Consider the following 57,671-nt stretch of genomic DNA (forward strand, 5'->3'; position numbering starts at 1 on the left):
TAAGGCAGCTTCTGTTATTATTGAGTATCGTGCAGCAGTTATTCATGTGTATAATTCCAGGAACAGGGATATTATTGAGAAATATCTGCATAATACAACAGAATATCTTGTTGGACTTTTTGTTAAGAAATATTCTAAAGACCATAAGCTTACAGAAGATGACAGAGAGTATATAACAAGCTTTTACAGCTATTCTATTGTTGGAATTGTGTCAAGATGGATAGGCGATGGAATGCCGCCATATGATAAAGATCTTATTAAGCGTTTTTCTGAATCATTTGATGCAACGATTGATACAATGATTAATCTGTGTGAAGCTAATAATTAGTTATTAAAAACAGACAAAACATGTAAAGTGTTCGATTTTGGGACAAAGTACATGCTTTGCCTGTTTTTTTATTTAGAGAAAAAATGTATGCTAAATATAATAAAAAATGGCAAAAATAAATAAGAAAGCACAGAAAGGTGGAAAAGATTATGAGCAAAAAGGCGTTAAAACTAGGAGCAGCTTCTATTCTTGCATTGGGGGCAGGTGCGGCAGTTGTATCAAAAAAGAACAAAAGGAATGAGCAGAGGAAGGTAACTAAAGACATTCAGAAAAGAGCACATGAGGAGTTCCGTAATACTGAAAGAGGGAAATATACTAAGAATAGTAAGGGAATATATTACTCTAATGGTAACTATGAAGCATTTGCAAGACCGGAAAAACCAGAAGGAGTTGATGATAAATCAGCTTATATTGTAGGAAGTGGTCTTGGTGCATTAGCTGCAGCGTGCTTTCTTGTAAGAGATGGACAGATGAAGGGTGAGAATATTCACATACTTGAGGCTATGGATATTGCAGGCGGTGCATGTGATGGAATTAATGATCCTACAAGAGGTTATGTAATGCGTGGCGGACGAGAGATGGAGAATCATTTCGAATGTCTGTGGGATTTGTTCAGAAGTATTCCGTCTATTGAGACTCCGGGAGTTTCTGTACTTGATGAATATTACTGGCTTAACAAGCATGATCCTAATTATTCTCTTTGCAGGGCAACTGTAAACAGAGGTGAAGATGCACATACAGATGGCAAATTTAATTTAAGCCAGAAGGGCTGTATGGAAATAATGAAGCTGTTCTTCACTAAAGATGAGGATTTGTATGATAAGACAATTGAAGATTTCTTTGATGAGGAAGTTTTTGATTCAGATTTCTGGCTGTACTGGCGTACGATGTTCGCATTTGAAAACTGGCACAGTGCGCTTGAGATGAAACTTTATATTCAGAGATTTATCCATCATATAGGCGGACTTCCTGATTTCTCAGCATTGAAGTTTACCAAGTATAACCAGTATGAATCACTTATCTTGCCTATGCAGAAATACCTTGAAGATGCAGGTGTTGAGTTCAGGTTTAACACAAGAGTTGATAATGTAATCTTTGATTTCAGGAATGGAAAGAAGATTGCAAAGACTATTGAATGTACTGTAAAAGGTGAGACTAAGTCAATTGATCTTACTGAGAATGATTTGGTGTTCGTTACTAATGGAAGCTGTACAGAAGGTACTATATATGGTGACCATACACATGCACCTGTAGGTAATGCAGAGGTAAGAACAAGCGGTTGCTGGAGTCTGTGGAAGAATATTGCAGCACAGGACAGTTCATTTGGACACCCAGAGAAGTTCTGTGGTGATATATCAAAGTCTAACTGGGAGTCTGCAACTGTTACAACAAGCGATGAGAAGATTATTTCTTACATTAAGAAAATATGTAAGAGGGATCCAAGAACTGGAAATGTTGTTACAGGCGGAATTGTCAGCTGTAAGGATTCAAGCTGGCTTTTAAGCTGGACAATTAACAGACAGGGACAGTTTAAGGAACAGAAGAAGGATGAGGTGTGTGTATGGGTATACAGCCTGTTTACTGATGTTGATGGTGATTATATCAAGAAGCCTATGAAAGAGTGTACAGGTGAAGAGATTACAGCAGAATGGCTGTATCATCTTGGCGTTCCTGTTGAAGAGATTGATGAGCTTGCTAAGAACCACTGTAACACTACACCAACAATGATGCCATTTATTACTGCATTTTTCATGCCAAGAAGAAAAGGTGACAGACCTGATGTTATTCCTGATGGCTGCGTTAATTTTGCATTTCTTGGACAGTTTGCTGAGACTCCGAGGGACACAATATTTACGACAGAGTATTCAGTCAGAACTGCAATGGAGGCTGTATATGGACTGCTTGGCGTAGACAGAGGTGTTCCTGAGGTCTGGGGTAGTGTATATGATGTAAGAGACCTGCTTGATTCATCTGTTAAGCTTATGGATGGCAAATCACCATTAGAGATTGATTTAGGACCGCTTAATGTTATCAAGAAGGTTGTCTTAAAGAAGATAAAAGGAACTGTTATTGAAAAGGTGTTAAAAGACCATGATGTAATTAAAGATTATATGAAATATTAGCGAGGATTGTGGGATAGTGATTGAGTAATCACTATCCCAATGCTATATCAAGAACCATCATAAGTGCAAATCCTACAGCGGCACCTATAGTTCCTATATTGCTGTGTTCGCCGTTCTGTGATTCAGGAATAAGTTCCTCTATTACAACATACATCATAGCTCCTGCTGCGAAAGAAAGCAGATAAGGAAGAACAGGCGTGATAATACCAGCAATAAGAATTGTTATGAATCCGCCGACAGGTTCAACAACACCAGAAAGCACTCCGCATATGAATGCTTTCTTCTTACTCATGCCCTCACCACATAATGGCATTGATATAATTGCTCCTTCTGGGAAATTCTGTATTGCTATACCAATTGCAAGTGCCATTGCAGCAGTAGCAGTTATTCCTGAATCCTTCATCATTGCGCCGGCAAATGCAACACCGACTGACATTCCCTCGGGGATGTTGTGTAATGTCACAGCGAAAAGCATCATGGTAGTTTTTGATATGGAATTGGTTCTAATACCTTCCTGATTCTTGCTTTCAATATGCATATGTGGAATGACAGTATCAAGAAGCAGAAGAAAGAATATTCCTGCGAGAAAACCAACCAGTGCAGCCAGCCATTCCGGAGCACTGCTTCCTTTTGACATATCTATAGATGGTATCAGCAAAGACCATACTGATGCGGCAATCATAACTCCTGCCGCGAATCCTAAAAGCATTTTTTCAAACTTTGGGGCAATCCGTTTTTTTAAGAAGAACACCATGGCAGAGCCAAGAGATGTTCCGATAAAAGGAATTGCTAATATTATAAATTCTGACATAAAAGCTCCTTTCTATGTAAGTTAGGCATAACTAACATAATTATTATAGCATTTAAGGGTTTATATTACAAATGTTTTATCGAAAGAGAGTGATAATACGCCAAAAGTTACCTGCAACGACTTTTTGAAATAAAAGTTTCCTACAACGACTTTTTGTGATAGAATGTTTCTATACAAGTTGGAGGTGTCAGATATGGGGAATGTAGTTGATAAAGGAACCAGCTTTTTGTTTCATGTGAACAGGTATGTGGCAGGTAGTGAAACTGACATGTATAAACATGGATATGCGGAGCTTTTATATGTGTCTGATGGAAGCCTTACTGAGCATGTATGTGGGGATAAGGTGCATATAAAGAAAGGCGATGTATGCTTTATTGATTCGGGGTGTGTACATAAGGAAAGCTTTGAGGAAGATGACACATTTGTAATAAGACTCGAAGTGTCAGATGAGATTATTAATGCAGTTATAAGTAATGCTATGGCGGATAAACAGGCGGTGGATTATATTAAAGAGCTTGTTAAAGTGTTAAAGAACAGCGGATATATACATTTTGGCTATAAAGATGATTATGATAATGAGCTTAAGGATATGCTTACTGCTATGATAAGCGAGTGTGGTGTGGCGGATATGGCGTCTGCATATATATGTCAGGGGCTTATGCTTAGGATTCTGTGGCGGCTAGGAACAGTATATGAGTATGCACAGTCAAGATACATAAGAAAGAAAATTAACTGGCTTTTGCATCAGGAAATTACAGATTTTATTGAAGATAATATGAAAGATGTTACAATAGATATGCTTGTTGAAAGATTCGGTTATCAGGAGGATTATTTCAACAGGTTTTTAAAGGCACAGACAGGTATGACTTTCACGGAATATCTGCAGGATTGCAGATTGAACAAATCGGCCATTCTCTTAAAAGAAGATTCAATGGATGTTGATGAGATTATAAAGAAAGTCGGATATAGAAACAAAGGATATTTTTACAGGATATTTACTGAGAAATACAACATGACACCTGCAAAATTCAGAAAATATATTAAAGAAAAGGAGTTTACGATATGAGTGATATGTATAACAATCCGGTACAGAGAGGATTCTTTCCAGATCCTTCGGTAGTAAGAGTTGGAGATGACTATTATATGGCTAATTCAACATTTCAGTATTTCCCTGCAATTGCAATCAGCCATTCCAAGGATATGATTCACTGGCATGTAATTGGACATGCAATTACAGATTCAGAAGAACTTGATTTAAGAGATATTAAAGACTCACATGGCATATGGGCACCGGATATTAATTATGTTGATGGTAAATTCATTATAATGGCAACTTTAAGGCTTAACGGAGATGGCAAAAGAGATAATAATGTATTAAGACGCCAGCTTGTTGTAACATCAGATAAGCCACAAGGACCATATTCAAAGCCAGCCTGGCTTGAGGTTGACAATATTGACCCATCTTTATTTGTTGATGATGACGGTAAGAAGTATCTTCTTATAAGTCCGGGAATCAATCTTTTACCACTCAGTGATGACTGCACTAAGGTTACAGGTGAAAGTGTGTGTGTATGGTCAGGAACTGGAGAGAGATGTCCGGAAGGACCACACATTTTTAAGAAGGGTGAGTATTATTATGCAATGCTTGCGGAAGGCGGTACAGGCTATGGACATGGAATCAATGTTGCTCGTTCAAAGAATCTGTATGGACCATATGAGGAATCACCATACAATCCTGTATTGAGACAGTTTAATCCAGATGCACCGATTCAGAGAACAGGACATGGCAATATAATTGAGACACAGGACGGAAGCTGGTGGTGCTATTATCTGTGTGGAAGACCTAATCAGGGCAATTATACAACAATAGGAAGAGAGACAGCACTTGACCCTGTAACATGGCTTTCAGATGGCTGGTTCGTGATTAATGACAGGAAAGGACCAAGCCTTACACAGAAAGCACCTGAATTACCTGAATGTACATTTGAAAAGTGGACAAGAGATGATTTTGATGATGATACTCTTAATCTTAACTGGGAGTTTGTAAGAAATCCTGTTAAGGGTAATTATTCTCTTACAGAAAGAAAAGGATATTTAAGGCTCTGGACAATGGACGGAACTCTTAATGAGATAAGGGCTAAGAATACTCTTGTAAGAAGAGAACAGGAATTATCGTATACAGCACATACAAAGCTTGACTTCTATCCTGAAAAGGACGGAGAACAGGCAGGTCTTACCTGTTATTACAGTACTGCGACTTATGCAAGATTGTCATTGTGTTATGAGAATGGAAGAAAATTGCAGCTTGTGATTAACAGAAACCATGGCGAGGAGCTTATCTCACAGGTGGACAATATAAAGGAGCAGAGCATATACTTAAAGGTTGTAGTTGATAAACTGACAAGAAGCTTTTTCTACAGCTATGATGGTGAACAATGGGAACCAGCAGGAGTGCTTGAAAATTGCATATATCTGTGCGATGAGGGTGTGCCTGATGACAGAAAGCGTCATACAGGAACGCTTGTTGGAATATATGCCAATAATGGTGGCTGCGGAAGCAGGATTCCGGCAGATTTTGATTATTTTGAATATGAGGACTAGATTTTATGAGTTTTGATTGTGTGGTTATAGGCGGAGGTGCAGCCGGAATGATGGCTGCCATACAATGTAAAGAGAATAATATGCAGACTGTGATTATAGAACACACAGCAAAGCTTGGAACTAAGATATTAAAGACTGGGAATGGCAAATGTAATTTCTCCAATACATTTATGACTAAGGAAATGTATCAGAACAATAACGCAGATTATGCGATGGAGATTATTAACAGGTTTAATGTTGATGATACAATACATTTTTTTGAGGGCTTAAGTGTATATAAGAAGGAACGTAACGGTTATCTGTATCCGAGGTCAGAGATGGCGGCTTCTGTGGCGCTGGCGCTTACAGGAAAGATACAGGCACTTGATATTCCGGTTTTTTTTGAGACATCTGTTAAAAAAATTGACAGGGCAGGCAGCGAATATGTGTTACAGCTTGAGGGTGCGAAGACTAATACAATTAAGACTAAGACAGTGATTCTTGCATGCGGTTCGGCGGCTTCACCGTCTTCTGGTTCTGATGGAAGCGGTTATAAGCTTGTCAGGAAACTTGGAGTTAAAGTTGTTAAGCCACTTCCGGCTCTTACGGCACTTGAATCGGACAAGAAGAATATGAAGCTTGCAACGGGTGTAAGAGCACTTGGAAATGTTAAGATTATGGTTGCAGGCAGAGTGGTTGCTGAGGATACTGGCGAGATTCAGTTTACTGATTATGGAATATCAGGAATCCCTGTTTTTCAGGTGAGTCGTTTTGCTGTCAGGGCGATGGAAGAAGGTCAGAGGGTTGAAGCTCTTGTTGATGTGGCAGCAGATATTAAAGAAGATGACCTTTTATCAATGCTAAAATGTGCTGTTAATACAAGAAAGCATCAGTCAGTAAGCGAAAGCCTGTCAGGGTTGTTTAATAAAAAGCTTGTAATGATGATATGTAAAGATGTTGGAATCGAGGGTAATTCATCAGCTTCTGATATAGATGACGACATATGCCAGAGACTTGCAAGATATATGAAATCCCTCCACTACCATATAACAGGATATAAGGGAAATGATTATGCACAGGTATGTCAGGGTGGTGTTGATGTATCCGGACTGAATTATAATCTTGAATCAGTTGATAACCCTGGGATATTCTTTGCAGGGGAGCTTGTGGATATAGACGGCAGATGTGGTGGTTATAACCTTCAGTGGGCATGGAGCAGCGGCGTGGTTGCTGCTAAGTCAGCGTTTGATTATTGTAACAGACAGGAATAAGAATAATGGAAAAGAAATGTATTAAGATTAGTAATATAAAGATATCTCCTGATAAAGATACAGCATTTTTAGAAGGAATTATAAGAAAAGAATTAAGACTTGGAAAAGATGCACAGATTGATTATGAAATAGCAAAAAGGTCACTTGACTGCAGACACAAGCCTCAGGTTATGCATATATACAGTGTCGAAGTGTATAAGGTGGTGCGTTCCGGCAGGGAAGAAAAGCTTGAGAATATAATTAAGAAATCATGTTGCAAGAATGCTGTTATGTCTAAAAGGGTTATCTATAAGTTTCCTGTTAATGCGACAGAAAATGTTAATGAAGATGAAAGACCTGTAGTTATCGGATTTGGACCGGCAGGAATATTCTGTGCTCTTGAGCTTGCCAAAGCGGGGCTTAGACCTGTTGTATATGAGCGTGGACAGGATGTTGATACAAGAACTAAGAAGGTTGCACAGTTCTGGGAGACGGGTGAGCTTGATACAGAATGTAATGTGCAGTTTGGTGAAGGCGGAGCAGGCACATTTTCTGATGGAAAGCTTAACACACAGATTTCAGATACATTTGGAAGAATAAGATATGTTCTGCAGAGCTTTGTAAAGTTCGGTGCATCAGAAGATATTCTGTATGCCAATAAGCCACATATAGGAACAGACGTGCTTGCGGATGTAATTAAGAATATAAGACAGCATATTACCGCGCTTGGCGGTGAAGTTAATTTTGGAAGCTGTCTTAAAAAGATTGAGATTAAAGACGGAAAAGTGTGTGGCGTTGTCATAGCTGACAAAGATGGTGAGTATGTAAGAAAATGCAGTAAAGTGTGCCTTGCAATAGGTCACAGTTCAAGAGATACATTTGAATATCTTCACAGTGAGAATATAAATATGGAGCCGAAGCCTTTTGCGGTTGGAGTAAGAATAGAACATCCACAGGAAATGATTAATTATAATGCTTATGCAGATGCTGCATATGAGCTTCCGGCGGCTGATTATAAAGTTACTTACAAGACGAAGAATACAGATAAAGAACGAGGTGTGTATTCTTTCTGTATGTGTCCAGGAGGTTATGTTGTTAATGCTTCATCAGAGAACGGCAGGACATGTGTTAATGGAATGAGTTACTCAGGCCGTGATTCCCGCAATGCTAATTCAGCAATAATTGTTACAGTCGGACCAGATGATTTCGGACATGAAGTACTTGATGGAATAAAATTTCAGAGACAGTTAGAAGCAAACGCTTATGCTGAAGGAAATGGAAAAGTTCCGGTACAGTTATTTGGCGATTTTGAAAAAAATATAACAACAACGAAATTAGGAGAGGTTGAGCCTTGCATAAAAGGAGAATATACATTTGCTAATCTTAAGAATGTATTACCTTCTTATGTGGCAGATTCAGTTGTTGAAGGCGTGCATGGATTTTCAAAATTCATACATGATTTCGACAGGAAAGATGCTGTACTATCTGGCGTTGAGAGCAGAACCTCAAGTCCTGTAAGAATAATAAGAAACGATGAACTTGTAAGTACATCAGTATGTGGATTGTATCCGTGTGGTGAAGGTGCAGGGTATGCAGGAGGCATAACATCTGCTGCAGTTGATGGTGTTAAGGTTGCGGAATATATGGCAGTAACATCTGCTTGTATGGGATAATATGGACTTTTTAATAAAAATATAGTAAAATAGACCAGCATTTGATTTTTTTACTGGAGATATTAAAATATGGGGAATTATAGAGAGTTTATAAAAGACAAGAAAAGAATTGTTATAAAGATAGGTTCATCTTCACTTATGCATGAGCAGACAGGCAGATTGGACCTTTTAAAGATTGAAAAGCTTGTAAGGATTCTTATTGATATTAAGAATTCAGGAAAAGATGTTGTTTTAGTTTCTTCTGGTGCAATAGCTGTGGGAAGGGCTGTTATAGGACTTTGTGACAGACCTACAGAACTTCCGGTAAAACAGGCATGTGCATCCATAGGACAGGCTAAGTTAATGATGGTTTACCAGAAGATATTTGCAGAATATGGTGCAGTTGCATCACAGGTTCTTCTTACCAAGAACACAATAGTTAATGATGTTAACAGGACTAATGCACAGAATACATTTAATGAAATCTTAAAGCTTGGGGCAGTTCCAATCGTTAATGAGAACGATACAGTATCAACTTACGAGATTGAACAGCTACAGGCTTTTGGAGATAATGACAGACTTTCAGCAATTGTTGCTTCAATTATCGGAGCGGACCTTCTTATTCTGTTATCTGATATTGATGGTCTGTATACAGATGATCCAAACACTAATCCTAATGCAAAATTTGTTGAAACTGTATACGAGATTGATGAGAAGCTTATGGGAATGGGTAAAGATTCATCCGGCAGTAATATGGGGACTGGCGGAATGACAACCAAGCTTATTGCAGGAAAGATTGCAACACTGTCGGGGGCGGATATGATTATTACTAATGGTAATGATGTTGACAATATTATCAGGGTTATGGCTGGGGAAAATGTTGGAACATTGTTCTTAGACCACAGAGCATCTGATTTTGACCTGATGTCTCTTATAGATTAAGGCCGATTGAAGATTACTTGGACGACAACAGGAGGTCATACATGGATATTAAGCTGATGAAGAATTCGGAGAAGGGTATATTTTTTCCTGTCAATGACAGACTCTTAATGCAGATAACAGATGATAATTATCAGTATCAGGGACTTCAAGGAAAAAAATATTTTATTCTGAATGCAGCAACTAACGAGAAAGCAGAAGTGGCAGCACAGATAAAGAAATATAATTTCTGTAAAATCAGGTATGCGTGTCGTGAAAAAAATTATATATTTTTCACTTCAATGGAATCTGTTACAGAAAGCAGGATATCTCTTACTGTATACAGATTTATGTTTGAGAGTAATGAGAGTGAAGCTGTTTATACCATGGAGATAGATAATACAGACATTGCAGATGAAATTACATATTACATTTATGTAATGGATTCGAATTATTTCTTTATACAGAAACAGGATAAAGATAATCAGCTTATTGATATATTTATGCATGATATTAATGCTGATTCCGATAACGATTTAAGTGATACATTTGTAAATGAAATGGGAATATATAAGGTTATTCCAGCCGGTGGCAATAATTGTATTATAAAATTCGGGGCAGACAGGATGAAAATCCGTGACAGTAAATCATCCGAAAAGATAGCACTTCTTAACTGCAAGCAGTTTGTTTCAGAAATTTCGTTTAATGGCAGTATGATTACTTTAGAAGAACTGGATAAGTCTGATGAAGCAACAACATTTCCATATATTAAGGCAAGTGCAGAAAAGATTATTTATTCAAAATATAATTTTAAGAGCCAGTCAGAAGAAATTGTTATATATGATACATCTACGAAGATTAAACAGGTAAGGCTGAATAATAATGTTGAACATGCTATGGACTTAAGTTTTACTTATATTATTAATGATACTCCTTATATACTTAAGAGAGAGGAAAAAAGTACCTGTTTTATTAATCTTAATACGCAGAAGACTGAATACAGGCTTCATTCTGATATGAAATTCAGATATATGTTTAATGATATAGTTGTAGTAACAAGAATGAAACATAGATTTTTCTTTATTAAGAAGCCTTCAGAATATATTGAAGTATACCGCATATCTGAACTTCATCATCCAATGCTGTCAACTAAAGCAGAGTATAACAGTTGTTCTGAAAGTGGTGATGATTTGATAATATTTACTAATTAGAATGAGGAAGTTATGGTTACAGAGAAAACATTAGAAAGAATTAATGAGCTTTATCATAAGTCTAAAGCAGAGGGACTGACAGATGCAGAACTTGCTGAACAGAAGCAGTTAAGAGCTGATTATGTTAAAGCTTTCAGAGAAAACTTAAGAGGACAGTTAGAATCTATTAAGATTAAGAATCCTGATGGTTCTTTAATAGATGTCAAGGCAAGACATGATGAGAAGATGAAAAGATTGGCAGAGGAACAGGCAGAGAAAGGTAACTAGATGGATAAGAATGAAGTGCGTCAGCTTATTATGAACCGCAGACATGAATTGTCAGATGAAGATATTGAAATGCAGAGTGGACTTATAATTGACAGATTGAAAAAATCGGACATATATAAGACATCGGAAAATGTATTTCTGTATATGAGCTATAACAGGGAAGTTGATACATATATGCTTCTTTCGCAGTGCTTTATGGATGGCAAGAAAGTATATGCTCCAAAAGTTTTATCAAAGACACAGATGGAGTTTTATTGCTTATCTGATGAGAATGATCTTGTAAGTGGTTATATGGGAATTATGGAACCGTCTGACGTCTGCGATAAAGCTAAGATCAGAGATGGACTTTTTATTATGCCGGGACTTGCGTTTGATTATGATTTTCACAGAATAGGTTATGGCGGAGGCTTTTATGACAGATATCTATCGGAAGATAATACATTTATAAAAGCGGCACTTGCTTTTGATTTCCAGCTTTTAGAGAGTATTCCTTATGAGGAACATGATTTAAAACCGGATTATATTATTACACAGACACAGTTTATAAGGAGGGAGAATTGATGGAATCACTTGAACAGATTGGAATTAAGGCTAAGAAGGCATCAAGATATCTTGCTAAGCTTGGAATAGATGAGAAGAATAAGGCACTTGAAGCGGTTGCTGATGCACTTACAGCTAATGCAGAGAGTATAATTGCAGCCAATGAAAAAGACCTTGTTAATGCCAAAGCCAACGGAATGAAGCCTGCTCTTATTGACAGACTTACGCTTGATATTAAGAGAATCAATGCAATGGCAGATGGAATAAGAGTTCTTACAGGTCTTGAAGATCCGGTTGGCGAAGTAACAGGCATGAAGAAAAGACCTAACGGACTTGTTATCGGAACGAAGAGAGTACCTCTTGGCGTTGTTGCAATTATATATGAGTCAAGACCTAATGTTACTGCTGATGCATTCGGACTTACTTTCAAGTCTGGCAATGCCTGCATCTTAAGAGGCGGAAGTGATTCTATTAATTCTAATATTGCTATTGCAGATGTTATTGCAAATGCACTTTCTGACAACGGAATTAATCCTGATGTTATTAATCTTATAAAAGATACAGACAGAGCACTTGTTAACCAGCTTATGAAGATGAATGATTACATTGATGTAATTATTCCAAGAGGTGGGGCAGGGCTTATTAAGAATGTTGTCAACAACAGTACAGTACCTGTAATTGAAACTGGTACAGGGAACTGTCATGTATATGTTGATGAATATGCTGATATTGATATGGCTGTCAAAGTTATATATAATGCCAAGACTTCAAGAATTGGAGTATGTAATGCGTGTGAATCATTGGTTATTCACAAGGCTGTTGCAAAGCAGGCAATTCCACTTATTGTAAATGCACTTAAAGAAAAGAATGTTGAAGTGCGTGGTGATGAATATGCAATGCAGTGTGATTCAAGAATTGTTCCGGCAAGTGATGATGACTGGGGAATGGAATATCTTGATTATATTATATCTGTTAAGACTGTTGACTCTGTTGACGAAGCAATAGAACATATTAATACATATAACACAGGCCATTCAGAGTCAATAATTACTAAAGATTACAATAATGCCAACAGATTTCTTGATGAAATAGATGCTGCATGTGTATATGTAAATGCTTCTACAAGATTTTCTGATGGGTTTGAATTCGGATTTGGTGCTGAGATAGGAATAAGCACACAGAAGCTTCACGCAAGAGGACCTATGGGACTTAAAGCGCTTACAACGACTAAGTATGTCATATACGGAGAGGGGCAGATAAGACAGTAAGCTGTTTTATGGGTATTAGGTGTTTTTATGATTAGAAGAGATTTTGATTTAGAAGAAATGAAGTATTTTCTTCATCTTGTCGGACAGAGTACAGATGATTATCTTTATATACTGGATTTAACTAATGATAAAGCTGTTTATTCAAAATCAATAACTAATGTGTTTGCACTTGATTCAGAGGAATTTTCCAATGCTACGCAGGAATTGGTTAAAGTTGTTCATCCGGACGATATTGATATGCTGATGAATGATATAGAGGATGGAATGAATGGAAGAAAGAGCAGTCATAATTTAGAGTATAGATGGAAAACTGTGGATGGAGAATATGTTGCAATAAATTGTAGAGGACAGTATATAATAAGCCATGGAGCTATTTACCTTATTGGAAGAATATCGGAGATTGGGAAACAGAGCAGATTTGATAATAATACAGGACTTTACAGGGAAATTGTTCTTGAAAATGTATATAATGAATATGCTAAAACCAGAAATGCGTCAGGTTTTCTTATGCTTGTTGGTGTAGATAATTTTAAAGAAATTAATGAAAAATATGGTGCAAAAACAGGTGATGAAGTGTTGAATATTCTTACTGATTCAATAAAGAAATATATTGACACACCACTTAGAATATTCAGAATGCCTGGTGATGAATGTGCCATATTTATGCCGTATTCCATGGAAAATGATATTAATCAGGCTAAGATTCTCTATAAGAGAATAAGAAATCGTATTGACAGAGCAATTGAAAAAAGAAAGTATGACATATTTTTTACAATATCAGCAGGGGTTGCTGAATTTGATACAGAGAAAGACAGTTTTAATGAGTTGTTAAAAAATGCCAAATTTGCTCTTCATGCTGCCAAACTCAATGGTAAGAACCGATGTGAAATATTTGTTGAAACTGAGTATACAGAGTATATAGAAAAACTTAGTGTTCAGGATGAATTACGCAGATGTATAAGTGAAGGTTTTGAAGGATTTGAGTTATATTTTCAGCCAATATATAATACCGACGATGACAGTTTGTCAGGAGCAGAGGCTCTTATAAGATGGAATAGCAGAAAATATGGATTTATAGGTCCTAACACATTCATACCGCTTCTAGAGGACAGTGCACTTATTATTCCACTTGGAAGATGGATAATTAATACTGCTGCTAAGGCATGTAACAGATGGATTACCAGTATTCCGGATTTTGTTATGCATATTAATCTGTCTTTTGTACAGATTGTCAAAAGTAATATAGTTAAAGATGTATTAGAGAATATCGAAAGATACAGTGCAGCTAATAATCATTATGTATTTGAAATAACAGAAACTATAGAGATGGACCAGATACCAGCTGTTCAGAACGTATTTAAAGAATTTGTAAAGAATGAATTCAGATTCGCAATTGATGATTTTGGAACAGGATATTCAAATTATGGATATATGCGTGACAGAACATTTGATATAGTTAAAGTTGACAGGTCTTTTGTAACTGATATAGATAAACTTAAAGATAATTATCTTATGGTAAGTTTTATAATTAAGATGGCACATGAGATGGGATTGCATGTGTGTATTGAGGGTGTTGAAACAAAGGAAGAACTTTCATGTGTTAAGAAACTTGGTGCAGATTATATTCAGGGATACTATTATGGTAAACCGGTATGCTTACAAGATTTTGAAGAACAGCACTTGAAAAGATTTGTATTAGGATAAGTATAGAATGGAGAATTGTAGATAATGCAGGAAGATAATAACACCAGTGCACTTGAAGAACAGCTTTATTATATTGGAGAATGTAAGAAGTTCCTGGAAAAGAAAACAAAAGAAATAGGCAGACCGTTATATGCGTGTGTACACACATTTGGCTGCCAGATGAATGCCAGAGATTCTGAGAAGCTTCTCGGGGTACTTAAAGAGATTGGATATCTTGAGACAGAGGATGAGGATAAGTCAGATTTTGTTATATATAATACATGTACTGTAAGAGAGAATGCTAATCTTAAGGTTTATGGACGTCTTGGACATCTTAAGAATGTCAAAAGAAAGAATCCGCATATGCTTATTGCAATGTGTGGCTGTATGATGCAGGAGCCTGATGTGGTCGAGAAGATAAGAGATTCTTATAAGTTTGTTGATATTGTTTTTGGTACATTTAATATATATGCAATGGCAAAGCTTATATATAACAGAATTACATCAGGAAGCCAGGTTATTGATATCTGGGAAAAGACAAAGGATATTGTTGAGGAGCTTCCTACAGAAAGAAAGTTCCCGTTCAAATCAGGTGTTAATATTATGTACGGCTGTAATAATTTCTGTACTTACTGTATCGTGCCTTATGTACGAGGAAGAGAGATAAGCCGTGAGCCTAAGGATATCATTATGGAGATTGAAAGGCTTGTAAAGGATGGCGTCAAGGAAGTTATGCTTCTTGGACAAAATGTTGATTCTTATGGAAAGACACTTGACAATCCTGTATCATTTGCGCAGCTTCTAAGAGAGATTGATAAGATAGAGGGACTTGAAAGAATCAGATTCATGACACCTCATCCTAAGGATATTGAGGAAGAGACTCTTGAAGTTATAAGAGATTCCAAGAAAATATGTAATCATATACATTTTCCACTTCAGTCAGGAAGCTCAAGGCTTCTTAAGCTGATGAACAGAAAGTATACTAAAGAGCATTACTTAGAGCAGGTTGAGATGATAAGAAGAATACTGCCCGATGTTTCTATTACAACTGATATTATTGTTGGGTTTCCAGGAGAGACAGAGGAAGATTTCGAGGATACTATTGATGTTGTAAAGAAAGCAAAGTTTGATAGTGCATATACATTTATATATTCAAAAAGAACAGGTACGCCTGCTGCCAGAATGGAGAATCAGGTGCCTGAGGATGTTGTTAAGGACAGATTTAACAGACTGCTTGCAACTGTCAATGAAGTGTCACATGAGCATATCAGAAGATATGAGGGCATGGATATGAAAGTCTTGGTTGAGGGTAAAGATGACCATGAAGAAGGTTTTGTTACAGGCAGAATGACTAATAATATTCTTGTACATTTCGCAGGGGATGAATCACTTATCGGACAGATTGTTACAGTACATCTTGACGAATGTAAAGGATTTTACTATATGGGCAGACTTATCGAGGATTAATCAGGGAGTAATATAATGGCAGAGTATTCACCAATGATGCAGCATTATCTTGCTACTAAAGCAGAGTACAAGGACTGCATACTTTTTTACAGACTTGGAGATTTCTATGAAATGTTTTTTGATGACGCTTTAGTTGTCTCTAAGGAACTGGAACTTACATTAACAGGAAAAGACTGTGGACAGGAGGAACGTGCGCCTATGTGCGGCGTTCCTTTTCATGCGGCAGAAACTTATATTAACAGGCTTGTTTCTAATGGACACAAGGTCGCAATATGCGAGCAGATGGAAGACCCTAAGCAGGCAAAAGGCATTGTCAAAAGAGAGGTTATAAAGGTTGTAACACCGGGAACTAACTTAAACAGTCAGGCACTTGATGAAACTAAGAATAATTATCTTATGAGTATTGTTTATCTTGGAGATGTGCTTGGTGTTGCTATTGCAGATTATTCAACAGGTGACTTCTTTGTAACTGAGATTGAGACAGGTGCGGAGCTTATTGATGAAATTAATAAGTTTGTTCCGTCAGAGATAATACTTAATGAGTATTTTGCAATGAGCGGAATAGACCTTACATTTATATCAGAGAAGCTTTCCATATCAGTGTCAACACTTGAAAACTGGTACTTTGATGATGATTCCTGCAAGGCAAAGTTAAAAGAACATTTTCATGTAAATATGCTGGACGGACTTGGAATCAAGGATTATCCAGTAGGAATTGATGCTGCGGGAGCACTTCTTATATATCTTACCCAGACACAGAAAAGCGATATGTCGCATATTACAAGCATTGTGCCTTACACAACAGGCAAATACATGCTTATAGACAGTTCATCAAGACGAAATCTTGAGCTTGTTGAGACTATGCGTGAAAAGCAGAAAAAAGGCTCGCTTCTGTGGGTACTTGATAAGACCAAGACTGCAATGGGCGCAAGAGCGTTAAGAAATCTCGTGCTGCAGCCGCTTATTAACAGAGACGAGATTATAAGAAGACAGGACGCTATAGAGGAGCTTTCTGATAATGCAATTGACAGGGAAGAGATTCGTGAATATCTTGGCCCTATATATGACCTTGAGCGAATCATGACTAAGATTAGTTGTAAGTCGGCTAATCCAAGGGATTTAATTGCATTTAAGAATTCCCTAGAGATGATACCTCACATTAAGAATCAGATAGGACATTTTAAGTGTGATGTATTCAGACAGTGCTTTGAGCAGATGGACGACTTAAAAGACTTATATAATCTTGTTGACACTGCAATTATAGATGATCCTCCGATTACAATGCGTGATGGCGGAATGATAAAGGACGGCTTTTCAGCAGAGGCTGATGAGCTTCGTAATGCCAAGATTAAAGGAAAAGAATGGCTTGCAGAGCTTGAAAGCAGGGAGAAAGAAAAGACAGGAATTAAAAATCTTAAAGTTAAGTATAACAAGGTATTCGGATATTACCTGGAGGTTACTAATTCATTTAAAAACCTTGTTCCTGCTGAATGGGTACGAAAGCAGACTCTTACCGGTTCTGAAAGATACACTACAGATGAGTTAAAGCATCTTGAAGATATTATTCTTGGCGCAGAGGATAAGCTGTACTCACTTGAATATGATTTATTCTGTGAAGTCAGGGAGCGCGTAGCGGCAGAGGTTGTAAGAATACAGAACACTGCCAAGGCTGTTGCAATGATTGATGTGTATGCTTCACTTTCTGTTGTTGCAACACAGAATAATTTCATAAGACCTAAGATTAATGAAAAAGGTATTATAGATATTAAGAACGGCAGACACCCTGTAGTTGAGAAGATGATTTCTAATGATATGTTCATTGCCAATGATACTTATCTTGACAATGGAATGAACAGAATTTCAATTATCACAGGTCCTAATATGGCTGGTAAATCTACATATATGAGACAGACGGCACTTATTGTGCTTATGGCACAGACAGGCTCTTTCGTTCCAGCTGATTCAGCAAATATATGTATTGTTGACCGTATATTTACACGAGTCGGAGCATCTGATGACTTAGCTTCCGGTCAGTCAACTTTCATGGTTGAGATGACAGAGGTTGCCAATATCTTAAGAAATGCAACCCCTAAGAGTCTTATAATTCTTGATGAAATAGGAAGAGGAACAAGCACATTTGACGGATTAAGTATTGCATGGGCTGTTGTTGAGTATATTGCCAATACTAAATACTTAGGGGCCAAGACACTTTTTGCAACACATTATCATGAACTTACTGAGTTAGAGGGAACTCTTGACGGAGTTAATAATTACTGTATTGCTGTCAAGGAGAATGGTGATGATATCGTCTTTTTAAGAAAGATTGTAAAGGGCGGTGCTGATAAGAGTTATGGTATTCAGGTTGCCAAGCTTGCAGGAGTTCCTGATGTGGTTCTTAACAGGGCTAAAGAGCTTGTTGTGGACTTAAGTGATGCTGATATATCACAGAAAGCTAAGGATATTGCACAGTATTCCAAGAAGCTTGACAAGATGAATGACAAGTACAGAAAGGTTAATGACCTTGAAGTCAAGCAGATGTCGCTTTTTGATACTGTTAAGGATGATGATATAGTAACTGATATAATGAATCTTGATATAAGCAATATGACACCTATTGATGCGCTGAATACACTTTATAAGCTGCAGGGAAAAGCTAAGAACCGCTGGTAAGATAAGCAGAATAGGAGAAATGTATGCCAATAACACTTTTAGACCAGAATACGATTAATAAGATTGCTGCAGGAGAGGTCGTCGAAAGACCTTCTTCTGTAGTTAAGGAGCTTGTTGAAAATGCTATAGATGCCGGAGCAACTGCAATTACAGTTGAGATAAAGGAAGGTGGAATTTCATTTATCAGGGTTACTGATAATGGAAGTGGTATCAATAAAGATGAGATTGAGATAGCATTTAAAAGACATGCCACAAGTAAAATTGAATCAATTGAAGATCTTATGGCTGTTTCGTCTCTGGGCTTCAGAGGTGAGGCACTAGCGAGTATAGCTGCTGTATCACAGGTTGAACTTATTACCAAGACTGCTGACAGTCTGAGTGGTGTGCGTTATACAATTGATGGCGGAGTACCAGGTGAAGTGGCAGAAATAGGCGCTCCGGAGGGAACTACATTTATTGTAAGAAATCTTTTCTATAATACTCCTGTTAGAAGAAAGTTCTTAAAGACAGCGACTACCGAAGGAGGATATATTGGTTCGCTTGTGGAATATCTGGCACTTTCGCATCCTGATATTTCGTTCAGGTTCATAAGTAATAACCAGAATAAGCTGCATACATCGGGTAATATGAATCTTAAAGATATAATATATAATGTGTATGGCAGGGATATAACTAATAATCTGTATGAAATCAGCGGCAAGTCGCAGGATATTGAGGCTTCTGGTTTTATTGGCAAGCCTATGGTTGTCCGCGGAAACAGGACATATGAGAATTATTATATCAACGGCAGATATATCAAGAGTAGTATTATAACTAAGGCTATAGAGGATGCCTATAAGGGCTTTATAATGCCACATAATTATCCGTTCAGTGCGATACATTTTAAGATTAATCCTGCAATTATTGATGTAAATGTACATCCAACCAAGATGGAACTGCGATTCTCGAACAATGAATATATATATAATTTTGTATATGATACATGTTTAAAAGCTCTTAATTCAAAAGAACTTATTGCAGAAGTTTCTGTGCCTGATCCTGTTGCAGTTAAAATGCAGGAAGAACCTGTTGTAAGAAATGTTATGCCGGATGTTAAGCTGCCAGAGAAGAATGTTTCGGATAGTATGCCATGTAAGACAGAGACAAAATCTGCAGAGTCTGCAAAAGCAGAAATTAAGCCAAAAAGACTTCCGGAGCCATTTGAAATTAAGGGTTCTCTGCAGATGGTTATGGAAGATAAAGTAAGATATGAAGCTGTGACAAAATCTGAACCACCAAAGCAGATGAATCTTTTTGAGAATAAGCTTCTTGATGAGAACAGCCGTAACAAATACAGAATCATAGGGCAGCTGTTTGATACTTACTGGCTTATTGAATTTGAAGATAAATTCTATATGATGGATCAGCATGCGGCGCATGAGAAAGTGCTTTATGAAAGAACGATGAACAAGCTTCATAATAAGACGATTGGAACTCAGATGATTCTTCCACCGATTGTATTGTCGCTTAATATGCATGAGGAAGAAATATACAAGACTAATCAGGATATATTTAAAAGATTAGGGTATGAGATTGAAGAGTTTGGCGGCAATGAATATAAGGTTACAGGAATTCCAGCAGGACTTCCTAAGATGGATTACAAACAGCTCCTTATTGATGTTCTGGATGGACTTTCTGAAGAAAGTGCCGGCAAAGATCCTGATATTATTACTGAAAAGGTTGCAAGCATGTCATGTAAAGCGGCTGTAAAGGGCAATAACAGACTGTCATTTAATGAAGCATTTGAACTGATGGACGAGCTTATGAAGGCAGAGAATCCATATAACTGTCCGCATGGCAGACCAACACTAATTATGATGAGCAGATATGAGATAGAAAAGAAATTTAAACGAATAGTATAGAGGCTGATATGAAAAAAGAACCTTTAATAATACTTACAGGTCCGACAGCAGTTGGAAAGACAGAGCTTTCCATAGAACTTGCAAAGGCGGTAAATGGTGAGATAATAAGTGCCGATTCCATGCAGGTATACAGATATATGGATATAGGAACTGCCAAGATAACAAAAGAAGAGATGCAGGGGGTTAAGCATTATCTTGTTGATGAGATTGAGCCTTCAGAGGGCTTTGATGTGGCAAGATTTAAGTCTTTGGCAACAAATGCAATAGAAAAAATCCGTGAGAACGGTCATATTCCTGTAGTTGTTGGCGGAACCGGATTTTATATACAGGCACTTTTATATGATTCTACATTTGAAGATGATGAAAGTGACTATGAATATAGGGATTATCTTCAGGGGATTGCTGATACTAAGGGTGCAGAGGTGCTTCATGATATGTTAAAGGTAGCTGACCCTGAATCTGCAGAGGCAATTCATGCTAATAATGTCAAAAGAGTTATTCGTGCACTTGAATTTTATAAGACGACAGGCAGAAAGATATCAGAGCATAATAATGAGCAGAGAGCTAAAGAGTCGCCTTATAATTTTTGTTACTTTGTTCTTAATGATAAAAGAGAAATTTTATATGACAGGATAAACAGGCGTGTTGATATAATGTTTGACAACGGACTGCTTGATGAGGTAAAACATTTGTCGGACATGGGGCTTGTAAAGGACGATGTTGCCATGCAGGGAATCGGATATAAAGAAGTGTTCGATTATCTTGAGGGCAGATGTGACGAGGCAGGTCTTAGAGAGATGATTAAGCAGGATACAAGACATTTTGCAAAAAGACAGCTTACATGGTTTCGGAGAGAGCCGTTGGTTACATGGGTGGATTTTTCCCAGATACGAAGAGAAGATGCGCTTTCGTATATGCTTGAACAACTAAAAGAAAAGGAAATTATTTAATTATGAGAGAAATGTATAAGAATATGGGAATCTGTGATGAAGTATATGATTATTGCGACAATATAATTAAGTCGCTTCATGACAGATTTGAAGAGATAGATAAGAATGCAGAATATAACCAGATGAAGGTTATAAAGGCGATGCAGGATAATAAGGTTGCCGAGATGCATTTATCAGGAACAACAGGTTACGGTTATAATGATGACGGAAGAGATACTCTTGAGAAAATATATTCAGATATATTCAAGACAGAGGATGCACTTGTAAGGCCACAGATTATCTGCGGAACTCATGCGTTAAATGTAGCTTTATCATCTAACTTAAGACCAGGTGATGAGCTTTTATCACCGGTTGGGAAGCCATATGATACAATGGATGAGATTATCGGTATCAGACCTTCTAAGGGAAGCCTTGCAGAATATGGAATTACATATGCACAGGTTGACCTGCTGCCGGACGGTGGTTTTGATTATGAGGGTATTAAGAATGCAATCAATGAAAGAACAAAGCTTGTTACAATTCAGCGTTCCAAGGGATATGCTTCAAGACCTACACTTTCAGTTGAAAGAATCGGTGAGCTTATAAGTTTTATCAAGGATATCAAGCCTGATGTTATATGCATGGTTGATAACTGTTATGGTGAATTTGTTGAAAGAATCGAGCCTTCAGAGGTTGGGGCTGACATGATAGTCGGTTCTCTTATAAAGAATCCGGGCGGAGGACTTGCACCATGCGGCGGCTATATCGCAGGAAAAAAGGAATGTGTTGAGCAGGCAGCTTATAGATTGTCTTCACCGGGGCTTGGAAAAGAAGTCGGTGCAACACTCGGTGTAAACCAGAGCTTTTATCAGGGACTTTTCTTATCACCTGTAGTTGTTGCAGGTGCGCTTAAAGGTGCTATATTTGCTGCAAATGTATACGAAAAGGCAGGTTTTGTAGTAAGACCTGATGGAAGTGAGCCAAGATATGATATTATTCAGGCAGTTGAACTTGGAAGTGCAGACGGGCTTCTTGCTTTCTGTAAAGGAATTCAGGCTGCAGCACCTGTTGACAGCTTCGTTACACCAGAACCATGGCCGATGCCAGGATATGATTCAGACGTTATCATGGCTGCCGGAGCCTTCGTTCAAGGCTCATCAATAGAGCTTTCTGCTGATGGTCCGTTAAAAGAACCTTATTCGGTATTCTTCCAGGGGGGACTTACCTGGTATCATGCAAAGCTTGGAATTATGATGAGTGTTCAGAAAATGTTTGAAAAAGACCTTATAAAGCTTTGATTGAATTAATATTTGTGTTATAATGCATTGGAGTATGGATTTTTCCGTACTCCAATTTATGATTAAAGGGTGAAATCTATGAGTAATATTTCTAAATATAAGAACGGCTGGCTGTTATGGCTTTTTATTCTTATAGGCATTGTGCTTGGCGGTCTTATTGCAGAACTTACTGCCGGTGTGCATGCACTTAGCTGGCTGTCTTATGGACAGAGCTTCGGGCTTGATAGTCCACTGGTATTAGATCTTGGAGTCCTTGTGTTAACATTTGCACTCCAGATTAAGATTACAATTGCCAGTATAATAGGAGTTATACTTGCAATTGTTATTTACAGATTTATTTAATCTGACTGCTGTTTAATTTATGGTATATGAGAATATAATAACAGGTGTAAAGGAAGAAAAGCTGCTTCCTTATGAAAAATGTCTCCAGCATGGTGCGATGTCGCTTGATAATGCAGAACTTCTAGCAGCAATTATAAGAACAGGAACTAATGGTTTAAGTTCTATCCAGCTTGCAGAGAAGTTACTGGAGAGCGCAGGTAATCTTAAGGGGCTTTATGATATGTCCGTTTCAGAACTTATGCAGATTAAAGGTATAGGAAAAGCGAAAGCTGTACAGATATGCTGCATTCTTGAACTTTCAAGAAGAATTGCCAAGCAGAAGGCTAGAGAAAGACTGGATTTTTCTAATGCGGAAACTATTGCCGGATACTATATGGAAGATATGAGACATTTAGAAAAAGAACATCTGGTTCTTGTAATGCTTGACAACAGATGTCGTCTTATAAGGGATAAGGTGTTATCTGTTGGAACATCAACAGGTTCAATGGTTTCAGTAAGGGAAATATTTAAGGAGGCACTGGATAACAGGGCTGCTTCTGTTGTACTTCTTCATAACCATCCATCGGGAAACCCGTCTCCAAGCAGAGAGGATATGAAGGTGACAAGAAGTGTTATGGAAGCTGGAAAGATTATTGGAATTGAACTGTTAGATCATATTGTTATAGGAGATAATTCTTATTTCAGTTTTAAACAAATGCAATACATCAATTAACGATGAAGAAAGGAATTAAGACATGGGTAACGCATACGGTATTGATATAGGCACAAGTAATTTCAAAATGTGCTGTAGTGACAAAGATAAGATACTTAACGAGAAGAATATTATAGCTATAGCTAATAAAACAGAGCTTTTAGCTTTTGGTGATGAGGCATATGAAATGTATGAGAAAGCACCAGAGCATATTGATGTTTCTTTTCCGGTTAAATTTGGTGTGATAGCTGATATTGAAAATATGCAGACTCTTCTTTTTAACTTCTTTAATAAAATTAATGAAGGAAAGAAGATTACAGGTTCTGATTTTTATATTGCCGTTCCAACAGATGTAACAGAAGTTGAAAAGAGAGCTTTTTATGAGTTAGTTGTTGATTCCAAGGTTAAAGCAAAGAATGTTTATGTAGTTGATAAGCCTGTTGCAGATGCTATTGGTGCAGGACTTGATGTAACTAAGTCTAAAGGTATCATGATTGTTAATATCGGAGCTGAGACAACAGAAATTTCTGTTCTTTCATTAGGAGGAATTGTTATAAGCAAGGCTGTTAAGATTGGAGGTAACAAGCTGGATGACTGTATTATAAGTAATGTAAGAAAGGCTTATAATCTTGTGATTGGAAGCAAGACTGCTGAGAATTTAAAGAAAGAATTAGGAAGTGCAGTTCCTGTTTCAGAAAGCTTTGCACCTGGTTTTGGAAGAAATGTTTTATCAGGACTTCCGGTAAGTGTTGATATTTCTTCTGATGTAATATATCAGGCAATAATCGATGCACTTCACTCTATTATGGATGCAATAAAGGTTATTCTTGAGAGGACTCCACCAGAACTTGCAGCGGATATTATCAAAGATGGTGTTTATTTTACAGGCGGAACATCACAGATTAACAACCTGGAGAAGTTTATAAAAGAAGAAACTAATCTTAATGTTAATATTGTTGAACATCCGGCAGAAAGTGTTGTAAGAGGTCTTATGGGAGTTGTTTCTAATCCTGATTTTACTAAGGTTGCATACACTCCTACAGAAAAAAATTTTGATTAAGGAATGGTTTGAAGATGGGAAAGAAGATTTCTTCGTTTATGACATCAAAGAATATTCTTATTGTGCTGACTGTTCTTTGCTGTTTCTTTATAGGAACCAGCTTTTTTACAGATACTTTGACAAAACCTTTGAGAAAATGTGTATCAATGGTTGTTGTTCCTGTACAGAAGGGAATGAACAATATTGGATTATGGGTATATGATAAGTATCAGACTTTACAGGAGATATCAGTTGTACTTGAAGAAAATAAAGATCTTCAGAATCAGGTTGATGCTCTTACTGAAGAGAATAATCAGTTAAAGCAGGATTCTTATGAATTATCAAGGTTAAGAGATTTATATGAACTTGATTCACAATATACAGAGTATTCTAAAATTGGTGCAAGAGTTATAGGCATTACAACAGATAACTGGCATTCTTCACTTAAGATAGACAAAGGTACTGATGATGGCATTCAGGTTGGAATGAATGTTATTGCAAGCGGAGGGCTTGTAGGCATTATTTCAGAAACAGGAAGTAATTATTCTATTATTAAAACAATTACAGAGAATAACAGTAATGTGAGTGGAATGCTTATTAATACTAATGATACATGTATTGTTGAGGGTGATATTGAACTTATGGATACTGGTATGATAAGGGTAGCACATTTTAACAGTAATGTTATCGTACGAAATGGAGATAAAGTTGTCACTTCCAATATAAGCGACAAGTATTTACAGGGAATACTGATTGGATATGTTAAGGATGTTAAGCTGGATTCTAATAATCTTACCCAGTCAGGATACATTGTTCCTGCAGTTGATTTTAACAATCTGCAGGAAGTTTTGGTTATAACACAGCTTAAAGAATAAGTGTTTAGGATAAGGGATTATGAAAAGAAAAATATCAGAATTGATTTTAATATTGTTTTTCTATCTCATGCAGGTATCTTTGGCAAGAGTTATTTCAATTGCAAATATTTCACCTAACTGGCTGATTATATTGCCAGTGTTCTTTGGATTTTTTGCAGGTAAGAATGAGGGAATGTTTGTAGGTTTTTTTGCAGGTATAATGTATGATTTATTCTTTTCAGGACTTTTTGGCTTTACAGCACTTGTTTTTATTTACATAGGATATTTTTCGGGATTTTTATATCAGAAGTACGAAGTGAGAGAAATTCTTATACCACTGGCACTTGTGATTATTGCTGATTTTGGATATGGATTTATATCGTATATTGGTAATTTCCTGCTGTATAACAGACTTAATGTAGGCTATTTTATGTCAAGATTTATCTTGCCGGAAGTAGTATATACAGCACTTGTTTCGTTATTGGTGTATCATCCGATACATTATTTGTGTGTTATAACGCAGCAGGGAAGAGAAAGAAAAAAGAAGGGTAAGATTGATGAAGGAAGTATTTGAGTATATTGTTAGTCTCCTGAAATCAAGGATTTTTCCTATGATTCTTGTGTTTATTATTATGATTTCCATTCTTGTACACAGATTATTTGTTCTTCAGATAGTAAATGGAGACTCATATGTAGAGGATTTATCCAGTTCTATTAAAAAGGATATGAGCGTTGTGGCTGCGAGAGGCCGTATTTATGACAGAAATGGTGTGCTTCTTGCCTATAATGACTTATCTTATGCCGTTAAAATAAGTGATTCAGGCAGATATTCAGATAATGCTGTAAAAAATAAAACTATTAATAATTCAATAGATAAAACATTAACTATTATTGAAACGAATGGAGATACTTATTCTAATGATCTTCCAATTATCTATAATAATGGACAGTTTTCGTATAATGTTGAAGGAACCTCGCTTTTAAGGTTTTTAAGAGATTCTTATGGAACTGAGTCGATTGCAGCTTTAAGTGATGAACAGAAAGCTACATCTGCAGAGAATATGTTTAAATATCTCTGTGAAGTATACAGCATCAATTATGAAGAGTTTGGAATTGAACACTCTTTGATGATGGTTAATCTTAGAAGATATATGGCTGCCAATTCGTATAACAGATATCTTACATTTATTATTGCAAATGAAGTATCTGACAAGACAGTTGCAGCTATATTAGAAAACAGTGATGAGCTTGTAGGTGTTACGGTAGAAGAACAGTATATCAGAAGATATGTCGACAGTGTCTATTGCTCACAGATTCTAGGATATACCGGTACTGTTTCTAATGCAGAACTTGAAGAACTTGGAGATGGATATGAAAGCAATGATATTGTAGGCAAGTCCGGTATTGAAAAGAGTATGGAAAGTGAGTTGTCAGGTTCTAAGGGAGAAAAATCAGTATATGTTGATACTGTTGGAAGAATTACAGAAGTGCTTGATGAGGAAGATCCACAGGCAGGACATGATGTATATCTTACAATTGATATTAATCTTCAGAAATCTATTTATCATGCAATTGAAGACGAAATAACCAGTATTTTTATGCAGTATTTTACGCCGGGAAATAATAAGATAACATATAATGGTTCAGGTGATGTTGATACTATATATATAACAGCTCAGGAAGTATATTTTGCGCTTATTGATAATAACCTGGTTTCTTTAAAGCAGATACAGGAGCAGAATACAGCTAATGAAGCTGAGATATACAGTCAGTTTGAGACTAAGAAATCAGAGACTCTTTCATGGTTGAAGGATGAGCTTACTTCTGGTGATACTGCATATGGAAAGTTATCAGAAGAGCAGAAACTGTATATATGGTATATCTATGATCTTTTAAGAAGTGAGAATATATTCAGTCTTGCAAATGTTGATACAAGTGACAGTGTTTATTATGACTGGATATATGGAGATTCGACAAGTCTTTCACAGCTTCTTACTTATGGTATATCTAAGAACTGGATTAATATGTCATCACTTACATCTGAGAAATATACGAGTCTTCAGGAGTCATATGATGCGCTTGTTGATTATGTTATATCAGCGCTTGATTCAGATACTGCATTTTTTAAGAAGATGTATAAGTACATGATTAATGCAGGCAGCATATCGGGCAGACAGGTGTGTATGTTATTATATGAGCAGGGTGTTCTTGATATTAATGCTGATGATTCAAAATATCAGGCTCTGGTATCTGGAAGCATGGGAGCATATGAATTTATGTCATATATTGTTTCTAATAAAATTATAACTGTTGGACAGCTTGCTCTTAAGCCTTGTTCTGGTTCTGCTGTTGTAACTAATCCAAACAATGGTGATATTCTGGCACTTGTATCTTATCCTAGTTATGATAATAATAAATTGTCAGGAACGGTTGATGCCAAATATTACAATTCTCTTGTAAGTGATAATGCGAGTCCGCTTCTTAACCGGGCAACACAGTCATTTATAGCACCAGGTTCTACTTATAAACCTTGCACAATTATTGCTGGTATTGACACCGGCATAATATCATCATCTACTACATTTAATTGCTCTGGTGTGTTTGATAAGGTAACTCCTTCACCTAGATGCTGGCAGAAATGGGGACATGGAAGTGAAACCCCTGTTACTGCAATCAGGGATTCATGTAATGTTTATATGTATAATGTTGGATATAATCTTGCATGCAGCAAAAATGGTTCGTATAATAGTACTTACGGAACTAATGTATTAAAAAAATATTCTGATATGCTTGGTCTTTCTACAAAGTCAGGAATAGAGATAGAAGAAGGAACTCCTGGAGCTTCTTCGCAGAATGCAATTGCATCTGCAATCGGACAGGGTAACCACAGATACAGTACACTTAATCTTGCAAGATATGTTACAACTCTGGCAACATCAGGAACATGTTATAATCTTACACTTATTGATAAAATAACTGATTATGATGGTAATGTTTTAAGGGATAACAGTGCTGAGGTTAATAATAAAGTTGAGTTAAGTTCTGATATCTGGAATACAGTTCATACAGGTATGAATCTTGCTGCAGGAACTTATTCAGCATTTTCATCATTGAAAATGTCAATTGCTGCAAAGACAGGTACTGCACAGGAAAAAACTACTGATCCTGACCATGCAACACTAATTACCTATGCGCCATATGAAAATCCTGAATATTGTATGGCAGTGCGTATCCAGAATGGTTATGCTTCAGGAAATGCTGTAACACTTGGTGCAGATATTTATAAAATGCTTTTTAATATTAGTGATTAATATGTACTAAAGAAATGATAATATGATATGAGAGGTGAATGTTTTGGATAATTCAGTAATAATCAAAGGAAGTAAGAATGGAATTACAGTATTTCTTGATGAGGAGATGCCTTTTGAAGAGTTATTAGAAAATGTTTCAGATAAGTTTAAAAATGCATCTAAATTTTTTAATAATGCAACTATGGCAATTTCTTTTGATGGAAGAAACTTATCTGCTGAAGAAGAAAAAAGAATTCTCAATGTGATATCAGATGTATCTGAACTTAATATTGTATGTGTTCTTGATGAAAATAATGATATTAAGTCTGTATACGAAGAAGCAGTAAAAAAAGCTATGAATAGCTTTAATATTTCTCATCAGCCGGAGAGACAGAAGATTACAGATCCAAAAACTACATGTATGTTTTATAAGGGAACACTTCGTTCGGGTCAGGTGTTTGAGGCAGACGGAAGTGTTGTTGTTTTAGGAGATGTTAATCCGGGCGGCAAGGTTGTGGCAAAAGGCAGTGTTATTGTACTTGGAAGTCTTAAAGGCAATATATTTGCAGGTGTGGATGGTAATGAAAATGCATTTGTTGTAGCACTTGAAATGAGTCCTATGCAGATAAAGATAGGTGATATTATTGCAAGAAGTTCAGATTCAGGAGTTAATAAAATATCTAAAGGTAAGAATAAGTCAAAAATATTAGAACCTAAAATTGCATATGTATATGATCAGAATATATATGTTGAGGATCTGGAGCAGAATGCACTTGATGATATATCACTGGATTAATTTAATATGTTTTTATTCTGTTTTATAAAAAAACAGTTGATTTAAGAATAAAAATCTCGCATAATTAATATATTGCGATTTACTATGAATTATTAATGGAGGTTTAATATGAGTGAAGTTATAGTTGTAACATCAGGAAAAGGCGGAGTAGGCAAGACGACAACGACAGCTAATATTGGTACAGGTCTTGCGAAACTTGGAAAGAAGGTTGTAATGATTGATACAGATACAGGCCTTAGAAATCTTGATGTTGTATTAGGACTCGAAAACCGTATTGTATATAATCTTGTTGATGTTGTTGAGGGTAACTGCAGATTAAAGCAGGCTATGATTGCTGATAAGAGATGTCCAAAGCTTTTTCTTCTGCCTACAGCCCAGACAAGAGACAAGTCAGCAGTAACACCTGAGCAGATGGTTAAGGTTATTGATGAAATTAAGAATGATCCAGAAGGGTTTGACTACATAATTCTTGACTGTCCAGCTGGTATTGAGCAGGGATTCCAGAATGCGATTGCTGGTGCAGACAGAGCCTTAGTTGTTACTACACCAGAGGTTTCTGCTATCAGAGATGCTGACAGAATTGTTGGACTTCTTGATGCGCATGGACTGCAGAATCATGAAGATTTAATTGTTAACAGAATCAGAATGGATATGGTAAACAGAGGCGAGATGATGTCTATTGATGATGTTAATGATATTTTACAGCTTAATGTTATCGGAGCTGTTCCTGATGATGAGAATATAGTTGTGGCAACTAATAAAGGTCAGCCACTTGTTGGGGATGATTCACTTGCTGGACAGGCTTATCTGAATATTTGCCGCAGAATTACCGGTGAGGAAGTTCCTTTCCTTGATCTTAATGGCAAGGGAGGATTCTTTAAGAAACTCTCTTCATTATTTAAGAGTGATAAGAAGAATTAGTATATTTATAATAAGCTGAAAAAGCTTATTAAGGGAGGGATTAAATATGGGATTACTTGATTTATTTAAGAAAAAAGGTTCAAGTGATGTTGCTAAAGACAGATTAAAACTGTTGCTTGTATCTGACAGAGCTAATTGTTCACCAGAGGTTATGGAAATGATTAAGAATGATATTATAAAGGTCATTTCAAAATATATGGAAATTGATACAGACGGACTTGATATTCAGATTACTTCTACAGAATCTGATACTAATAACGGTTCTGTTCCAGCAATTTTTGCTAATATTCCAATTAAGGATATGAGAAATAGCGAAAAGTAATAAGGGTTTTATTATGTTAAAAAAATATAAATTGCGTTCTTACAACTTTATATTAGTTTTTATTTTGATTGTAACATCAGTATTTGCACTGGCTGTAGTTAATAGTGCCAATAGTGCATATACATTGAAGCAGGGAGCAGGTATTGCAATATCGTTTATAATAATGATTATTGTTTCATTTATTGATTATAATTGGTTATTAAAGTATTACTGGATATGGTACGTAATAGTTAATATCATGCTTATAGGTGTTCTTACAGTGTTTGGTCATGGATCGCATGGAGCTACCAGATGGTTTAAGATAGGTCCGATACAGTTACAGCCTTCTGAATTTTTAAAGCTTGCGCTTATTTTACTGGTTGCAAAACTTGTTGCAGCAAATAAAGAAAAACTTAATTCAATTAAGTTTCTTTTATTAATAGCATGTCTTACATTGTTTCCTATATTACTTGTTGCATTACAGCCGAATCTTTCTACAGCTATACTTTTATCTCTTATTGTTATTGCAATGCTTTATTGCTCAGGAGTAAGCTATAAGATTTTTGGAATTGCAATTCTGATTGCAATTCCGGTTTTATCAGCATTTTTGATATATGTTGTATCAGTTGAACACCCAATCCTTATAGAGGATTATCAAAGAAAACGAATTGTTGATTTTATTGAAGGTAAGTCAGAAGAAGTTGATATGAATGATGCAGGAACATATCAGCAGGCATATGCTGTTCAGGCAATTGGTTCTGGTAAGCTTACAGGAAAAGGGCTTAATAACAAGGATACTTCATCATTAAAGAATGCGGGATATATTGCAGAAGCACAGAATGATTTTATTTTTGCTGTAATAGGTGAGGAATTAGGTTTTACAGGAAGTTGTATTACAATTTTTTTATTGTTTCTGATAGTTATTGAGTGTATAATAGCAGCAGTGAGGGCTAAGGATTTTGGAGGACGGCTTATATGTTGCGGGGTGGCAATATATATAGGCTTTCAGACATTTATTAATATAGGTGTTGTTTCATGGATACTTCCTAATACGGGAGTTCCGTTACCTTTCTTTAGTTGTGGTATCACATCTTTACTTACATTATTCATAGCTATGGGCATTGTACTCAATGTAAGTCTGCAAAGAAATGTTGAAAGAGATGATGACATGTTTGCAGATGATTTCAGAGGATAGCTTTTATACATTTTAATTTATACATTAGGGGGAAGCTTTAATGAACATTGGTTTAATAGCACATGATTCTAAGAAAAAGTTAATGCAGAATTTCTGTATAGCATATAAGGGTATTCTTAATAAGAATCAGCTTTTTGCTACAGGTACAACTGGAAGACTTATTGAAGAGGTTACTAATTTGTCAGTGCATAAGTTTCTTGCAGGACATCTTGGTGGTGACCAGCAGTTATGTGCACAGATTGAACATAACCAGATTGATCTTGTTATTTTTCTTAGAGAGGCAGAGAATCCTTTAGCACATGAACCGGATTCTGATAATATATGCAAACTTTGCGATATGTATAATATTCCATTGGCCACTAATCTTGCAACAGCAGAATTGCTTGTTAAATCTCTTGAGAGAGGCGATATGGAATGGCGTGAAATTTATCAGTAGAATATTAATATTAAATAAAAGGCGATATTCTGACACATAATAGTGGAAGAGTATCGCCTTTTATATGTTGTCAGTCTTTTCTTAACTTGACAATGTTTCTTGCCGAACGCTTGTTTTCTTCTACAATCTCTGCATAATGCTTTCGTGTAGTATTAACATCCTTATGCCCTAAAACATCAGCAACAAGATATATATCCTGGCTTTCCTGATACAGATTAGTACCATAAGTACTTCGAAGCTTATGAGGGGTAATATGCTTTACAGTTGTAACAGTCTGGGCATATTTCTTAACAAGAAGTTCAACGGATCGCACACATAGGCGCTTCTTTTTGGCTGATATGAATAGCGCATTCTCATGTCCTTCATCAGGTGTTAAATTCTTTCTTTCTTCAAGATAATTAAGCAGTGCTTCACGGACTTCGTCACCAAAGTATACAAAGCTTTCAGAGCCACCTTTTCTTATAACTCTGATTCTGTCATTATCAAAATCTACATCATTAATATCTAATCCAACACATTCTGATACACGGATACCAGTTCCGAGCATAAGTGTAAGGAGAGCCAGATCACGCGTCTTAAGCTTTTCATGGCTTTGGAGCTGTGTTTTGGTAAGCTTATTGCCAGATTCCACATTATCAAGAAATTCAGCTACCTCATTAGGCTCCATTCTTATAATAGCTTTTTCATGAATTTTAGGCATATCAACTTTTATAGTCGGATTCAAACTGATTATTTCATAACGGCAGTAATATTCATAAAAACGTCTTAATGCACATAATTTACGCTTGGCAGCACTTTCTGAGTTAGTTATATCACGGCCGTTCTTTTTATATAACTTTACATGTCGTAAGTATCTGGTTATATCTGTACCATCTATCTTTTCTAAATCTGATGGTTTAAAGTCTTTCATAGCATATGAACTGAACTTAGGTATGCATTCAATGAGAAATTCAAAGAAGCCTTTAATATCCATTGCGTAGGCAATCTTAGTTCTTGGCTGCTTATTAAATTCCAGACTGTCAAAATACTGTGTACAGAAATCAGGTAATATATCAAGCAAGTCATTAAGCTTTTTCTTGTACTTGATGTTTTGTTGTTCGGTGTAGGTTTTTTCAGCCATTAAGAATACCTCCATATATAAAAAATACTAATCACTTCGTTAAACCTGACTTTAGCGAAGTGATTACTGCATGGATAATTATATTCTGCTATCTCTTATTTTGCAACTAATTTTCCCTGATAGAGCTTCTTAGTGACTATATTGATATGAAATGCTTTCTGGTATGATTTAATCTTGTTAAGTTCATTATCAGTTATAATTGATATACACGTTCCTGTGTTCCCATTACGTCCACAGCGTCCACATCTGTGAATATATTCCTTATTGTCCTCAGGAAGGTTTACATTAATTACTGTATCAATATTATCAATCTGAAGTCCTCTGGCTGCTATATCTGTTGCAATAAGAAGCTGAATCTTTCCACTTCTGAAATTCTCTATTGCAGCTTTCTTGGCTGAATTATCTTTATTACCGGCAATTGAAGCTACATTGTAATGATGATATTCAAGCTTCTGAAGGGATTCTTCCAGATCATACTTGGAATTAACGAATATAATTGCTTTCTCTGGTTTAACAGCTTTAATAATCTTTCTTAAAGTTTCAATTCGTTCCCTTCTGTCAGAAATAACGCTTATATGCTTGATTGTAGAAGGAATCTGACTTGTATTACCAGAATTACTGTTAATATCAATGAATATTGGTTTGAAACACAAAGTATTAGTTCTTGTCTTCTTATCTACGCTTGCAGAAAATAAAAGAACCTGTGTGAACTTCATTAAAGACTTTCTAATTGCTTCTACATCCTGAATAAATGTCTTATCAAAGAGCTTGTCTGCCTCATCTAGAACAAGAGTCTTAACCTCATGTACTTTAATCTTCTTGTTACTTATAAGCTGATGTATGCGGTTAGGTGTTCCGATAATTATTGCAGGCTTATTAGATTTAATAGAATCAATCTGTCTTGATATATTCACATCTCCTATTAATGCAACAGATGAAAATGTATTATCCATATGTGCAAAGATATCTTTAAGCGTATTATTGACCTGTATTGCAAGCTCTGCTGTTGGAACAAGAACAACGGCCTGAATATTATGAGTATTACTCTTTAATCTGTTAATAATCGGGATAAGATATGCAAGTGTCTTACCTGTTCCGGTTGATGAACAAGCTATAATATCGCGGTTGTCCATTATATGCTTATACGTCTGACGCTGTATTTCGGTCATATCGACGATTTTATTATCTGCAAGATAATCTGATACACCCTGAGAGATAGTCTCTATATCGCTAAATTTCATAGTTAATCTCCTTATAAATAAATTATTAAATATTAAGTTATATTTACAGCCATTTCGCTATCAATAAATTTTAACAAAAATGCAGTGAAAAGTCCAATATTAAGTAGCTTTTCACTGCATGCGGGAAATGTATATGCAATTAGATATTATCTTATCTCAGTTGAATAATAATATATTACAAGATTCTTACCTGAATGGATTGTGTCAGATGATAAATCATTCATCTGCATTATATTGTTAATATATGAAGCTGTATCTTCATCCCCATTATTATATCTGTCAGCAAGTGACCATAATGTATCATTATCTTCTACAGATACTGTTGTGTAATACTTATATGTTCGTGTTCTGTTCGAGTCATCAGAAGCCTTGACAATAATGCCTCCAATAGAAACGGCAAATATAAGAATTGAACATATAATAACCATTCTTAATGGCTTGACAGTCATCTGTCTGTTTCTTCTGCGTCTGTCGCTTCTTTTCTTAGCTTCTGCTCTTCTATATGTGTATTCTGAATTATTCATACGTAAAACCTCCAATCAAACAAGTGTTCTGCTGTTATGAGTTGATTATATAATCAGAACATGCGTTTGTCAATAAAAATCGAACAAATTTTCCGAACATTTTTTCAGAAATTATGTTTGCACATAGTGTATAAATGTGGTAAAATTATTTAAAAGAAATTAATGGAGGTTCGTAATATGGCATATGGCAGAATAACTCAGAAACAATCTGAGATTCTTGAATATATTAAATCACAGATTCTTAATAAGGGATATCCACCATCAGTAAGGGATATATGCCAGGCAGTTAATCTTAAGTCTACATCATCTGTTCATGCACATCTTGAGTCATTAGAGAAGAATGGATATATAAGAAGAGACCCGACTAAGTCGCGTACAATAGAGATAATTGATGATAATTTTAATCTTTCAAGAAGAGAGGTTGTTAATATTCCGTTATTAGGTCAGGTTGCCGCAGGACAGCCACTTCTTGCTGTTGAGAATATAACAGAGTACTTCCCTATTCCATCAGAATATATGCCAGGCGGCGAAGTATTCATGTTAAAGGTCAAAGGCGACAGCATGATTAATATGGGAATTTACGAAGGCGACCAGATAATAGTAAGAAAGCAGAATACAGCTTCTAATGGAGAAGTAATTGTTGCACTTGTAGACGATTCCGCAACAGTTAAGCGTTTTTACAAGGAGAATGGACACATAAGACTCCAGCCAGAGAACGATTTCATGGACCCAATCATCGTAGACGACTGCGAGATACTGGGAAAAGTAATCGGACTTATAAGATTAGGTATTGACTAATAAAAATTATTATTATTGATTGTAAAAATCCAGCCATAGATATACAAGAAATCAAAAATGGAAGCTATATTACTTGTAAGCTGCAAAGCAGCAAAACAAGTAACATAGCTTCCGTTTTCAAATATATCTGCGACTGGATATATTTTTATATTATCACCAATTAACAACCAGTAATGTACAGCAGTCTCCCCGGAGAATACGATGCCGTAGGTATATAGATAATCAGAACCGTTTGAGGACGCCGGCACTTGGTGAGCTGCAAAGTAGCGAACCTAGTATCGCTGCGTCCGAGACCGAGCGGGAGCGGGTTCTGATTATCTATATACCTACGGCAGAGTCACCTTCCGGGAAGCCGTTCTAAACATTACAGGCTGTTAATATCAACCTCTTTACCATCACGCCATATACGTTCAATATTATAGAATGCTCTGTCATCCTCAGAGAATACATGAACAATAACATCCTTATAATCAAGAAGAATCCATGAAGCTGTATTATACCCCTCAACCTTAGGATCATCGAAGCCAGCCTTGAACATCTCTTCTTCTACATTATCTACCATAGCCTGAATCTGGTTGGTATTGCTACCGCTTGCTATAACAAAATAATCTGCAATAACAGATACATTACTTATATCTATAACTCTGATATCTTCAGCTTTTTTATCCTGTAATGCATCTATGATAACCTTTAACATTTCCTTGGAATCTGCCATATCTTAATTCTCTCTTTCTTTAATAATCCCTTTGTAGTAATCATAAGTGTCTACCGTCTGTGTATCAATGTTACGACCGGTTTTTCTTATATACGAAAGGGTGTCGTCTAATATCACATAAGCCGCCATATCAATATCTGTGAATGCCATATGTCTTATGTCATCAAGATTATCAGCTTTATTTCTATAAGGTTCGATATAATCTGCAATGAATACAATCTTTTCTAATAAAGTCATTGCAGGCTTTCCTGTTGTATGCCACTGGATTGCAGAGCATATTTCTTTATCTTCAACATTGTACTTGTGTGCTGCATAATATGCACCAAGCTTGGAATGAAGCAGATAAGGACTTTCAAGCTCAATATCTGATATTGGAAGTCCGTATTGTTTACATTCAGCAATCTTTACATCATCAGGAACACATTTGGCACAATCATGAAGAAGACCTGCAATATACGCCTTGTTCATATCTGCACCATGACACATGGCAAGACAGGCACTTGTATTAGCAACACCAAGTGTATGCTGGTATCGCATGTTGTCTGTACGGAGTGCGTCTTTTACCTGTGTTCTTAATTGTTCAATATATTTGTTATCCATAATAAAACCTCTTAAACATAAAGTTTTCTGGACTTTATATACTCTTCTACTTCTTCGCCGACATCTTCTTTTACTGACAGACCCATTGCAACCTTCTTTCGTATATCAGTTGAACTGTAAGGAAGTTCCGGAACATCAATAAAATCAATAACCGCACCATATTTATCAGCAAGAAAATGTTTCTGCTCTATAAGTACACTGGCTGAATTATTGTCCCTGTTAGCACATAAAAGATGACAATGGCTGCATATATACTCAGGATGATACCAGTCCTGAATATAAAGAAGCGAATCTGCACCTATTATAAAATATATTTTCTTATATGAATCATATATCTGTGCAAGTGTATCGGCTGTGTAGGTATTACCGGGACGGTCAGTTTCAATCGTAGAAAGTGACATGTAATCAAAAGGTTTAATTGCAAGCTTTACCATATTACAACGGTCAGTTGCACTTACAATTGGAGAATTATCTTTATAAGCAGGTGTGCCTGAAGGCATGAATAATATTTCATCAATATCAGACTGTTCGTAAGCACATCTGGCAATACCTGTGTGTCCTTTGTGGATTGGATTAAATGTCCCACCCATAATACCTATTATTTTGTCTGAATTAATCATGGTAAAATGATTTTTTTGTTGTCCTTAGATTCCTTGTAAAGAACGATTTTCTTTCCAATAACCTGAACAACCTGTGAGCGTGTTCTTTCTGCAACCATCTGTGCGATTTCTCTAGGGTCATCGGCACAGTTATTAAGAACACTTATTTTGATAAGTTCTCTTGCCTCAAGAGCTTCTGCAATAGCTGCGGTGTTCTCAGGAGTAAGACTGTTCTTTCCAAACTGGAATATTGGATCCATTGTCATTGCAAGACCCTTTAAATAAGCTCTCTGTTTGCTTGTCATATATTCTCTCCTATTATTATGCTTTATAGTAATCAAACTCAAGGTAATCACCAACGATAACTGTATCGCCTTCCTCAATTCCAAGCTTCTCAAGTTCATCAAGAACACCTGAGCGCTTCATGAATTTCTGGAAGAAATCAAATCCCTTTTCAGATTCAAGGTTAGTATAACCAAGCATTTTATCAATCTTTGGTCCGTTGACAACGTATACGCCATCTTCGTTAATAGAAACTTCAAAGCTTTCGTTAGGATTATCCATAAGCTCGTCGTAGTCAAATTCTTTTTCAAATAATACAGGTTCGTCCTTGAAGTTATCAAGCAGTGTTCTGACTGCGTATAACAGCTCTTTAACGCCCTGTCCTGTAACAGCTGATATAGGATATACCTTAATACCTTCCGGCTCAAATGCATCTCTTATAGCCTGTACAGGGTCACTGCCATCATCATATATAACATCAATCTTATTAGCTGCTATAACCTGTGGTCTTTCAAGAAGCTTAGGATTATAATTCTCAAGCTCTTTGTTAATAGCCTTAATATCAGCTATAGGATCACGGCCTTCAGTTGAAGCTGCATCAACAATATGAATAATGACTTTAGTTCTCTCAATATGACGTAAGAACTGGTGTCCAAGACCAACACCTTCTGATGCACCCTCAATAAGACCAGGAATATCAGCAATAACGAAACCTTTACCACCATCAAGATCAACAACACCAAGGTTAGGATTAAGTGTTGTGAAATGATAATTGGCAATCTTAGGTCTTGCATTAGTTACTCTTGATAAAAATGTTGATTTACCAACATTAGGGAATCCTACAAGACCAACATCAGCAATAACCTTAAGTTCAAGACGAACCCATAATTCCTGTGCATCCTGTCCCGGCTGTGCATACTGTGGAGCCTGCATGGTAGATGTAGCATAGTTCATGTTACCTTTACCACCACGGCCACCTTTAAGAATAGTTTCCTGAAGGTTATCTCCAGACATATCTGCAATAACTTTACCGGATTCATCATCATATATAACAGTTCCTTCAGGCACTTTAATTATAAGGTCTTCACCATCTTTACCTGTGCATCTTCTCTTGCCGCCTTCTTCGCCGCTTTCAGCAATATATTTGCTGTTATGTCTGAAATCACCGAGTGTATTAAGGCCTTTATCGACCATAAAAATAATATCTCCGCCATGACCGCCATTGCCGCCATCAGGACCGCCAGCAGGAACATAAAGCTCTCTACGGAAGCTTACATGACCATCTCCACCCTTGCCGGATTTAATAAAAATGCGGACTCTGTCTGCAAACATAACCTTTCCTCCATTCTATATTTAAATTATGTTAACTGTTTAGAATTAACATTTACAAATTAAGAAAAAAGCTCCAAATCCGAAGACTTGGAGCTAAAAAACAAATTAGTCGTTTGAAACAACAGGATAAACAGAAACCTGCTTTCTATCCTTGCCCTTTCTTTCGAACTTAACAGTTCCATCAACAAGTGCGAATAATGTATCATCGCCACCACGACCAACATTAACACCTGGATGAATCTTTGTTCCACGCTGTCTGTAAAGAATATTACCAGCTAAAACAAACTGTCCGTCAGCTCTCTTAGCGCCTAATCTCTTAGACTCTGAATCTCTACCATTCTTTGTAGAACCTACACCCTTTTTATGAGCGAATAACTGAAGATTCATATTTAACATAAGGTTACACCTCCTTAACACTAATTGATAAGTATTTCGGATTATCCTCAGCCACAGAACTAACACCTAATTCATATGACTTAAGTAAAATCGAAGTTTCCGGACTAACAGGCATAGCCATCTTAAAGATAACAATTCCTTCATCCTCATTAACTGACACATCAAACTTATCATCGGTAAAAGCCTCTATCGAATTAATAGTATTGATTGTCAGAACTGAAATAGCAGAACATATAATATCACTGCCGGATTCAGCATATCCTGCATGACCTGCAGAATAAAAACCTGTGATCTCTTTTTCAGAGTTCTTAAAAAAAGTTATATGAGTCATGAATAACACACCTCACAAACATCCATACAAAAATTAAGCATTAATCTTTTCAATCTTAACTTCTGTGTAAGCCTGTCTATGACCATTCTTCTTGTGATATCCAGTCTTTCTCTTGTACTTGTAAACGATAACCTTCTTATCTCTGCCTTCGCCTACAACGCTAGCTGTAACTGTAGCACCGGCAACTGTTGGCTCACCAACCTTAGCCTCGCCGTTGTTTACAAAAAGAACCTGATCAAATGTAACAGTGTCACCAGCATTAACTGCAAGCTTCTCAACTCTGATAGTATCGCCTTCAGAAACTGTGTACTGCTTACCACCTGTTGCTATAATTGCGTACATATGGTATCCTCCTTAATTAAATACTCGCCAGTTTTGGGGAATCCGACATACATCAGATACACTTATACCCTAACTGAGCGGCACACAAAATATATAATATACATTCAGTTACTATTTGTCAAATGTTTTTTAGAAATATTTCAAAAAATTTCAGATAAGCCATAAGCCGGCAATTCCACATATAATTCCTACTGCGAATCCGGCAACAACATCTCTTACGAAATGTACTCCTGCAAGCACTCTGCTTGCTGACATAATTGCTACAAGCAAAAGCATAATAATCCCCACAGGAACAGAAACATAAAGCCAGCACATCGCAATAATTGTAATGGAAAAAACATGTCTGCTTGGCATTGATTCGCCTTTAGTTTCCTTAATAAATAATGGCTTTATATTGTATTTTTCATATGGTCTTTTCGCATCAATACATTTTCTTATAACAGATACAAGAATAAATGATGTAAAAGGTGTAAGGATAAACTTGGATGTAAGTAAAAATTTATCAGTTTCAACAACTATACCGCTGTTTCTTAACATAATCGGAGTTGTCTCAGAAAAGAAAGTCCCTCGTAAACTCATTATTACAAGAAGAATATATGCAAATGCTATCATATAAGCCATGTATTTGTAGATAAATTTAAGAATAGCATATGCCGGCTTACAATTAAGAAACCATTCTGATATCTTTCTATATCTTCTTTCGTATGCAGGAATTTCCTGTGAAATATTTACTTCAGTATTATCCATAAATCCTCCATGCATTTTCAGGCTTTATTAAGACTTTCAGACAGACTTTTTCCGATTTTCTTTCGTGTAATCTCAACAAGACCAAGCTTGGTGATGTCAACGATTGTAGTGTTTACTATATCCTTTTTTGCCAGAAATTTCAAATGTTCCATCAGAATATCGCAATTTCTCTGATTCATATTAATAAAATCAACGATAATAATTCCTGAGAGATTTCTCACCTTAATCTGCTGGCACAGCTTGTCTGCGGCTTCAAGATTAGTTTTTAATGCAGAAGCCTCGATTGCTTCCATGCTCTTTGCCTTAGTTACATTCTTACCAGAATTAACATCAATGACAGAAAGTGCTTCAGTCTGTTCGATAATAAGATATCCACCTGATTTTAACCAGACCTTCTTGGAAAGAGCGGTATCTATCTCTTTTTCTATAGAATAGAGCTTGTATAAAGGCCATAATTCATCTTTATACATACGGATACTCATATTGCTGCTACGAGGCAGATATGTTTCTAATTCATTATATATATCCGGAATATCTGTGATAACCTCAACACGGTCTTTTCCTGACAGGTGAACAATTTCCTCAATATATTCAGGTCTGTCTTTATGTACAAGTGTATAGAACTTTGAAAAAACAGCTTTTCGGAGCATATCAGTGTATTCGTTACACAATGCTTTTACATCTTTAATAATATCATCAGTATCAGCGTCAGCACAGCCGCTTCTTAATATTATTCCGAAATTTGAAAGATAATCATAACCTGTTTTTTCTATGGCTTCCCGCTGCTTCTGAATGAGAATGTCAGCAACACGTTTTTTTATCTCTGAGATTGTTTCATTTGACTTTATCTTTTTTGAAATATGAACACCTTTCACATCGTTAGAAACAACTGCATAATTACCGGTAAGCTCTATCTTTGAAGACACCTTTGCAGGCTTGGTTTTGAGTGGTTCGGTTGTGACCTTTACGAGAATTCTGTCGCCCTGACATATTGCAGGATTGTTTTTCTCATTAAAAAATATAGGTGCTTTGTTGTCTTGTATAGAGTAATAACATTTCTGCTTATCTTCTATCTCAATAAATGCAGCATTAATATTTTTAACTACATTTTCAACTCTTCCAACATATATGTTACCAACAACACTGCCACTATCTAAAGGCTTAAGATAGTGGCAGGTATTATCAGAAGTATATATGCAACAGAAGATTTTATTGTTAATATCTGTGATTATATATTTATATTCCATAAATTATCTGTTCCATGTTTTAATATTTCTATAGAAGCATGTTCTGTTTCCAGTGTGGCATGCAGCACCAACCTGACGAACCTTTGCAAGAATAGTATCATTGTCACAGTCGATGTCAAGAGAACCAACATACTGGAAATGACCTGATGTAAGACCTTTAACCCAGAGCTCCTGACGGCTTCGGCTATAATAAGTCATGATGCCAGTCTCTAAAGTTTTATTGTAGGCTTCCTCATTCATGTAAGCAAGCATAAGGACTTCATCATTGACATAATCCTGTACAACAACTGGAATAAGACCATTGGCATCAAGCTTTAAATCCTTAAACGAAATATCAGCCTTAGGCATTGATGATGCCTTGCTGTAAGATGCTCCGGATTCAAAAAGATTAACAGCCTCCTTAAGGTCAATACGTTTTTCATATATTGCCTTACCGATAATTGCACCATGGATACCGGCATCATTAATATGTGTAAGATCATCCATGCAGCTCATGCCGCCTGAAGCAATAATATCAATACCTGTTTTATCAGAAAGAATCTTAGTCTGTTCAACATTAGGACCGGCAAGCATACCATCCTTTGATATATCAGTGTACACAATAGTCTGTACGCCGATATCCTTCATTGCAAGTGCAAGTGAAAGTGCGGTCTTATCACTGACCTTTTCCCAGCCCTCGATAGCCACAAGACCATCTTTTGCATCAACACCTACAACAATATGTTCAGCACCGAATCTGTCAATGGCAGCCTTAATAAAATCAGGATTCTCAACAGCCTTAGTACCGATAATAACTCTGTATACGCCGAGGTCAAGAACCTCCTGAATGTTCTCAAGAGTACGGATTCCACCGCCCATCTGTACAGGAACATTAACACTTGAACATATCTTCTTAATAGTTTCTGCATTAACGCCGTGTCCTTTCAAAGCGCCATCAAGGTCAACAGTATGTATAAACTGTGCTCCTGCCTCTTCAAAGCCTTTAGCGATCTCGTAAGGTCTTTCAGAATATACAGTAACTTCATTAAAAAGTCCCTTCTTTAAGCGGACACACTGCCCGTCTTTAACATCAATTGCTGGATATAATCGCATATATGTAACTCCTTAAGTATATTTAGAGACTTCCCTTAGTAGAGAGAATTGTCTTGATTCTTGTATCTTTAACAGTTGCCTCATCCAATGCCTTTGCAAATGCTTTAAACATGCCCTCAATAATGTGATGATCGTTTTCACCTGCAATCTTTCTTATATGAAGATTCATGCCTGCACTGTAGGATATTGCATAGAAGAATTCTTTAACCATCTGTGTATCAAAGTATCCAACGCTGTCTGCTGTAAATGTAGATTCAAAGCCAAGATACGGTCTTCCTGAAAGGTCTATGGCACACATGATAAGTGTTTCATCCATAGGAAGAATAATATCACCATATCTTCTTATGGACATCTTATCTCCTATAGCTTCTTTGATAGCTTCTCCAAGTACAATTCCGACATCTTCGATAGTATGGTGGCAGTCAACTATTAGGTCACCAGTTACTTTTAACTTAAGATCAAAAAGACCATGCTTAGCAAAGCTTTTTAACATATGGTCGAAGAAGCCGATTCCTGTATCGACCTCTGCTTCTCCCGAACCATCAATTCTTAAAAATAAAGCAATATCAGTTTCACTCGTTTTTCTTTTTACAGTTGCCTGTCTGATTTCAGATACAGCCATATAATCCCCGTTTCCGCGCCAGTGCGCTAATTAATTTTCAAATCTTACCTTAATTGAATTAGCATGAGCTGTAAGATGCTCTGCTGTAGCAAATTTCTCAATATCAGTGTGGATAGCTTCAAGAGCATTTCTAGAATATGAAATAATGCTCGATTTCTTAATGAAGTCATCAACACTTAAAGGTGAGAAGAACTTAGCTGTTCCATTAGTAGGAAGAACGTGGTTAGGACCTGCAAAGTAATCACCAAGAGGCTCTGAACTGTATTCTCCAAGGAAGATAGCACCTGCGTTCTTAACCTTAGTCATAACATCAAAAGGATTCTTTGTAACGATTTCCATATGCTCTGATGCAATCTCGTTAGCAACATCTACAGCCTCATCAATATCCTTAGCAACAAGAATATATCCGTAATTATCAAGTGATTTCTGGATAATTTCCTTTCTTGATAATTCAGCTACAAACTTATCAACTTCTGCAGATACCTTATGTGCAAGGTCTTCACTTGTAGTTACAAGAATTGCAGATGCCATCTCATCATGTTCAGCCTGAGATAAAAGATCTGCTGCAACGTAACGAGGATTAGCAGTCTCATCAGCAATTACAAGAATCTCACTAGGACCAGCAACAGAATCAATGCTTACATAACCAAATACGGCCTTTTTAGCAAGGGCAACATATATGTTACCAGGTCCACATATCTTATCAACCTTAGGAATTGATTTTGTACCATATGCCATAGCTGCAACAGCCTGCGCTCCACCAGCCTTGTATATAACATCAACACCAGCTTCTTTAGCTGCAACAAGTGTTGTAGGATATACCTTTCCTTCTTTATCAGGTGGAGTACACATTATAATCTGATCAACGCCTGCAACCTTTGCCGGAAGAACATTCATAAGAACTGATGAAGGATAGGCAGCCTTTCCACCAGGTACATACACACCTACTCTTGCAAGTGCAGTAACCTTCTGACCTAATATAGTTCCATCCGGCTTAGAATCAAACCAGCTGTACTGTTTCTGCTTCTCATGGAAAGAACGAATATTAACGATAGCCTTTCTTATAACATCAATAAGCTCAGGGTCAACTAAAGAATATGCTTCTTCAATCTCTGCCTCTGTTACGACAATATTGTCAGCATTGATATCAGCCTTATCAAAATTCTTAGTATATTCAAATAAAGCCTCATCACCTCTTGTCTTGATATTAAGAAGAATCTCAGCAACGGCTGATTCAAACTTTCCATAGCTGTTAGGACTTCTCTTTAAAAGATTCTCTAAAATATTATTCTTACTTTCATCTGTTAATTCAACGATACGCATTGTATTCCTCCTTGTTTTAATGCTTGTTATCTGCCCTGTGTTTCTATATATTTCTTAACATCATTAATAAGTTTATTAATTCGCTCCTGCTCCATCTTCATGCTTACCTGGTTTACAACCATTCTCGCAGAAAGAGGACACACCTCTTCGAGCACTTCAAGACCATTTTCTCTTAAAGTTGCACCTGTCTCAACGATATCAACGATAACCTCTGCAAGACCTACAATAGGTGCTAACTCGACAGAACCGTTAAGCTTGATAATCTCTACAGTCTGGTGCTTTATATTATTAAAATAATCCTTTGCAATGTTAGGATACTTAGAAGCAACTCTTATAAGCTCATGATGCTGTAACTTTTCTCTTGCTGATTCAGGACCGCATACACACATTCTGCATTTGCCCATCTGAAGGTCATATACTTCATAAAGACTTCTTCCTTCCTCAAGAATTGTATCCTTACCTACAATACCGATATCGGCCGCACCATATTCTACATATGTAGGAACATCAGATGGCTTTGATAAAAAGAAACGGAATCCTAATTCTTCATTAGTGAAGATAAGCTTTCTTGTCTTTTCATCCTTCATCTCTTCGCAAGGAATACCAATCTGTTCAAATATCTCCATTGCCTTCTTTGCAAGACGGCCTTTTGCTAATGCAATAGTTATATATCTCATTAAAATGTACCTCCTAAAAGGCTTTTTACAGCTGCTCTTTCATTTTTTCCTGATTCATCAATAACTCTTATTGTTGAATCAGAAGTGTATTCATCATCAATAAATGCTACATTTACCAATGATGATTCCTTAGCATATTCAATATATTGAGAATCAGACTTGCTGTCTTTATATTCAATCATGCAGACATTAACGCCAGTGCTTCTTAATTTCTTAGATACATTTATAGCATCACTAAGCCTGTCAGCATTGTATACAAGAAGTGTTCCGTTGGCATCATGTGGAATATGGATATTCTGTCTGTTAAGTGCAGCTATAAGTCTGTCGATTGTTATAGAGAAACCGATAGATGCCTTGTCACAGCCAAACTGTCCAAGCAGCTTGTCATAACGTCCGCCATTTACAACGGGCTCACCAGTTCCAAATGTATATGCATGGAAAATAATACCTGTATAGTATGCATGTTCAGATAAATCTCCTAAATCAAATGAGATATATTTATCGTAATTGTTATTCTTAAGAAGCTCATACAACTCCTCAAGTCTGCTAACAGCCTGTATGCACTCTTCTTCATCTGTTAAAGATTTAGCCTTTTCAAGCACCTCTGTACCACCAAATAACTGAGGAAGTTCAAGCAATGCTTTGGCAACTGCATCATCAATATTAAGACTATCTAAGAGTTCTTCAACACCGAAGTAATTCTTATCCTTGATAAGTCTTAATAATTCTTCTGCAGAATCTCCTGTAATGCCAGCTTTATGTAAAAGTCCATTAAAGAAAGCAACGTTACCAAGCTCAACCTGAAATTCAGTAAGACCTGCTGATAACATGCAGTCAATAACCATAGAGATAATCTCATAATCCGCTGCCAGAGAGTTATCATTGATAAGCTCTGCACCAAGCATCGTATTTTCTTTAAGTCTTCCCTGATAATACTTGCTTACATTGACAAATGTATTGCCAAGATAACAGAGCTTGACAGGAAGAACTCTGTCTTCAAAATATTTTGCTGTTGCTCTTGCAATGGAAGGTGTCATATCCGGTCTTAATACTAAAGTGTTTCCGTATCTGTCAAAAAGCTTGAACATTTCATTAGACGGTACACTTCCACGTTCTTTATTGAATACATCAAAGAATTCAATAGAAGGTGTCTGTATATCGTTATAGCCATATGATGCACAGACATCATGAAGACGATTCTCAATGACCTTCTTTTCTGCACATTCTGTACTGTATATATCGCGTACACCCTCTGGTGTATGTAGTAAATCTTTCTTCATAAATGTATATCCTTTCGTTATATTGAATGCTTTAATGCGTTGAAGTGATACTATGCTAACACACTAAATTTGTATGAATTATACATAAATATGTAGTTATTGTCAACAAACTATTTATCAGAATCTTCGATTTCTCCGTGCAGGAACTCCTTATAGATTATATATCTGTTGCCTCCTTTAGAATGTGCTATATTAATTGCTTTTTGGATTTTTTTCTTAATAAGATCTAAATCCTTTCCATTATCAGGATATCTTCCTATGCCAATAGAAAATTCTATATTATATGATGAATCAATAAATTTACAATGCCATGAAATCTGGGTCCTAATATGCTCCAAAAATGCACGCAGCTTAACTTCATTATTGATATTTTTAATAGCAATAATGTATTTGAAATCATCCAGACGGCCTAATAAACCACGGCCATCAATAGCTTTTAATATAGTATCTTCAATTACATATGTTATTCTATGGAATTCATCATCTGTATGTGTAGCTTTAAACTGCTCAAAATTGTCAACTTCAAGATATATAAGTGATAGTTCGCAGTTATTATCAGCTTCTATGTTTTTTAAACAGAATTCTTTGATGGCAGGTTCTGGCTGCGTAATTAGTAAATTTTTATTTTCATCAGTTTTATTTTTAAATGCGTTAATCTGATGCTGTAATTTTTTGTTAAGTTCACGGATAACTAAAACATCAGATATATGTAATTCAAGATATTCTGATGAATCAGTATTAGGTATAACCCTCTTTTCAATATCAACAATTACCCAGCGGTATGAATTATCTATTCTTCGCATCCGTATACACATGGATTTCTTTATGCCAGGTCTTAAGCTGTTTGCAACATCAACAAAATCATCAAGATCAACCTGATGTATTGAGTCCATTATGGAAAAATGCATGGACATTCCAAGAAACAGATACATAGGTTCATTAGCTGTTACAATAGTAAAATTATTGTCAACAACAGCATATCCATTAACTAATTCATATTCATCAATATGGTTATTTCTCATAATATGACTATCATGATTCATATTATTCACCTTACTTTCTATCGTAATTCTATATCCTTCTGGATTGTTTGCAGATAATGAACAGGAATTCCCTGATTTGCATATATGCGGAAATTCTGATTTATTTCTTTATATGTGAAGCTTTTTCGACCACCATTTTCACTTCTATTCCAAAAATTTATTATATCAGAAAATGGTACATAATAGAACTCATCTCTTGAAGAAAAATATATAATTATGAAGGAGATTCCGTCCTGTTTTTCAAATTCACGCATGAATTCAATCTGATGTTCATGGATGTTCTGAATTGGAAATGTATCCGTTGCACATTCTTTTGCATCAAAACATACAGGAATTCCCTGAACGACACCAATATAGTCAACCGTACTTTTCTGGTCAAAATATGCCAGTGTAATATGTCTTGTGCTCTGGTCTATATTAATTGGCTTTATAGGTGTTGGAATCTTCTGGACAAGTGCAAGATGTGAAGTCCTGTATTTATCATTAGACATATTAATAAGGTCTTCTAATGTAGAGCCTCTAAGTCCTCTTGAATTCCAGGTCGGCATAACTGTTCTCCTTTCATGACATTTTTAAAAGAATCAGGTATTACAGCGTATATATGAATGTCCATATCCGGAATATCCAATTCATATGAATGAAGCATCTGGTCTTTTACTTTGTATTGTCTGTTAAATGTGTCATTAACAGATTTCTGGCCGTATTTATAATCACCTATAAGAGGATGTCCGATACTTGCAAGATGAGCTCTTATCTGATGGCTTCGTCCTGTAAGAAGATGAATCTTTAGCAGAGTCACATTGCCATTAGAACATACCGGAATATACTCTGTCTCAATCGGAAGTGAATCTTTAGTTTCAGTTCTGCTTATAGTCACTTTATTAGTTTTGTTATCTTTATACAGATATCCTTTTATTAAAGCACGCTTATCAACGTTCCCCTTTACAATGCACAGATAGTACTTTCCAAGGGTTCTCTGTTTAAATGCTTCCGATAACTGCTGTAATCCTTTAGTAGTCTTTCCAGCTGCTACAATTCCGCTTGTATTACGGTCTAATCTGTTGCATATGCCAGGCTTGAACGACGCTAAATCACCGGCGTTAAGTTCTCCCTTATGTATAAGGTGTGCAATTAAATATTCAACAAGTGACACATCTTCAGGCTTTGCCTTCTGTGAAAGCATGCCAGAAGGCTTATTAATGAATATAACATCAGAATTCTCATAGATTATATCAAGTGGCCTGTATATTCTGTTGTAGTAGTCGTAATTAACTGTTCTGTTATTATCGGCTGAGAATTTTTCAAATGTCTCATCAGAAAAGAAAATCTTGATTATATCACCACATTTTAACTTCTCATCACCTGTTGCTTTGGAATTATTGAGTGTAATATTCTTTTTTCTCAGCATTTTGTAAAGAAAGCTCTTAGGGGCGTTGGATAAATAACGCTCAAGACAGCGCATCATCTTCTGACCTGCGAGCTTTTCATCAATGTTAATTTCTTTCATATAATACCTGCTTAATTACATGCTCATTCTTAGTAATGCGTCTGTTATATACTTTTTTCTGTCAAGGCTGTTTTCCTTGCTCACATCAAAATTCAAGGCTGCATTCTTAACTTTTTCAAGATATGTATCCTTATCCTTATAGAGAAGGACAGCACATGTAAGCTTCTCATTCTTCAAGAACTCCTTAACACTTGTCTCGAAAAGGTTCTTGTCAGCTTTAGCAGCACTTGTATAGGCAAGTATCTGGTTATCACTGATAACTGCTGCCATAATACCAACAGGCTTCTGCTTATTGGATACAACAAGGTCATAGACGCTGTTTAATTCGCCTTTACGTTCTTCAATAGCACTCTTTAATTCTTCATCACAGTTCTTATGTGGAATAAGAACAAAGTATGATACTGCGAATTTGGCAGCAGGCAGAACAAGTACAACAGCAAGCATTGTAAGGTAGTTATTCTTTGATTTCCATATTATGAAACCAATGATAAATATTACGAGTACAACGGCAAATGCAATAATTGTTTTAATCATATTGCGGCTTTTTTTATAGGCAAGATAACCGAACTCACCTTTTTCTACTTTTTTCATTACTTCTGCTCCTTATTTTTCTAGGTGGAATAAGACATTTTGGACCAAATCCAATCAGGTCATTTCTGTTGTTGGCAAGAAGTGCTTCTTTTACAAGATCGTAATTCTCAGGCTTCTTGTACTGGATAAGTGCTCTCTGCATCTCTTTTTCATGATGGGATACAGGTGTATATACCTTTTCCATTGTTCTTGGGTCATAACCTGTATAATACATACATGTTGAAAGTGTTGACGGTGTAGGATAAAAATCCTGTACCTGTTCTGGCATATAGCCTAAGTCACGCACATATTCAGCAAGCTCAATAGCCTCTTTCATGGTTGAACCCGGATGGCTGGACATAAGATATGGCACTACAAACTGCTCTTTTCCTGTCTTATCATTAATTCTTTTATAGCGTTTAATAAAGCTGTCATACACCGCTCTTGAAGGTTTACCCATTCTTGATAAAACCTTATCTGATATATGCTCTGGTGCAACACGGAGCTGTCCGCTAATATGATTCTCACACAATTCTCTTAAAAATGTATCATCAGAATCTTCCATACAATAATCAAATCGTATGCCTGACCTTATAAATACTTTCTTAACAGAAGGAATCTTACGAAGCTTTCTTAAAAGGCTTATATAATCCTTGTGTTCCACGACAAGATTCTTACATGGCTTAGGAAAAAGACACTGTTTATTGACACATGCTCCCTTACTTAATTGCTTGTCACAGGCTGTTCTTCTGAAATTAGCTGTAGGGCCGCCAACATCATGAATATATCCCTTAAAATCGGGGTCATGTGTCATCAATTCGGCTTCTTCTATTATATTTTCATGGCTTCTTGTCTGTATGATACGTCCCTGATGGAAGGTAAGCGCACAGAATGAACATCCGCCGAAGCATCCTCTGTTGCTTGTAAGAGAAAATTTAATCTCTGATAATGCAGGAATACCACCCATTTTCTTATATACAGGGTGATAATCTCTCATATAAGGCAGTGAATATACATCGTCCATCTCCATCTGTGTAAGCGGCATCGCCGGAGGATTCTGTACGACATACATTTTTTCCTTAACCTTTTCAACAAGAATCCTGGCGCTGAAAGCATCAGTATTAATGTACTGTGTATAGAAGCTCTCAGCATATTTCTTCTTATCAGCTGCAATCTCATCATAGCTTGGAAGCTCTATATAATCATCATATATATGGTCAAGGCTTTTTGCTTTATATACAGTGCCTCTTATATATGTGATGTCTTTAACATCAATTCCGGCTTCAAGCGCCTCTGCTATCTCTACAATAGAATGTTCGCCCATTCCGTAAGAGATAATATCTGCACCCGAATCAATAAGGATTGAATGTTTCATCTTATCAGACCAGTAATCATAGTGCGACATTCTTCTTAATGAAGCCTCAATGCCACCAATAATAATAGGTGTTTTCTTATATGTCTGTCTTATAAGATTACAATATACAATAGTTGCATAATCGGGACGCATGCCCATTTTGCCACCAGGCGAATATGCGTCATTCTTTCTGTGCTTTTTATTGACTGTATAATGATTAACCATTGAATCCATATTACCTGCAGAAACAAGAAATCCTAATCTTGGTTCTCCGAGGATTGTAATTGATTCTTTCTTTTTCCAGTCAGGCTGTGCAATAATGCCAACCTTATAACCACGGCTTTCTAATAGCCTTGTTATAATAGCCATTCCAAAAGAAGAATGGTCAACATAGGCATCTCCGCATATATACACGAAGTCGCATTGCTGCCAGCCCCTTTTTTTCATATCTTCTCTGCTAATTGGAAGAAAATCCTTAACCATGGAATTCTCCTTATCTTTTAATTTGGTTTCGTTGTAATATTGATATCTCTTCTTTGGTAAGTGCTCTGTATTCACCTGTTTTTAGGCTTTCATCAAGTGGTAATGCACCAAATGTTATACGCTTAAGGAACAGAACCTCTGAACCTATGGCAGTAAACATTCTCTTTACCTGATGAAACTTACCCTCATGTATTGTTACATGAATCTCAGAATAATCCTTATCAGAATTATAGCTTAATACCTTTAATATGGCAGGAAGTGCTGTCAGCTCTTCATCAACGAATAGTCCATCAGCAAACTGCTTAACTTCCATATCACTTATCTTACCTTTAACTTTGGCATAATAAGTCTTATCAACATGCTTTTTAGGTGATAGCAGATCATGTGCCATAGCACCATCATTCGTAATTATAAGAAGCCCTTCGGTGTCCTTATCAAGTCTTCCTACAGGAAAAAGGTCTTTTCTGTTCTTATTTTTAATAAGGTCAATCACTGTTGTACATGTATTGTCATCAGTTGCTGAAACAACACCGGCAGGCTTGTTAAGCATAAAATACTCATATTCATGATAGCCCACAGCATTACCATCTACATTTACAGAATCACCATCTGTATTAATCTTTGATTCAGGCTTTGTCACAATATTGTCATTAACAGTGACTCTCTTTTTTCTTATCAGTTCTTTAACTTCACTGCGTGTACCAACCTGCATGTCTGCAAGATATTTATCAAGTCTTATAAGCATTTACATCCATCTCCAGCCTGCAAGATATTTATTTTTTAACTGTCCGTTAGCGTTCTTGCCCCATCCAAGTGGATAGCCATCAACACATACAAGTGTCCAGCCAGATTTGACATTAAAATCATCAATATCGATAGTCTCTCCTTTAAGATATCTGATTACTCTGTCATCTGAAACAGAAAGGTCAAGACAGTTATTAAACTGATCATTAGTAAGTGCCATTGCAAATGCCTGACTCGGTTCAAAACGGTTCTTCTTAAGTTCACCTAGCAGCAGACCATTTCTTATAATTCTTAAACCGCGTTCCTCTGCCATATAAGGAGATGTAAGAAAGACCCTTGTATCTCTTATATTGATATAAGCAGGGTCATATTCAAATGTTGTGCTGTCCATGAACTCCTTTAATTCATCAGGAAGCTTTGTCTTTCCTGATACAGGTCTTTTAGAAGATGTATAATCTTCGCCGTCTTTCTCAAATAATGCCACAAAATGTCCTTCTCCAGGCATCTTATGAGGAAATATTCTGACAGCCTTCTCAAGATGATATCCTTCATCAGTATCAAAGCCGTGTGAGAAGCCTTCATATGGCTTGATATCTATAAGGTGCATATCAGGTCTGTTGGTAAGAAGATGTATTACTGAATCTTCATCCTCCAGCTTTGAAAATGTGCATGTAGAATATAATAATTTACCGCCCGGTTTTAACATGTCAGCACCGGCAAGAATGATATTCCTCTGAATCTGCGAATAGAACTCAGGACCATTCTTTTCCCATGCTTTGATAAGCTTATTGTCTTTTCTGAACATTCCTTCACCTGAGCATGGAGCATCAATAAGTACTTTGTCAAAGAATCCTGAGAATCTTGAAGCTATACCCACAGGGTCTTCATTAAGGACGCACAGATTAGGAACACCGAATACTTCAACATTCTTAAGAAGTGCTTTGGCACGCGAATTGCTTATATCATTGGTTATAAGTAGTCCTGTTTTGTTTAATTTGGCTGCAAGCTCTGTTGACTTGCCTCCGGGAGCTGCACACATATCGAACACAACATCTCCCTCATCAATAGGAAGAACATTTGCCGGTGTCATGGCACTTGGCTCCTGAATATAATATAAGCCTGCAAAATAATATGGGTGTTTAGCAGGCTTGTCATCTTCTGAATAATAGAATCCGTTCTCAATCCAAGGAACAGGTTCTAACTTAAACGGACATATCTTAAGGAAATCCTCTGTTGAAATTTTAAGGTTATTGACACGCAGTCCATATAATCTCTTATCATTAAAGCTTTCTATATAGCTGTCATATTCATCACCTAACATCATTTTCATTGATTCTGTATATTTCTCTGGTAAATTCACTTTGTATACCTCAATTCTGTATAGTTTCTGTAATGAGTTACTGCACTGACTGTGCCCGGTAATCCTCAGCAATTATATCCAACTGGCGTGAAAATCTTGAAAGTTCATTAACATCGCCTTTTTCAAATATTTCATAGAATTCATCCTGGATTTTTATAACAACCTGCTTATTGGCAACCTTGTACAGATTCTGGATTGTACTTAATATATCTGAAACAATATTTGCCTTAACCATAAAGTAGGTCTGGGAATTAATAATTTCATCATGGATAGATGACATTTCGTTATCAAGTGTTATAAGTGCATCTGATGCCGCATTTAGTCTTTCTTTCACATGTGCAGGAATTTCACCATCATATTTGTATTGAAGCGAATGTTCAATAATTGCCCAGAAATTCATGCCAAGAGTTCTTATCTGAATCTCCACAGGTATAATAGTAGTACCTTTCACTGTCTCAACTTCATAATGGACTATAAGGTGATAACTTCTATAACCACTGTCTTTAATATTCTTAATATAATCCTTCTCACTTATTACAGTCATGTCTTTTCGTTTCTTGATAAGCCTCACGACTGTATATATATCTTCTGTAAACTGGCATATAAGTCTGATTCCTGCAATATCAAAAAGGTTTTCCTGTATTTTATCAATATCAATTCCTCGTCTCTGTGCCTTTTCAATTATACTGGAAATGCTTTTAACCCTTCCTAAAACCTGTTCTATCGGTGAATACACGCCAGCCTGACGATACTCTTTAATTATATGATTAAATTTAACCTGAAGTTCTTCCACCGCAAGATCGTAAGGTGTAAGAATTTCCTTCCACATCTGAATTTCCATTGTAATCTCCTTGATTGCAAATTTACATTTTATTATAACACATAATTAGAATTTTTTGAGAATATTATTAAATATCAATTGTCAAAGAGGTCGTATGATAAGCATACTATTATTACTTCTGTTTATTTTTTCGGCATTGTCAGTTCCTGTATGTGAGGGTGTGATATCAGGTCTGTATCTTTTCGGAATAAAAGTATTTCCGGGTTTATTTATTTCATTTATATTAACAGGCATGCTTGTAAGAATACTGGAATATAAAGGAACAAAAAGTATTGTAATACTTGTACTTGCAGGTATAATGACAGGATTTCCCAATGGAGCATATATATGTTCGTGGTACAAAAAAAATAATCCGGACAGCAGGTTTACGGACAGGCTGGCAGGTCTGATTAACATTCCAAGCCCGGCGTTTCTTATAAGTTATGTATATATTAATATTCTTGAAAGGAAAATAAGTTTAGTAATATTTCTTCTTGTTACATATATTCCTGTTATTTTATGTTCTATCATTTTATTATTGAAATATAATCATAAGCAGCGCAATGAAAAAAATCTGTCACAGAATCTGAATTTCAGGAAATTATTTAAAATATTTGAAGAATCAGTAAATGCATCTGTTGAAACCACTCTTAAACTTGGCGTATATATTATACTTTTTTCCGTAATAATAAGTATAATGCAATGTATCCCGATAAAAGGTTTTATAAATAAAATGTTGGCAGGCTCATTAGAAATATCAAATGGACTCTGCATAATAAAACAGTCAGATTTACCATATATATTTAGGCTTTCAGCTATTGTTTTTCTTGATGCATTTGGCGGAATATGCACAATAATGCAGACAAAATGTGTATGTGGCCAATACATAAGCATAAAAAAATACATATGTCAGAAAATGATTCTATGTATTGTAACACAGATAATATTGATTCTGACATATGTATTAAAATTAATATAATCAATTATTCTTCATCATCTGATTGTGAATCAGTTTCGTTAGAAGCGTCAGTATCAGCAGATTCTTCTGTACTGTTTTCTTCTATTCCACTAAGTTCATTTCTGTTATTATTAACGACAGAAAGAACATTTTCAAGACCTGAAAGAAGTGAATCATATTTTTCTTTATTGTCTTTTATTGAATGTTCTATAATATACTGAAGCTTAGCCAGCATGTCATCTGTATACTGCATTGCTCCATATCTGATGCTGTTGGCTTCCTCTGTAGCGTTATCCAGGATTGTCTGTGCCTGAGCAGTTGCCTGTTCAATAAGTTCGTTAGCCTGAGCATAGGCTCTCTGCATAATTTCATGCTCATTAATAAGTTCTTCTGTCTGAATCTGAGCAGCATTGATAATTGCATCCGCCTGTTCCTTTGCATCTGCAAGGATGGCATCTTTATTACTTAATATTTTCTGATATTTCTTTACCTCATCAGGAGTTTTTAATCTTAACTCAGTAAGCATGTCTTCTAATTGTTCTTTATTAACAATAATTTTAACATTAGATAATGGATAATATTTACAATTATCTATATAACTCTCAATATCACTTATTAATTGCTCAATTCTACTCATGGTAATACTCCTTTATTAGTGTTTTATTGCTTAATCCCATATTTTTCATATACTCTGTCAATTATCTCTTCTGGAACGAACTTATGAATATCTCCCCCATACATAGCCATTTCCTTTACAATACTTGAACTTAAGTAAGCATATTTCAGGCTTGTTGTAAGGAATA

At 36.2% G+C, this 57,671-nt stretch carries 59 protein-coding genes (2 of these 59 only partly in view); 30 read left to right on the forward strand and 29 right to left on the reverse strand.

What is annotated here, in order from left to right:
• A protein-coding gene (locus EUBELI_RS04705; protein ID WP_012739212.1) for a TetR/AcrR family transcriptional regulator crosses the window boundary here: on the forward strand, positions 1-328 show its 3' portion. 230 nt of this gene lie to the left of the window's left edge; 328 of the gene's 558 nt are visible here — the last part of the coding sequence; the start codon falls outside the window, past its left edge; it ends in the stop codon at positions 326-328.
• A gap of 149 nt (positions 329-477) precedes the next feature.
• The gene (locus EUBELI_RS04710) at positions 478-2,451 is read left to right on the forward strand and encodes an oleate hydratase (RefSeq protein WP_041688078.1); all 1,974 of its coding nucleotides are present in this window, start codon (positions 478-480) and stop codon (positions 2,449-2,451) included.
• 31 nt (positions 2,452-2,482) lie between these two features.
• Here EUBELI_RS04710 and EUBELI_RS04715 read toward each other — a convergent pair whose 3' ends face one another.
• Entirely contained in the window at positions 2,483-3,262 is a 780-nt protein-coding gene (locus EUBELI_RS04715) for a ZIP family metal transporter (protein WP_012739214.1), read from the reverse strand.
• Positions 3,263-3,455: 193 nt separating this feature from the next.
• On the opposite strand from EUBELI_RS04715, the gene EUBELI_RS04720 reads away from it, so the two are divergent.
• The 26 genes from EUBELI_RS04720 (at position 3,456) to EUBELI_RS04845 (ending at position 32,761) form a co-directional block, all read left to right on the forward strand.
• A complete protein-coding gene (locus EUBELI_RS04720) occupies positions 3,456-4,328 on the forward strand; it encodes an AraC family transcriptional regulator (RefSeq protein WP_041688079.1) in 873 nt (290 codons plus the stop codon).
• The gene (locus tag EUBELI_RS04725; RefSeq protein WP_012739216.1) at positions 4,325-5,863 is read left to right on the forward strand and encodes a glycoside hydrolase family 43 protein; all 1,539 of its coding nucleotides are present in this window, start codon (positions 4,325-4,327) and stop codon (positions 5,861-5,863) included. Before EUBELI_RS04720 ends, EUBELI_RS04725 begins: the two co-directional genes overlap by 4 nt.
• A 5-nt stretch (positions 5,864-5,868) precedes the next feature.
• The gene (locus EUBELI_RS04730) at positions 5,869-7,113 is read left to right on the forward strand and encodes an aminoacetone oxidase family FAD-binding enzyme (RefSeq protein WP_012739217.1); all 1,245 of its coding nucleotides are present in this window, start codon (positions 5,869-5,871) and stop codon (positions 7,111-7,113) included.
• Positions 7,114-7,118: 5 nt separating this feature from the next.
• A complete protein-coding gene (locus EUBELI_RS04735; protein WP_012739218.1) occupies positions 7,119-8,765 on the forward strand; it encodes an NAD(P)/FAD-dependent oxidoreductase in 1,647 nt (548 codons plus the stop codon).
• Positions 8,766-8,834: 69 nt separating this feature from the next.
• Positions 8,835-9,686, forward strand: a complete 852-nt coding sequence (proB, locus tag EUBELI_RS04740; protein ID WP_012739219.1) for a glutamate 5-kinase — start codon at positions 8,835-8,837, stop codon at positions 9,684-9,686.
• 41 nt (positions 9,687-9,727) lie between these two features.
• Positions 9,728-10,873, forward strand: coding sequence for a hypothetical protein (locus EUBELI_RS04745; protein ID WP_012739220.1), 1,146 nt, complete (start codon positions 9,728-9,730; stop codon positions 10,871-10,873).
• Positions 10,874-10,885: 12 nt separating this feature from the next.
• Complete coding sequence (locus EUBELI_RS04750) at positions 10,886-11,140, forward strand: DUF896 domain-containing protein (RefSeq protein WP_012739221.1); 255 nt, start codon at positions 10,886-10,888, stop codon at positions 11,138-11,140.
• Positions 11,141-11,701 (forward strand): 5-formyltetrahydrofolate cyclo-ligase, encoded by a 561-nt coding sequence (locus EUBELI_RS04755; protein ID WP_012739222.1) that lies wholly within the window; start codon positions 11,141-11,143, stop codon positions 11,699-11,701.
• Positions 11,701-12,948 carry a glutamate-5-semialdehyde dehydrogenase gene (locus EUBELI_RS04760; protein WP_012739223.1) on the forward strand — a complete coding sequence of 416 codons (1,248 nt, stop codon included), beginning with the start codon at positions 11,701-11,703 and terminating at the stop codon, positions 12,946-12,948. Before EUBELI_RS04755 ends, EUBELI_RS04760 begins: the two co-directional genes overlap by 1 nt.
• A gap of 27 nt (positions 12,949-12,975) precedes the next feature.
• Entirely contained in the window at positions 12,976-14,652 is a 1,677-nt protein-coding gene (locus tag EUBELI_RS04765) for a bifunctional diguanylate cyclase/phosphodiesterase (protein ID WP_012739224.1), read from the forward strand.
• A gap of 24 nt (positions 14,653-14,676) precedes the next feature.
• The gene (gene miaB, locus EUBELI_RS04770; RefSeq protein ID WP_012739225.1) at positions 14,677-16,098 is read left to right on the forward strand and encodes a tRNA (N6-isopentenyl adenosine(37)-C2)-methylthiotransferase MiaB; all 1,422 of its coding nucleotides are present in this window, start codon (positions 14,677-14,679) and stop codon (positions 16,096-16,098) included.
• A gap of 15 nt (positions 16,099-16,113) precedes the next feature.
• Complete coding sequence (gene mutS, locus EUBELI_RS04775; RefSeq protein WP_012739226.1) at positions 16,114-18,768, forward strand: DNA mismatch repair protein MutS; 2,655 nt, start codon at positions 16,114-16,116, stop codon at positions 18,766-18,768.
• A gap of 23 nt (positions 18,769-18,791) precedes the next feature.
• Positions 18,792-20,669 (forward strand): DNA mismatch repair endonuclease MutL, encoded by a 1,878-nt coding sequence (gene mutL, locus EUBELI_RS04780; RefSeq protein ID WP_012739227.1) that lies wholly within the window; start codon positions 18,792-18,794, stop codon positions 20,667-20,669.
• A gap of 8 nt (positions 20,670-20,677) precedes the next feature.
• A complete protein-coding gene (gene miaA, locus EUBELI_RS04785) occupies positions 20,678-21,619 on the forward strand; it encodes a tRNA (adenosine(37)-N6)-dimethylallyltransferase MiaA (protein WP_012739228.1) in 942 nt (313 codons plus the stop codon).
• Between the two features lie 2 nt (positions 21,620-21,621).
• Complete coding sequence (locus EUBELI_RS04790; RefSeq protein WP_012739229.1) at positions 21,622-22,896, forward strand: methionine gamma-lyase family protein; 1,275 nt, start codon at positions 21,622-21,624, stop codon at positions 22,894-22,896.
• 78 nt (positions 22,897-22,974) lie between these two features.
• Positions 22,975-23,238, forward strand: coding sequence for a DUF4321 domain-containing protein (locus tag EUBELI_RS04795; RefSeq protein ID WP_012739230.1), 264 nt, complete (start codon positions 22,975-22,977; stop codon positions 23,236-23,238).
• Positions 23,239-23,257: 19 nt separating this feature from the next.
• A complete protein-coding gene (gene radC / locus EUBELI_RS04800; protein WP_012739231.1) occupies positions 23,258-23,950 on the forward strand; it encodes a RadC family protein in 693 nt (230 codons plus the stop codon).
• A 22-nt stretch (positions 23,951-23,972) separates the two neighbouring features.
• Positions 23,973-24,989, forward strand: coding sequence for a rod shape-determining protein (locus EUBELI_RS04805; RefSeq protein WP_012739232.1), 1,017 nt, complete (start codon positions 23,973-23,975; stop codon positions 24,987-24,989).
• 14 nt (positions 24,990-25,003) lie between these two features.
• Complete coding sequence (gene mreC, locus EUBELI_RS04810; protein WP_012739233.1) at positions 25,004-25,843, forward strand: rod shape-determining protein MreC; 840 nt, start codon at positions 25,004-25,006, stop codon at positions 25,841-25,843.
• A 19-nt stretch (positions 25,844-25,862) separates the two neighbouring features.
• Positions 25,863-26,396, forward strand: coding sequence for a rod shape-determining protein MreD (gene mreD, locus EUBELI_RS04815; RefSeq protein ID WP_012739234.1), 534 nt, complete (start codon positions 25,863-25,865; stop codon positions 26,394-26,396).
• Positions 26,380-29,133, forward strand: a complete 2,754-nt coding sequence (locus EUBELI_RS04820) for a penicillin-binding transpeptidase domain-containing protein (protein ID WP_012739235.1) — start codon at positions 26,380-26,382, stop codon at positions 29,131-29,133. The genes mreD and EUBELI_RS04820 overlap by 17 nt, the downstream gene beginning before the upstream one ends.
• 34 nt (positions 29,134-29,167) lie before the next feature.
• Complete coding sequence (minC, locus tag EUBELI_RS04825) at positions 29,168-29,908, forward strand: septum site-determining protein MinC (protein ID WP_012739236.1); 741 nt, start codon at positions 29,168-29,170, stop codon at positions 29,906-29,908.
• Positions 29,909-30,016: 108 nt separating this feature from the next.
• Positions 30,017-30,829 carry a septum site-determining protein MinD gene (gene minD, locus EUBELI_RS04830; RefSeq protein ID WP_012739237.1) on the forward strand — a complete coding sequence of 271 codons (813 nt, stop codon included), beginning with the start codon at positions 30,017-30,019 and terminating at the stop codon, positions 30,827-30,829.
• A 46-nt stretch (positions 30,830-30,875) separates the two neighbouring features.
• The gene (gene minE / locus EUBELI_RS04835) at positions 30,876-31,151 is read left to right on the forward strand and encodes a cell division topological specificity factor MinE (RefSeq protein WP_012739238.1); all 276 of its coding nucleotides are present in this window, start codon (positions 30,876-30,878) and stop codon (positions 31,149-31,151) included.
• Positions 31,152-31,164: 13 nt separating this feature from the next.
• Positions 31,165-32,325: an FtsW/RodA/SpoVE family cell cycle protein gene (locus EUBELI_RS04840; protein ID WP_012739239.1), complete on the forward strand. Its 1,161-nt coding sequence runs from the start codon at positions 31,165-31,167 to the stop codon at positions 32,323-32,325.
• A gap of 40 nt (positions 32,326-32,365) precedes the next feature.
• Positions 32,366-32,761 (forward strand): methylglyoxal synthase, encoded by a 396-nt coding sequence (locus EUBELI_RS04845; protein ID WP_012739240.1) that lies wholly within the window; start codon positions 32,366-32,368, stop codon positions 32,759-32,761.
• A 70-nt stretch (positions 32,762-32,831) separates the two neighbouring features.
• Here EUBELI_RS04845 and EUBELI_RS04850 read toward each other — a convergent pair whose 3' ends face one another.
• From EUBELI_RS04850 to EUBELI_RS04860, 3 genes are all read right to left on the reverse strand, one after another.
• Positions 32,832-33,881, reverse strand: a complete 1,050-nt coding sequence (locus tag EUBELI_RS04850) for a tyrosine-type recombinase/integrase (protein ID WP_041688082.1) — start codon at positions 33,879-33,881, stop codon at positions 32,832-32,834.
• A gap of 95 nt (positions 33,882-33,976) precedes the next feature.
• Positions 33,977-35,122 (reverse strand): DEAD/DEAH box helicase, encoded by a 1,146-nt coding sequence (locus tag EUBELI_RS04855; protein ID WP_012739242.1) that lies wholly within the window; start codon positions 35,120-35,122, stop codon positions 33,977-33,979.
• 146 nt (positions 35,123-35,268) lie between these two features.
• Positions 35,269-35,646, reverse strand: coding sequence for a LysM peptidoglycan-binding domain-containing protein (locus EUBELI_RS04860; protein ID WP_012739243.1), 378 nt, complete (start codon positions 35,644-35,646; stop codon positions 35,269-35,271).
• Between the two features lie 177 nt (positions 35,647-35,823).
• On the opposite strand from EUBELI_RS04860, the gene lexA reads away from it, so the two are divergent.
• Positions 35,824-36,444, forward strand: a complete 621-nt coding sequence (gene lexA / locus EUBELI_RS04865) for a transcriptional repressor LexA (protein WP_041688084.1) — start codon at positions 35,824-35,826, stop codon at positions 36,442-36,444.
• Positions 36,445-36,808: 364 nt separating this feature from the next.
• Here the strand turns inward: lexA and rsfS are convergent, their stop codons facing one another.
• From rsfS to EUBELI_RS04980, 23 genes are all read right to left on the reverse strand, one after another.
• Complete coding sequence (rsfS, locus tag EUBELI_RS04870) at positions 36,809-37,159, reverse strand: ribosome silencing factor (protein ID WP_012739246.1); 351 nt, start codon at positions 37,157-37,159, stop codon at positions 36,809-36,811.
• A gap of 3 nt (positions 37,160-37,162) precedes the next feature.
• Positions 37,163-37,759, reverse strand: coding sequence for a bis(5'-nucleosyl)-tetraphosphatase (symmetrical) YqeK (yqeK, locus tag EUBELI_RS04875; protein WP_012739247.1), 597 nt, complete (start codon positions 37,757-37,759; stop codon positions 37,163-37,165).
• A gap of 11 nt (positions 37,760-37,770) precedes the next feature.
• Entirely contained in the window at positions 37,771-38,379 is a 609-nt protein-coding gene (nadD, locus tag EUBELI_RS04880) for a nicotinate-nucleotide adenylyltransferase (RefSeq protein WP_012739248.1), read from the reverse strand.
• The gene (gene yhbY, locus EUBELI_RS04885; protein ID WP_022098583.1) at positions 38,376-38,663 is read right to left on the reverse strand and encodes a ribosome assembly RNA-binding protein YhbY; all 288 of its coding nucleotides are present in this window, start codon (positions 38,661-38,663) and stop codon (positions 38,376-38,378) included. The genes nadD and yhbY overlap by 4 nt, the downstream gene beginning before the upstream one ends.
• Before the next feature lie 16 nt (positions 38,664-38,679).
• A complete protein-coding gene (gene obgE, locus EUBELI_RS04890; RefSeq protein ID WP_012739250.1) occupies positions 38,680-39,972 on the reverse strand; it encodes a GTPase ObgE in 1,293 nt (430 codons plus the stop codon).
• Between the two features lie 105 nt (positions 39,973-40,077).
• On the reverse strand, positions 40,078-40,368 hold the full coding sequence (gene rpmA, locus EUBELI_RS04895) for a 50S ribosomal protein L27 (protein ID WP_022098585.1): 291 nt from the start codon (positions 40,366-40,368) through the stop codon (positions 40,078-40,080).
• 4 nt (positions 40,369-40,372) lie between these two features.
• Complete coding sequence (locus EUBELI_RS04900; protein ID WP_012739252.1) at positions 40,373-40,699, reverse strand: ribosomal-processing cysteine protease Prp; 327 nt, start codon at positions 40,697-40,699, stop codon at positions 40,373-40,375.
• Positions 40,700-40,732: 33 nt separating this feature from the next.
• Positions 40,733-41,041, reverse strand: coding sequence for a 50S ribosomal protein L21 (rplU, locus tag EUBELI_RS04905; protein WP_012739253.1), 309 nt, complete (start codon positions 41,039-41,041; stop codon positions 40,733-40,735).
• Positions 41,042-41,191: 150 nt separating this feature from the next.
• Positions 41,192-41,788, reverse strand: a complete 597-nt coding sequence (locus EUBELI_RS13585) for a phosphatase PAP2 family protein (RefSeq protein ID WP_049777900.1) — start codon at positions 41,786-41,788, stop codon at positions 41,192-41,194.
• Positions 41,789-41,805: 17 nt separating this feature from the next.
• The gene (locus EUBELI_RS04915) at positions 41,806-43,035 is read right to left on the reverse strand and encodes a ribonuclease E/G (RefSeq protein WP_012739255.1); all 1,230 of its coding nucleotides are present in this window, start codon (positions 43,033-43,035) and stop codon (positions 41,806-41,808) included.
• 3 nt (positions 43,036-43,038) lie between these two features.
• On the reverse strand, positions 43,039-44,127 hold the full coding sequence (gene hisA / locus EUBELI_RS04920; protein ID WP_012739256.1) for a 1-(5-phosphoribosyl)-5-[(5-phosphoribosylamino)methylideneamino]imidazole-4-carboxamide isomerase: 1,089 nt from the start codon (positions 44,125-44,127) through the stop codon (positions 43,039-43,041).
• 22 nt (positions 44,128-44,149) lie between these two features.
• On the reverse strand, positions 44,150-44,749 hold the full coding sequence (gene hisB, locus EUBELI_RS04925; RefSeq protein ID WP_012739257.1) for an imidazoleglycerol-phosphate dehydratase HisB: 600 nt from the start codon (positions 44,747-44,749) through the stop codon (positions 44,150-44,152).
• Positions 44,750-44,779: 30 nt separating this feature from the next.
• On the reverse strand, positions 44,780-46,072 hold the full coding sequence (gene hisD, locus EUBELI_RS04930; protein ID WP_012739258.1) for a histidinol dehydrogenase: 1,293 nt from the start codon (positions 46,070-46,072) through the stop codon (positions 44,780-44,782).
• Positions 46,073-46,098: 26 nt separating this feature from the next.
• Positions 46,099-46,749, reverse strand: coding sequence for an ATP phosphoribosyltransferase (gene hisG, locus EUBELI_RS04935; protein WP_012739259.1), 651 nt, complete (start codon positions 46,747-46,749; stop codon positions 46,099-46,101).
• Positions 46,749-48,029 (reverse strand): ATP phosphoribosyltransferase regulatory subunit, encoded by a 1,281-nt coding sequence (gene hisZ / locus EUBELI_RS04940; RefSeq protein WP_012739260.1) that lies wholly within the window; start codon positions 48,027-48,029, stop codon positions 46,749-46,751. The genes hisG and hisZ overlap by 1 nt, the downstream gene beginning before the upstream one ends.
• A 110-nt stretch (positions 48,030-48,139) precedes the next feature.
• Complete coding sequence (locus EUBELI_RS04945; RefSeq protein WP_012739261.1) at positions 48,140-49,072, reverse strand: diguanylate cyclase domain-containing protein; 933 nt, start codon at positions 49,070-49,072, stop codon at positions 48,140-48,142.
• Positions 49,073-49,089: 17 nt separating this feature from the next.
• Positions 49,090-49,620 carry a Holliday junction resolvase RecU gene (locus EUBELI_RS04950; protein ID WP_041688086.1) on the reverse strand — a complete coding sequence of 177 codons (531 nt, stop codon included), beginning with the start codon at positions 49,618-49,620 and terminating at the stop codon, positions 49,090-49,092.
• Complete coding sequence (locus EUBELI_RS04955) at positions 49,578-50,579, reverse strand: RluA family pseudouridine synthase (protein ID WP_012739263.1); 1,002 nt, start codon at positions 50,577-50,579, stop codon at positions 49,578-49,580. Before EUBELI_RS04955 ends, EUBELI_RS04950 begins: the two co-directional genes overlap by 43 nt.
• Before the next feature lie 15 nt (positions 50,580-50,594).
• Entirely contained in the window at positions 50,595-51,170 is a 576-nt protein-coding gene (locus EUBELI_RS04960; protein WP_012739264.1) for a hypothetical protein, read from the reverse strand.
• Positions 51,148-52,986: a YgiQ family radical SAM protein gene (locus EUBELI_RS04965; protein WP_012739265.1), complete on the reverse strand. Its 1,839-nt coding sequence runs from the start codon at positions 52,984-52,986 to the stop codon at positions 51,148-51,150. Before EUBELI_RS04965 ends, EUBELI_RS04960 begins: the two co-directional genes overlap by 23 nt.
• Positions 52,987-52,996: 10 nt before the next feature.
• Positions 52,997-53,731 carry a pseudouridine synthase gene (locus EUBELI_RS04970; RefSeq protein ID WP_012739266.1) on the reverse strand — a complete coding sequence of 245 codons (735 nt, stop codon included), beginning with the start codon at positions 53,729-53,731 and terminating at the stop codon, positions 52,997-52,999.
• Entirely contained in the window at positions 53,732-55,090 is a 1,359-nt protein-coding gene (locus tag EUBELI_RS04975; protein WP_041688088.1) for an RsmF rRNA methyltransferase first C-terminal domain-containing protein, read from the reverse strand.
• A gap of 37 nt (positions 55,091-55,127) precedes the next feature.
• Entirely contained in the window at positions 55,128-55,931 is an 804-nt protein-coding gene (locus EUBELI_RS04980) for a GTP pyrophosphokinase (protein WP_012739268.1), read from the reverse strand.
• A 94-nt stretch (positions 55,932-56,025) separates the two neighbouring features.
• On the opposite strand from EUBELI_RS04980, the gene EUBELI_RS04985 reads away from it, so the two are divergent.
• The gene (locus EUBELI_RS04985) at positions 56,026-56,889 is read left to right on the forward strand and encodes a spermidine/putrescine ABC transporter permease (protein ID WP_012739269.1); all 864 of its coding nucleotides are present in this window, start codon (positions 56,026-56,028) and stop codon (positions 56,887-56,889) included.
• 4 nt (positions 56,890-56,893) lie between these two features.
• Here the strand turns inward: EUBELI_RS04985 and EUBELI_RS04990 are convergent, their stop codons facing one another.
• Together EUBELI_RS04990 and coaD are read right to left on the reverse strand one after the other, a co-directional pair.
• The gene (locus EUBELI_RS04990) at positions 56,894-57,505 is read right to left on the reverse strand and encodes an ATP synthase subunit B family protein (RefSeq protein ID WP_012739270.1); all 612 of its coding nucleotides are present in this window, start codon (positions 57,503-57,505) and stop codon (positions 56,894-56,896) included.
• Positions 57,506-57,528: 23 nt separating this feature from the next.
• A protein-coding gene (gene coaD / locus EUBELI_RS04995) for a pantetheine-phosphate adenylyltransferase (RefSeq protein ID WP_012739271.1) crosses the window boundary here: on the reverse strand, positions 57,529-57,671 show its end. It continues 343 nt past the right edge of the window; the window shows 143 of its 486 coding nt (coding positions 344-486); the start codon falls outside the window, past its right edge; the stop codon is at positions 57,529-57,531.

Source organism: [Eubacterium] eligens ATCC 27750 (assembly GCF_000146185.1).
Taxonomy (GTDB): domain Bacteria; phylum Bacillota; class Clostridia; order Lachnospirales; family Lachnospiraceae; genus Lachnospira; species Lachnospira eligens.

Bases quoted from the DNA above. Each gene is read 5' to 3' on its own strand.
- EUBELI_RS04765 (WP_012739224.1), top strand. From the start codon at position 12,976: ATGATTAGAAGAGATTTTGATTTAGAAGAAATGAAGTATTTTCTTCAT.
- EUBELI_RS04795 (WP_012739230.1), top strand. From the start codon at position 22,975: ATGAGTAATATTTCTAAATATAAGAACGGCTGGCTGTTATGGCTTTTT.
- minE (WP_012739238.1), top strand. From the start codon at position 30,876: ATGGGATTACTTGATTTATTTAAGAAAAAAGGTTCAAGTGATGTTGCT.
- EUBELI_RS04845 (WP_012739240.1), top strand. From the start codon at position 32,366: ATGAACATTGGTTTAATAGCACATGATTCTAAGAAAAAGTTAATGCAG.
- EUBELI_RS04720 (WP_041688079.1), top strand. From the start codon at position 3,456: ATGGGGAATGTAGTTGATAAAGGAACCAGCTTTTTGTTTCATGTGAAC.
- EUBELI_RS04745 (WP_012739220.1), top strand. From the start codon at position 9,728: ATGGATATTAAGCTGATGAAGAATTCGGAGAAGGGTATATTTTTTCCT.
- EUBELI_RS04945 (WP_012739261.1), bottom strand. From the start codon at position 49,072: ATGAATCATGATAGTCATATTATGAGAAATAACCATATTGATGAATAT.
- EUBELI_RS04790 (WP_012739229.1), top strand. From the start codon at position 21,622: ATGAGAGAAATGTATAAGAATATGGGAATCTGTGATGAAGTATATGAT.
- miaB (WP_012739225.1), top strand. From the start codon at position 14,677: ATGCAGGAAGATAATAACACCAGTGCACTTGAAGAACAGCTTTATTAT.
- rplU (WP_012739253.1), bottom strand. From the start codon at position 41,041: ATGTACGCAATTATAGCAACAGGTGGTAAGCAGTACACAGTTTCTGAA.
- mreD (WP_012739234.1), top strand. From the start codon at position 25,863: ATGAAAAGAAAAATATCAGAATTGATTTTAATATTGTTTTTCTATCTC.
- minD (WP_012739237.1), top strand. From the start codon at position 30,017: ATGAGTGAAGTTATAGTTGTAACATCAGGAAAAGGCGGAGTAGGCAAG.
- obgE (WP_012739250.1), bottom strand. From the start codon at position 39,972: ATGTTTGCAGACAGAGTCCGCATTTTTATTAAATCCGGCAAGGGTGGA.
- EUBELI_RS04750 (WP_012739221.1), top strand. From the start codon at position 10,886: ATGGTTACAGAGAAAACATTAGAAAGAATTAATGAGCTTTATCATAAG.
- EUBELI_RS04850 (WP_041688082.1), bottom strand. From the start codon at position 33,881: ATGGCTGAAAAAACCTACACCGAACAACAAAACATCAAGTACAAGAAA.
- EUBELI_RS04760 (WP_012739223.1), top strand. From the start codon at position 11,701: ATGGAATCACTTGAACAGATTGGAATTAAGGCTAAGAAGGCATCAAGA.
- mutS (WP_012739226.1), top strand. From the start codon at position 16,114: ATGGCAGAGTATTCACCAATGATGCAGCATTATCTTGCTACTAAAGCA.
- hisB (WP_012739257.1), bottom strand. From the start codon at position 44,749: ATGGCTGTATCTGAAATCAGACAGGCAACTGTAAAAAGAAAAACGAGT.
- nadD (WP_012739248.1), bottom strand. From the start codon at position 38,379: ATGATTAATTCAGACAAAATAATAGGTATTATGGGTGGGACATTTAAT.
- hisG (WP_012739259.1), bottom strand. From the start codon at position 46,749: ATGAGATATATAACTATTGCATTAGCAAAAGGCCGTCTTGCAAAGAAG.
- EUBELI_RS04855 (WP_012739242.1), bottom strand. From the start codon at position 35,122: ATGAAATTTAGCGATATAGAGACTATCTCTCAGGGTGTATCAGATTAT.
- EUBELI_RS04755 (WP_012739222.1), top strand. From the start codon at position 11,141: ATGGATAAGAATGAAGTGCGTCAGCTTATTATGAACCGCAGACATGAA.
- EUBELI_RS04950 (WP_041688086.1), bottom strand. From the start codon at position 49,620: ATGCCGACCTGGAATTCAAGAGGACTTAGAGGCTCTACATTAGAAGAC.
- proB (WP_012739219.1), top strand. From the start codon at position 8,835: ATGGGGAATTATAGAGAGTTTATAAAAGACAAGAAAAGAATTGTTATA.
- EUBELI_RS13585 (WP_049777900.1), bottom strand. From the start codon at position 41,788: ATGGATAATACTGAAGTAAATATTTCACAGGAAATTCCTGCATACGAA.
- hisA (WP_012739256.1), bottom strand. From the start codon at position 44,127: ATGCGATTATATCCAGCAATTGATGTTAAAGACGGGCAGTGTGTCCGC.
- hisZ (WP_012739260.1), bottom strand. From the start codon at position 48,029: ATGAAGAAAGATTTACTACATACACCAGAGGGTGTACGCGATATATAC.
- EUBELI_RS04725 (WP_012739216.1), top strand. From the start codon at position 4,325: ATGAGTGATATGTATAACAATCCGGTACAGAGAGGATTCTTTCCAGAT.
- mutL (WP_012739227.1), top strand. From the start codon at position 18,792: ATGCCAATAACACTTTTAGACCAGAATACGATTAATAAGATTGCTGCA.
- EUBELI_RS04735 (WP_012739218.1), top strand. From the start codon at position 7,119: ATGGAAAAGAAATGTATTAAGATTAGTAATATAAAGATATCTCCTGAT.
- EUBELI_RS04840 (WP_012739239.1), top strand. From the start codon at position 31,165: ATGTTAAAAAAATATAAATTGCGTTCTTACAACTTTATATTAGTTTTT.
- lexA (WP_041688084.1), top strand. From the start codon at position 35,824: ATGGCATATGGCAGAATAACTCAGAAACAATCTGAGATTCTTGAATAT.
- EUBELI_RS04970 (WP_012739266.1), bottom strand. From the start codon at position 53,731: ATGCTTATAAGACTTGATAAATATCTTGCAGACATGCAGGTTGGTACA.
- EUBELI_RS04965 (WP_012739265.1), bottom strand. From the start codon at position 52,986: ATGGTTAAGGATTTTCTTCCAATTAGCAGAGAAGATATGAAAAAAAGG.
- EUBELI_RS04955 (WP_012739263.1), bottom strand. From the start codon at position 50,579: ATGAAAGAAATTAACATTGATGAAAAGCTCGCAGGTCAGAAGATGATG.
- EUBELI_RS04860 (WP_012739243.1), bottom strand. From the start codon at position 35,646: ATGAATAATTCAGAATACACATATAGAAGAGCAGAAGCTAAGAAAAGA.
- EUBELI_RS04710 (WP_041688078.1), top strand. From the start codon at position 478: ATGAGCAAAAAGGCGTTAAAACTAGGAGCAGCTTCTATTCTTGCATTG.
- EUBELI_RS04820 (WP_012739235.1), top strand. From the start codon at position 26,380: ATGAAGGAAGTATTTGAGTATATTGTTAGTCTCCTGAAATCAAGGATT.
- miaA (WP_012739228.1), top strand. From the start codon at position 20,678: ATGAAAAAAGAACCTTTAATAATACTTACAGGTCCGACAGCAGTTGGA.
- rsfS (WP_012739246.1), bottom strand. From the start codon at position 37,159: ATGGCAGATTCCAAGGAAATGTTAAAGGTTATCATAGATGCATTACAG.
- radC (WP_012739231.1), top strand. From the start codon at position 23,258: ATGGTATATGAGAATATAATAACAGGTGTAAAGGAAGAAAAGCTGCTT.
- hisD (WP_012739258.1), bottom strand. From the start codon at position 46,072: ATGCGTATCGTTGAATTAACAGATGAAAGTAAGAATAATATTTTAGAG.
- EUBELI_RS04805 (WP_012739232.1), top strand. From the start codon at position 23,973: ATGGGTAACGCATACGGTATTGATATAGGCACAAGTAATTTCAAAATG.
- EUBELI_RS04730 (WP_012739217.1), top strand. From the start codon at position 5,869: ATGAGTTTTGATTGTGTGGTTATAGGCGGAGGTGCAGCCGGAATGATG.
- EUBELI_RS04900 (WP_012739252.1), bottom strand. From the start codon at position 40,699: ATGACTCATATAACTTTTTTTAAGAACTCTGAAAAAGAGATCACAGGT.
- EUBELI_RS04990 (WP_012739270.1), bottom strand. From the start codon at position 57,505: ATGAGTAGAATTGAGCAATTAATAAGTGATATTGAGAGTTATATAGAT.
- yqeK (WP_012739247.1), bottom strand. From the start codon at position 37,759: ATGGATAACAAATATATTGAACAATTAAGAACACAGGTAAAAGACGCA.
- EUBELI_RS04915 (WP_012739255.1), bottom strand. From the start codon at position 43,035: ATGGAATATAAATATATAATCACAGATATTAACAATAAAATCTTCTGT.
- EUBELI_RS04960 (WP_012739264.1), bottom strand. From the start codon at position 51,170: ATGAAAAAAGTAGAAAAAGGTGAGTTCGGTTATCTTGCCTATAAAAAA.
- EUBELI_RS04980 (WP_012739268.1), bottom strand. From the start codon at position 55,931: ATGGAAATTCAGATGTGGAAGGAAATTCTTACACCTTACGATCTTGCG.
- mreC (WP_012739233.1), top strand. From the start codon at position 25,004: ATGGGAAAGAAGATTTCTTCGTTTATGACATCAAAGAATATTCTTATT.
- yhbY (WP_022098583.1), bottom strand. From the start codon at position 38,663: ATGACAAGCAAACAGAGAGCTTATTTAAAGGGTCTTGCAATGACAATG.
- EUBELI_RS04985 (WP_012739269.1), top strand. From the start codon at position 56,026: ATGATAAGCATACTATTATTACTTCTGTTTATTTTTTCGGCATTGTCA.
- rpmA (WP_022098585.1), bottom strand. From the start codon at position 40,368: ATGTTAAATATGAATCTTCAGTTATTCGCTCATAAAAAGGGTGTAGGT.
- EUBELI_RS04715 (WP_012739214.1), bottom strand. From the start codon at position 3,262: ATGTCAGAATTTATAATATTAGCAATTCCTTTTATCGGAACATCTCTT.